The sequence below is a fragment of the Nocardioides jiangxiensis genome (genome assembly GCF_030580915.1).
Lineage (GTDB): Bacteria > Actinomycetota > Actinomycetes > Propionibacteriales > Nocardioidaceae > Nocardioides > Nocardioides jiangxiensis.
Map to the genome: position 1 here is coordinate 2199814 of NZ_JAUQTA010000001.1, position 54720 is coordinate 2254533.

Sequence of the window (54720 nt, forward strand, 5' to 3'; positions counted from 1 at the left end):
GTCATCACCGAGCTCGAGGGCAAGCGCCATCACCCCGAGCTGGGCTACTTCGCCCGGGCCGCCCTCCGTGCCCTCGACGACCTGCGGATCCTCCACGGCCGCCTCGACACCGCCATGCCGATCGGCGAAGTGGGCGGCACGATCCGGGTCGAGCTCAACCACACCAACCCCGAGTCGCTCCCGTCGGGCTTCCGCCTCGGCGACAACGACACCCGCATCCTCGCCGTCGCGAAGAACCTGAGCGACGAGGGCAACGACGTCACGCTCGTATCCAAGGACATGCCCCTGCGGATCAAGGCCTCCTCGGTCGGTCTGGACGCGCAGGAGTACCGCAGCGAGCAGATCCACGAGTCCGACACCGGCTACTCGGGCATGGCGGAGATCGAGGTCCCGGCCGCCGTCCTCGACGAGCTGTACGACGACGGCGTGGTCGACCTCGCCGAGGCCCGCGACATGCCGTGCCACACCGGCCTGGTCATGCTCTCCGACCGCGGCACGGCGCTGGGTCGCGTCGGTGCCGACAAGCAGGTGCACCTGGTGCGCGGTGACAGGGAGGCCTTCGGCCTCCACGGCCGCTCGGCGGAGCAGCGCATCGCGCTGGAGATGCTGCTCGACCCCGAGGTCGGCATCGTCTCGCTCGGCGGCCGGGCCGGCACCGGCAAGTCCGCCCTGGCGCTGTGTGCCGGCCTCGAGGCGGTCATGGAGCGGCGCCAGCACAAGAAGGTCGTCATCTTCCGGCCGCTCTTCGCCGTCGGCGGCCAGGAGCTCGGCTACCTGCCGGGCAGTGCCGAGGAGAAGATGGGCCCGTGGGGTCAGGCGGTCTTCGACACCCTCGGGGCGGTGACCACGCAGGACGTGATCGACGAGATCGTCGACCGCGGCATGCTCGAGGTGCTCCCGCTGACCCACATCCGTGGCCGGTCGCTCCACGACGCGTTCGTGATCGTCGACGAGGCGCAGTCGCTCGAGCGCAACGTCCTCCTCACCGTCCTCTCGCGGATCGGCGCCAACTCGAAGGTCGTCCTGACCCACGACGTCGCGCAGCGCGACAACCTCCGGGTCGGTCGCCACGACGGAGTGGTCGCGGTCGTCGAGAAGCTGAAGGGGCACCCGCTCTTCGCGCACGTGACGCTGACCCGGTCGGAGCGCTCGCCGATCGCCGCCCTGGTCACCGAGATGCTGGAGCACGTCACGATGTGATGTAACGGCTGTGACTCCTGTGAGGGGAGTGACTGATGCCTCCGGATGAGGTTGTCGCTCCCCTCACAGTCCGGCGCGTTCGACTTGGTCTCGCGCGCCATCTCCTGCATGGTGGTACTTCGTCTTCGGGCCGCCCGCGCTGTGATCCAGCTCCGGGCGGCTTCTCTCGGCCGGAGACGCTGCCCTGACGTCGAGCCAGAGATCCTGACTGTGTCGAAGCATGTGAAGTACGTTCCGAAGCACCGTGGTGACGCCGTTCCGGCGACCGAAGCGCCGAAGAAGCTCCTCCGCAACTCCGTCGTGTTCTCCGCGATCGCGGTCGGTGCGACCGGCTCCGCCGTCGCCACCGGCCTGGTCACCGACGGTGGCTCGCCCGCCGTCGCCGCGGCCGCCGCCGACATCGACCTCGCCACCGTCAACGGCATCAACGGCGCCGACATCGAGCGCGACCCGGTGGTCTCGCGCTCCGACCGACGCGATGCGCCGTCGGCTGCCAAGGTCGCGCCGCTGGCCGCCACCGACTCCGTTGCCAACGGCTACACCCGCACCGAGGACATCCGTGACCTCGACCCGCGCTCGGTGGCCAAGGCGCTGCTCTCCGACTTCGGCTGGTCCAGCGACCAGTTCGGCTGCCTCGACTCGCTGTGGAACCGCGAGTCCGGATGGAACATCCACGCCGACAACCCGGGCTCCTCCGCCTACGGCATCCCGCAGGCGCTGCCCGGCTCCAAGATGGCCTCCGCCGGCCCGGACTGGCAGAACAACCCGGTCACCCAGATCACCTGGGGCCTCGGCTACATCCAGGACCGCTACGGCAGCCCGTGCGGCGCGTGGGGCCACAGCCAGGGCTACGGCTGGTACTGAGCCACCACATGGGGACGGCTGATCTCGGCCTCGACACCCGGCTGACCCTGCTCGCCGCGGGCCTGGTCTTCCTCTGGGCCCTGCTGCTCGGGGTCGTGAAGTACCGCCAGATCCTCGCGTCGCCCGAGGGTCACGCGCACCCGTACACCGACATGGCGCACCGTGCGGCGCTGCTCTACGCGTTCGCCCTCGGCCTCGTCGCCGTCTTCGTGCAGCTGAGCGCCTGGCCGCCGGCGGTCGACCTGACCGCGGTCGGTGTGCTGGCCCTCTACTTCGTCGCGGCGATCGGGTCCTACATGGTGCACGGGCTGCGCCAGGACACCGACAACCAGCTCCGGCGGCCCGGCGCGGGCGTGCACGCGTTCATGACCAGCCTCGCGGTCGCCGAGATCGCGGCCTTCGGCGTCCTGCTCGCCGGCTTCGTCGCCTCCTTCTGAGCCTCAGTCCCCGGGGCGGGTCATCCGGTCGACATCGAGCGCCTCGTCGAGCTGGGCCTCGGTCAGCACGCCGTCGCGCACGAGGCCGAGCGCGATGACCGTCTCCCGGATCGTGGTGCCGTCGGCGAGGGACTTCTTGGCGATCTGCGCGGCCCGTTCATAGCCCACGTACCTGTTGAGGGGGGTGACGACGGCGGGGGAGGACTCGGCGTACGCGCGGAGGCGGGCCTCGTTGGCGGTGATGCCGCTGATGCACCGGTCGGCGAGGAGCCGGCTGGCGCGGCCGAGCAGACGGATCGACTCCAGCAGGTTGCGAGCGATCAGCGGCAGCATGACGTTGAGCTCGAAGTTGCCCGACGCGCCGGCCCATGCGATCGCGGCGTCGTTGCCGATCACCTGGGCGCAGACCTGGAGCGTGGCCTCGGGGAGCACGGGGTTGACCTTGCCGGGCATGATCGACGACCCCGGCTGGAGGTCGGGAAGGTGGATCTCGGCGAGGCCGGCAGCCGGGCCGGAGCCCATCCAGCGCAGGTCGTTGCAGAGCTTGGTCAGGCCGACCGCGACCACCCGGAGCTGGCCCGACAGCTCGACCAGTGCGTCGCGTGCCCCCTGTGCCTCGAAGTGGTCGCGCGCCTCGACGAACGGCAACCCGGTCACGTCGGCGAGCTCGGCGATGACGGCGGCGGAGAAGCCCGGAGGGGTGTTGATGCCGGTGCCGACGGCGGTGCCGCCGAGTGGTAGCTCCGCAACCCGGGGAAGCGTCATCTGCAGGCGCTCGACCCCGAGGTGCATCTGGGTGGCATAGCCACCGAACTCCTGGCCGAGCATGACCGGCGTCGCGTCCATGAGGTGGGTGCGTCCCGCCTTCACGACACCGGCGAACTCCTGCGCCTTGCCGTCGAGCGCCTTCGCGAGGTGGTCGAGTGACGGGATCAGCTGCTCGGCGGTGGCGCGGGTGGCCGCCACGTGGATCGAGGTGGGGAAGACGTCGTTGCTCGACTGGCTGGCGTTGACGTGGTCGTTGGGGTGGACCACCACCCCGCGCCGCGCGGCGAGGCCGGCGAGCACCTCGTTCATGTTCATGTTGGAGCTGGTGCCGGAGCCGGTCTGGAAGACGTCGATGGGAAACTGGTCCAGGTGCCTGCCCTCGACGATCTCCGCGGCGGAGTCCGCGATCGCGGTCGAGCGCTCGTCGTCGAGGACACCGAGGCGGTTGTTCACCCGGGCTGCGGCCGCCTTGACCAGCGCGAGCGCCTGCAGGTGCGAGCGCTCCAGGGTCGTGCCCGAGATCGGGAAGTTCTCGACCGCGCGCTGGGTCTGTGCCCGCCAGAGGGCGTCCGTGGGCACCTTCACGTCGCCGAGGGAGTCGTGCTCGATGCGGAAACCTGCGTCGTCGGTCATGCCTCGACGCTAGCGCGAGGCGGCGTAGAGCCAGTACTGCTCCTCGCGCCCCTGGAGGTCGACCGGGATCGGCAGTGCCCGGCAGTTGCCGAACACGTCGTGCATCTCCAGTGGCAGCTCGGGCTCCTCGAACGCCGACCAGATCACCAGCACTCCACCCTCGGCCAGGCGCTCCCGGGCGAGCGCCAGCAGCGGGGCCTCGTAGAGCTCGGCGTTGCCGTCGTGCACCAGGTAGCCCGGGCCGTTGTCGACGTCCAGCAGCACCAGGTCGTACGCCGCGTCCTCGGCGCTGCGGAGGGCGTCGGCGACGTCCGCGGTCACCACCTCCACCCGGTCGTCGGCGAGCAGGTCCGGACCGTGCGGGATGGTGCCGTCACGCATCCAGCCGACCAGTGCTGGCTCGATCTCGACCACCGTCACCTGCTCGACGAACGGATCGGCGAGCACCTCGCCGAGGGTGAAACCGAGGCCGAGACCGCCGACCAGCACCCGGGTCGGCGTACGGCCGCGGGTGCGGGAGGCGGCCAGCGTCGCCGTGGCCATCGCACGCTCGGACGCGGTCTCGATGGTGTCCATCACGAAGACGCCGTTGGCACGCAGCTCGATGGTGGTGCCGTCGTCGCCGCGGTCGTCCGCGCGGCGGCGCAGCACGAGCTCGCCGGTCGGTCCGGTGGCGCGAGCGATCTCTCCGAGCTGCATGGCGCCATTCTCGCGTGTGGACGGCCGTGCCGCGGGTACCGGCCACCCATGGGCAACGACAAGCAGATTCCTGACGACGACACCCAGATGGCGATCGAGTCGAGCGGCGAGGACGCCGTCGGCACGGCGGAGGACCCCGCCAAGCGCCCCGAACCCGTCCCGGACGAGGACCGCCCGGTCGACCCCGCCGACGACGGCTCCGGCACCGCTCCCGACGCGGACCGGCCGGTCCCCGAGCCGGTGTCGGACGGCGACGCGGTCGCCGGCAACCCGGACTCCGCCAGCCCCGCCGAACCCGACCTGCCGGCCGACGTCGGGCCGGACGCCGTCCCGCCGGCGAACGCCGAGAGCAACGAGTACGACAAGGAGTGAGGCGTGCGCCACCTGTGCGCGCCACGCCGTACGGGTGCCCGGATCGCTTCCCCCGCCTGCCTAGCCTCAGGGGAGACGACGACCCCAGGAGAGGGACATGGCACTCGGGACCATCATCAACAGCACGCGGCGCAACCTCGCGCTGCTCGGAGTACGCGTCCTGCTCGGCGCGGTGCTCGTCGCGCACGGCTGGCAGAAGCTCCACGACTGGGGCATCGCCGGCACGCGCTCCAGCTTCGCCGACATGGGCATCCCGAACGCCGGCCCCGCGGCGACGTTCGCGGTCGTCGCCGAGCTGGGCGGCGGTGCGCTGATCCTGCTCGGCCTCTGCACGCCGCTCGCCGCCCTCCTGGTCGCGGCCGACATGGCCGGTGCGTTCTGGTTCGTGCACCGCGGCACCGAGGTCTTCGTCGGAGACGGCGGCTGGGAGCTGGTGGCCGGCCTCGGAGCCGCTGCGCTCGCGCTGTTCGCCGTCGGCGCCGGCGCGCTCAGCGTCGACGCACTCCTCCTCGGCTGGTGGCGTCGCCGGCGCGCCCGCAAGGCGCGCCTGAAGCCGGCGAAGCCTGCGCCGGCGCCCACCCACAACGTGCTGGGCGAGGAGCTCGCTGCGTCCGACGCCTGACGTCGGGCCGGAGGCTCAGGACCAGGCGTAGTACCGCGCGGTCACCGTGAAGCTCTTCACGTCGTAGTGGTTGAAGTTCGCCGTGCCGAGGGACCAGAGCACCACGCGGTTGGCGAGGAGCAGGGGCGTCGTGCTCACCGACGTGCCGGTGTGCGTGCCGAGGGTGCTGCCGAGGGTGCGGGTGCTGACGACGTCGCCGTCGCTTGCGCGGTGGTACGACAAGGCTGCCTGGCTGCCGCCGTAGCCCCGCGAGGCTCCGCCGTAGGTGTCCACGCGGAACGAGCCGTACCGCACGGCCTGGGGGAGCTGGATGCCGTTGACGGTCAGGACGACGCTGTCGTCTCCGCGCGTGGACCTGCAGCGGGTGTTGGCGTAGTAGCCGCGGGAGCCCGACCACCCGCGCGAGGCAGGCGACTTCAGGTTGGAGCACCGGCCGACGAAGCCGTCGACCTTGCTGCCGCCGGCGGTCACGGTGCGGCTGAAGGTCTTCAGCACCCCGCTCGTGTGGGCCACCGCGACCGTGCGATGGAGGTCTGAACGGTTGCCCAGCGGGTCGACCGCGCTGACGGTGTAGGTGCCGTCAGGGACCACGTCGCCCGCCTCGTCGCGGCCGTCCCACACGGCGTGCTCGTCGAGCCACGAGTCGACCTCGGGCTCGAGCACGCGCACCTGGGCGCCGGAGGCGTTGTCGATCACGATCTTGTCGGCGTAGTCGAGCTGGGTGTCGTCGTGGACCTTGATCGTCGTGGTCCGGTACGACGCGAGGGCGTCGATCGCGGTCGGGTGGATCCCCGTGCGGGTCACCGTGAGGCCCTCGATGGCGGGGCCCTGCCGGTCGACGAGCAGCGACCCGGAGAAGGCGGTCGTGGAGGGACCGAAGTCGGGGTCGTCGATCGCGATGGTGCCCTCGACGGTCAGGTCGCCGTCGGGCAGCCCGGAGCCCGGCACGTCGATCGGGGCGCTGCCGTCGTCGGCGAGGGGCCCGGACGCCGAGCCCGCCGAGCCGCTGACCTCCGTGCCGTCCGCACTGACGTGCCAGGTCGCCTGAAAGGTGCCGTGGTGGCTCGTCGGCAGCGTGGCATGGCTGGTCCCGACCGTGCTGGTGATGGCCGGCGCGGAGAGGTAGTACGGCTGGCTGCTGCGGGCGACGGTCATCTGGGGGCTGCTGAGGTCGTGGTAGTAGACGCAGTCGTAGCCGTTGAACTCGCTGCAGCGGTACGCGGTCAGGGTGCCGACGCCGTCGGCGAGCGCGAGCTGGGTGGACCCGGTGTGCGCGACCGGCACGGTGACCAGGGCGTTGTCGCCGTTCTCGTTCTGGTAGCTCCAGACCACGCGCAGCGAGCCACCGCCGGCGTCGTCCATCGTGACGCTGGCCTGCTGGTCGCTGCCGTCGGGGTTGTGGCCGATGGTGGCGTCCGTCGGCCAGGTGACCGTGGGGATGACATCGGTCGCTGTCAGCGTGTCCGAGAGCGTCTGTGTGCTGTAGCTGTCGCAGCTGGCGCCCTTCGGCGGTGCGGTCGAGCAGACCACGGCGCCGACCTCGCCCTCGCTGAAGCCCCACGTGGGCAGGTCGAACGTGGCCGCGTGGGTCGACGGGTCGAGCGGGATCCACCAGTCGCCGGTCTGGCCGGTGTTGACGTGGCAGTGGCCCCAGCAGACCCACGCCGACTGGGCGTCGGCGCCACCCGTCACGGTGCCGGTGACGTGGCCCGCGACGCTCGTGTCGAGGTCGGTGAGCGTGGGCGCGGCCGGTGCGGCGTACGCCGGCGTGCCGGCGAGGACGGTGACGGAGCCCGCGATGAGCGCGGCGGCGAGCAGGTGGCGACGCATGTGGTTCCCCCGAGGTGGTGCGGGCGCCGGCGCGGCGCCTCCGCCGCAGGTTACGTCGGGGCGGCGGGAAATGCCGCACTCGTCCGGTAACGGAACGATGACTGTTTGCGCGACATCCCTGCTCCCGGAGGACGCGGAAGGCCCCCGGTCGGGGGACCGGGGGCCTTCGTCAACGTGGATCGTGGGTCACTCCGCGGAGCGGACCCGGATGCCCGACACCGGCACGGTGACCGCGCCGGAGGGGTCGGTGAAGAAGTCGTTGCCCTTGTCGTCGACGACGATGAACGCGGGGAAGTCCTCGACCTCGATCTTCCAGACCGCCTCCATGCCGAGCTCGGGGTACTCCAGCACCTCGACCGACTTGATGCAGTCCTGGGCCAGGCGGGCGGCGGGGCCGCCGATCGAGCCGAGGTAGAAGCCGCCGTAGGTGTCGCACGCCTCGGTGACCTGCTTGGAGCGGTTGCCCTTGGCCAGCATGACCATCGACCCGCCCTCGGCCTGGAACGCCTTCACGTAGGAGTCCATCCGGCCGGCCGTGGTGGGGCCGAAGGAGCCCGACGCCATGCCGTCGGGGGTCTTGGCCGGGCCGGCGTAGTACACCGGGTGGTTCTTCATGTACTCCGGCATGCCCTCGCCGGCGTCCAGGCGCTCCTGGATCTTGGCGTGGGCGATGTCGCGCGCGACGACGAGCGGACCGGTGAGCGAGAGGCGGGTCTTGACCGGGTGCTTGGAGAGCTCGGCGAGGATCTCCGACATCGGCTGGTTGAGGTCGATCTTCACGACCTCGCCACCCTGGATGAGGTGCTGCTCCTCGGTGTCGGGGAGGTACTGCGCGGGGTCGGTCTCGAGCTGCTCGAGGAAGACGCCCTCGGCGGTGATCTTGCCCAGCGCCTGACGGTCGGCCGAGCAGGAGACCGCGATCGCGACCGGGCACGAGGCGCCGTGGCGCGGGAGGCGCACGACACGGACGTCGTGGCAGAAGTACTTGCCGCCGAACTGCGCACCGATGCCGAAGGACTGGGTCAGCTTGAAGACCTCCTCCTCCAGCTCCAGGTCGCGGAAGCCGTGGGCGCTCATCGAGCCCTCGGTCGGGAGGTTGTCCAGGTAGTGCGCGGAGGCGTACTTGGCCGTCTTGAGCGCGAACTCGGCGCTCGTGCCGCCGATGACGACGGCCAGGTGGTACGGCGGGCACGCAGCCGTGCCGAGCGACTTGATCTTCTCGTCGAGGAACTCCAGCAGGCGCTTGGGGTTCAGCACCGCCTTCGTCTCCTGGTAGAGGAAGGACTTGTTGGCCGATCCGCCGCCCTTGGCCATGAAGAGGAACTTGTACTCGGGCTTCCCGTCCTTGGTCGGGGTCGAGTAGAGCTCGATCTGCGCGGGCAGGTTCGTGCCGGTGTTCTTCTCCTCGTACGTCGTCAGCGGCGCGAGCTGCGAGTAGCGGAGGTTGAGCTTCGTGTAGGCGTCGTAGACGCCCTTGGAGACCCACTCGGCGTCGTCGACGCCGGTGATGACGCCCTCCGACTTCTTGCCCATGACGATCGCGGTGCCGGTGTCCTGGCACATCGGCAGCACGCCGCCGGCGGAGATGTTGACGTTCTTGAGCAGGTCGAGCGCGACGAAGCGGTCGTTGCCCGAGGCCTCGGGGTCGTCGATGATCTTCCGCAGCTGCGCGAGGTGCGCCGGCCGGAGGTAGTGGCTGATGTCGTGCATCGCCGCCTCGGTCAGCTGCTGGATCGCCTCCGGCGCGACCTTGAGGAACGTCTGACCGTCGACCTCGACGGTGCTCACTCCCTCGGTCGTGATCAACCGGTAAGGAGTGTCGTCCTTGCCGATCGGGAGGAGGTCGGAGTAGCGGAATTCAGGCCCAGTGCTCACGAGCGGCAAATGTACGCCGCTCCTCCGGCCGTGCGTGCGTGAGTCCGTTGCCGCCGCCGGAATCGTGGCGCCCGCCTCGGCGTTCGGCCTGCGTGCACACGTACGACGCCGTGGTGATCGGAGCAGGACAGGCGGGACTGTCGGCGGCGTACCACCTCAAGCGGCTCGGCGTCGACCACGTCGTCCTCGACGCCGACGAGCGTGCCGGCGGGGCCTGGCAGCACCGCTGGGACTCGCTGACGATGAACGACGTCCACCGCGTCGCCGACCTGCCCGACGCGGCCGCGCCCGGTGGCTCGACCGACCGTGCGAACGTCGTGGTGCCGGCCTGGTTCGCCCGCTACGAGGAGCTCCACGAGCTCCCGGTGGTCCGCCCGGTCTCCGTGGACCGCGTGACCGGCGAGGGCGACCTGCTCGTCGTCCACTCCGGTCCGCGCACCTGGCGGACCCGGACGCTCGTCAACGCGACCGGCACGTGGCGGCGGCCGTTCGTGCCGTACTACCCGGGCGCTGAGACCTTCCGCGGCGAGCAGCTGCACACGGCCGACTACCCGGGGCGCGACCACTTCCGGGGCAAGCGGGTGCTGGTGGTGGGAGGCGGTGCGTCGGCGGTGCAGTTCCTCGGCGAGCTCGCACCGGTCACCGACACCGTGTGGGTCACGCGGCGCGAGCCGGTCTGGCGCGACGGGTTCGACGCGTCGGTCGGACGCGACGCGGTCGCGATGGTCCAGCAGCGGGTCGCCCGTGGACTGCCGCCGGCCTCCGTCGTCAGCGTGACGGGGCTCGCGCTGCGTCCGCAGGAGCGGGAGGCAGAGCGACTGGGTGCCTACGCGGCGCGCAGGCCGATGTTCGCCCGGATCGAGCCCGACGGGGTGCGGTGGGCCGACGGGTCCTTCGAGCCCGTCGACGCGATCCTCTGGGCGACCGGGTTCCGTCCGGCGGTCGACCACCTCGCGCCGCTGCACCTGCGTGGTCCCGAGGGTGGCATCCGCCTGCTCACGACGGGGCAGGACGTGCAGACGGCGGTGACCGCCGCACGGGACCCGCGCGTGCAGCTCGTCGGCTACGGGCCGTCGGCGAGCACGATCGGCGCGACGCGCGCGGGGCGTGCCGCCGCTCAGGCGGTCCGCCGGTTCCGCGACGCGGACGACGAGCGGACGGCCTGAGCCTCATTCCTGCGGGCCGTCGGACTCCTGCTGCTCCTGCTCGCGCTTCTTCTGCTCCGCGTAGCGTCGCCGCTGCTCCTCGGCGCGCTCGCGCACCTGGCGCAGGAACGCCTCGTCGTCATCGGGGTTGGCCGCCATGGCACGGCCGGGCCGGTCGTACTCCGGGAAGCCCGGCGGCGCCCACGGACGCTGGGCCTCCGCCGTCGGTCGCCCCGCCACGAGCCAGGCGATGCCGCCGGCCAGGGGCACGACCAGGATGAGCAGGATCCACGCCCACTTCGGCAGGTTGCGCACGCGGTGCTCCGGCGCGGAGATCGCATCGACGAGGCAGAAGATCATCAGGATCAGCTCGACGAGGAAGGGGAGCGCGCGGATCATGCGGTCAGGCTAGGCCCGCGCGGCCGCCTCTGCGGCCCGTTCGACCCACTTGGGCTGCTCGCCGTAGCGTTGCGAGGGGATCATCCGCCCCGCGGCGTGGTCCTCGAGCAGCTGCGCCATCCGGCGGTCGTTGGTGGCCTGCTGCTTGGCTCCGGTCACCCAGACGATGCAGATCTTGCGGTACGACGGGGTCGCGACCTCCCAGAACGCGGTCGCCTTCGCGTCGGCCGCCATCATCTCGGCGTACGCAGGCGGCAGGGCCACGTCGGCAGGGGCCTCGTGGGTGTAGCCCGAGGCCTCCTGCTTGCGGGCCTCGTAGACCGCGAGGCCGGAGGGCTGCATGCGCCCCTCCGCCTTCAGTCGCTCGACGGCCGCGATGTTGATCCGGCTCCAGCTGCTGCCGGGGCGGCGCGGCGTCCACCGCTGACGCACGGCGTCCTCGTCGATCCGCTCGACCCGGGAGTCGATCCAGCCCCAGCAGAGTGCCTCGACGACGGCGTCCTCCCAGGTCAGGCCGCGGTCCACCACGTGCTTCTTGCGCAGCCCCATCCAGAGGTCGGGCGCGGTGGCGTGGTTGGCCTCGAGCCATGCGGCGAACTCGGCCGGCCCGTCGAAGAAGAGGGCCGGACGCTCGGGGGTGCCCCCCGGCCTGCCAGGACTGCTCACGCGAGCAGGCTACCGACGGCCGAGGGGCACCAGCGGGAGTCAGCTCCAGGTGTCGCTGGTCTGGTAGCCGGCACCGGTGCCGGTCGTGAACGTCCGGTCACCCCCGGACTCCCAGGTGACGACGCCCGAGGCGTTCTTCTTGATGTACTTGTAGGTGAACGTGGTCCCCTTGGGCACGATCGCCGCCTTCGCCCAGACCGGGTAGGTCGCCGAGGAGAGCGGGATCGCGTTCTTCGGGTCCCAGGAGCCGAGCGCCGGGATCGACCCCACGACGTACACGTTGGTGCCGAGGTCGGTCGTGGCGTTGACCTTGAAGGTCACGTCGGTGGCGTCGGCGTTCGCGAGGTTCCAGCTGTGGTTCAACGTGAGAGCGGAGGTCGTGGTGGTCGCCGAGCGGTTCGCGATCGACTCCCAGGTGACTGCGCCGGAGCTGTCCTTCTTGATGAACTTGTACTCGAAGGTCGTTGCGGTCGGCACCGTCACCTGGCCGGACCAGATCGGGTAGCCGCTGGCGGAGAGCGGGACGGCGGAGGCGGTGTTCCAGCTGCCGAGGGCCGGGATCGAGCCGACGACGTACACGTTGGTGCCGAGCGTGGTCGAGGCATCGACGTTGAAGGTGGCCGAGACCGTGGCCGGGTCGGTGGTGCCTCCACCGCCGGTGCCGCCGCACGAGGTCGTGCAGGTCGCGCCCAGTCGGAACGCCACCGCGCCCTTGGCCGGGATGGTGAGGGTCGCGCTGCCGCCGCTGACCGTCACGCTGGTGGCGCCCCCGTCGACGGCGTTCTGGTAGGTGCCGTCGGCCATGCCCGTGGAGAAGGTGTACGTCGCCGCGCTGGTGCCGTTGTTGAGCGCGAAGAACCCCTTCCCCGAGCGGCCGAAGCCGATCACGTCCGAGGACTTGGTCTGCCAGTCGGTCACGTCCGCGGAACCGACCGCGTTGTGCCAGCCGACCATGCCGACGACGGCGGCGTTGCGGTCCAGGCAGTACCACTGGCTGCTCGAGCAGTCCGTGGCGGTGACGTAACCCCCCGAGTTGGGCGGGGCGTCGTCGGTGCCGTTCCAGGTGAAGCTCGCGTAGACCGTGGGGGTCGCGTTCTTGTGGGCGAGCTGGAAGAGGTTGGCCAGCACGTAGGACGCGCCGTCCTTGTAGGACAGGTGGAGGCCGTTGCGCTCGGTGTCGTGGTTGGTCACGAAGTCGACCGCGTTCGCTGCGGGAAGGATCCCGCTGGTGCTCAGGGAGGAGAGATCGGAGACGCTGCCCTGGAAGGCGGACTTGAGCCGGCTGGCGTAGGTGAAGTCGAGCACGTCGCCGGTGCCGTAGTAGTCGCTGGGCTGCGGCGTGCTCCCGGGGTAGACCTCCTGGAAGACGTAGGGGGCCGCCCCGCTCGCCGTGGCGTTGAGCTTCGCCTCGATGGCGGCCATGTCGGCGGCCGCGATGTGCTTGACCGCATCGACCCGGAAGCCGTCCACACCGGTGCCGAGCAGCTTGTTCAGGTAGCCGGCGATCTTGGTGCGCACGCCGTCCTCGCTGGTCTTGAGGTCGGCCAGGCCCAGGAGCTCGCAGTTCTGGACCTCGGAGAGGTTGTTCCAGTCGTCGATGATGCCGTCGGCGTCGTTGCAGTACCCGTCGCCCGGGTGGTGGTAGTCGGCGTAGTCGTAGTCGGGGGTGTCGTACTTCGTCGTCAGGGTCGTGCCGGCATACCCCGAGCCGGTGGCGGCGGCGGTGTGGTTGATCACCGCGTCGACGTAGACCTTCACGCCCGCGGCGTGACAGGTCGACACCATCGCGGAGAACTGCGCCGCCGTGCCGAAGCGACTGTCGAGCTTGTACGAGTACGGCTGGTAGACGTCCCACCACGCGAGGGTGGATGTCTTGAGGGACTCGGCCGGGGGAGCGACCTGGACCGCGCCGTAGCCGGCCGGGCCGAGGTGGTCGGTGCACTCCTGGGCCACCGAGGGCCAGCTCCATTCCCAGAGGTTGGCGATCACGTCGCTGCTGGTGGTGGCGTCGGCCTGGGCCGCCGGGAGCGGCGTGACCGGTCCTGCCACGGTGAGGGCCGCGCCGGCGAGACCGGCGGCGGCCAGGGCGAGGAAACGACTCATTGCAGTGAGACTCCGTCCTGAAGGGCGTGTGGGCTCCGTTGTGACGGACGCCACACCTGTCCTGGCGACCTTGGCCTGTCGTTCCCGCCGGGGTCAACAGTTTCTGCAAGAAATCGTGCAATGTTGCGGATTGCTTGCAGGCCGGGTTGCAGAGACGTTACGGTCACGCGGTGTTCATCGGACGCTCCGCCTCAGTGGTCCTTGCAGCCCTGCTTGTCGTGCTTGCACCCGTGCCGCCCGCCGTCGCCGCCAGCGTGGGGGCGGGGCGCGGACAGGCGCTGACCGCACGTGTCCCCGCGCCCCCATCGGACGCGGAGCTGGCCGCGCAGCCGAGCCGTCACGACGCCACGCGCGAGCAGTTCTACTTCGTGATGCCCGATCGCTTCGCGAACGGTGACGCCGCGAACGACCGGGGCGGTCTGACCGGTGGGCGCATGGTGACCGGCTACGACCCGACCGACAAGGGCTTCTACCAGGGAGGCGACCTCGCGGGCATCACCGAGCACCTCGACTACATCAAGGGCCTGGGCACCACGGCGATCTGGATGGCGCCGGTCTTCAAGAACCGGCCGGTCCAGGGCACCGGGGACAACGCCTCGGCGGGATACCACGGGTACTGGATCACCGACTTCACGCAGGTCGATCCGCACTTCGGCACCAACGCCGACCTCGAGGAGCTCATCCGCCAGGCGCACGCCCGCGGCATGAAGGTCTTCTTCGATGTGATCGCGAACCACACCGCCGACGCCATCGACTACCGCGAGAAGGCCTACGACTACCGCACGAAGGGTGCCTTCCCGTATCTCGACGGGGAGGGCCGGCCGTTCGACGACGCGGCGTACGCCGACGGGAGCCGCGCGTTCCCCGACGTCGACGCCGACGCGTTCCCCTACACGCCGCAGGCGGCCGGGACCGGCAAGGTGCCCGCCTGGCTCAACGACCCGACGATGTACCACAACCGGGGGGACTCGACCTTCGCGGGCGAGTCGTCGACGTACGGAGACTTCTCCGGGCTCGATGACCTGTGGACCGAGCGTCCGGAGGTCGTCCGGGGCATGGAGAAGATCTACGAGCGCTGGGTACACGACTTCGACATCGACGGGTTCCGGATCGACACCGTGAAGCACGTCGACATGGACTTCTGGACCCAGTGGGCCACCGCGCTCGACGCCTACGCCGCGAAGCAGGGCCGCCAGCACTTCTTCATGTTCGGCGAGGTCTACTCGGCCGACCCGGCGGTCACCTCGCCGTACGTGACCCGGGGACGGCTGGACGCCACGCTCGACTTCCCGCTGCAGGATGCCGCACGTGCCTATGCCTCGCAGGACGCCAGTGCCCAGCGGCTGGCGACCGTCTTCGCCGACGACTACCGCTACACGACCGACAAGGCCAACGCCTACGAGCAGGTGAGCTTCCTCGGCAACCACGACATGGGCCGGATCGGACACTTCCTCGAGGCCGACAACAAGGACGCCGGCGACGCCGAGCTGCTCCAGCGCGCGCGGCTGGCCAACGAGGTCATGTTCCTCAGCCGCGGCAACCCGGTCGTCTACTACGGCGACGAGCAGGGCTTCACCGGCAGCGGCGGTGACAAGGACGCCCGCCAGACGATGTTCGCGTCGAAGGTCGCCGAGTACCTCGACGACGACGAGATCGGCACCGAGCGCACGCACGCCAGCGACGCCTTCGACACCGCCGCGCCGCTCTACCGGCAGATCGCCGGGCTCGCCGAGCTGCGTCGCGAGCACCCGGCCCTCGCCGACGGCGTCCAGATCCAGCGGTACGCCGCGGACGGCCCGGGCGTCTACGCCTTCACCCGCACCGACCCGACCACCGGCCGCGAGTACGTCGTCGCGCTGAACAACGCCGCCGCCCCGGAGACCGCCACCTTCGCGACGGGTGCCGCCGGCATGGCCTACCGCGGCATCCACGGCACCTCCGGCCCGATCACCTCCGACGCCGAGCGACACGTGACGGTCACCGTCCCGGCCCGCTCCGCGGTCGTCTACGAAGCGGTCGACCCGCTGCCCGAGCCCACGACGCCGCCCCACGTCTCGCTGACCGCCCCTCCGCGCGGCGCGACCGGCACGGTCGAGGTCGGCGCCGACGTGGACGGCGGCCGGCTCGACAGGGTCGTCTTCGCCGCCCAGGTCGGGGACGGCCCGTGGCACGTGCTCGGATCGGCCGACCACGCGCCGTACAAGGTGACGCAGGCGCTGCCCGCCGGCCTGCCTGCCGGCACCGCGCTGCGCTACAAGGCGGTGGTCGTCGACCTGGCCGGCCACACGGCTTCCGCCACAGCCAGCAGCGAGTCCGGCACGCCGCCGACGCCCGAGGTCCCCCGAGCCTCCTCGCGCGACTACGCCGTCGTCCACTACCACCGTCCCGACGGCAACTACGGCGACTGGAGCCTCTACGCCTGGGGCGACATCGCCGACGGCGAGTCGACCCCGTGGCCGACGGGTCACCCCTTCCTCGGCCGCGACGCCTACGGAGCCTTCGCCTACGTGAAGCTGAAGCCGGGCGCGTCGAACGTCGGCTTCCTGGTCATCGACGGTCAGGGCACCAAGGACGTCGCCTCCGACCGCTCGATCGACGTCACGAAGAGCGGCGAGGTGTGGCTCGAGCAGGGCGACCCGACCGTGGTCACGCAGCGCCCTCCGTACCCGGAGCAGGACGCCGCCACGGCGATCCTGCACTACCACCGCGCGGACGGGGCGTACGACGGCTGGGGCCTGCACGTCTGGACGGGCGCCGCGACCCCGACCGACTGGGGTGCGCCGCTGCAGCCGGTCCGGAAGGACGCCTACGGGGCGGTCTACGAGGTCCCGCTGGCGGCTGGTGCCACGAGCCTCAGCTACATCCTGCACAAGGGGGACGAGAAGGACCTCCCGGCGGACCAGTCGCTCGACCTGGCCCAGCCCCGGGGTCACGAGGCGTGGCTGCTCGCGGGCGTGGAGAAGCCCCTGCTCCCACAGGCGCCGGGCAGTGCCGGGGCGCTCGACCTCCGTGCGGCGAGGGCGGTCTGGATCGACCGCGACACGGTCGTCTGGGACGGCGTCGCAGGAGCGGCCTCGACGCAACTCCTCTCCTCTGCGGACGGCTCGATCACCGTCGACGGAGGAACGCTGACCAGCGACGACGAGCGATGGCTCCGGCTCTCGCGGACCGCCCTGACCGACGCCCAGGAGGAGGCCTTCCCGCACCTCGCCGGCCGCACGGCCTGGACGATCGACCCACGCGACCGCGACCGGGTCCGGGATGCGGTCCGCGGCCAGGTCGTCGCCTCGCAGCGCAACGCATCCGGCGCCGTGCTGGCCGCCACCGGGGTGCAGCTGGCCGGTGCCCTGGACGACCTCTTCGCGACCGCGACCGCTGCCCGGCTCGGTCCGGTCTTCCGCGACGGGCGGCCGACGCTGTCGGTCTGGGCGCCCACCGCGCAGTCGGTGTCACTGGAGCTCGGTGGTGACCGGGTGCCGATGCGGCGCGACGCGACCACCGGCGTCTGGTCGGTCACCGGCCCGGCGTCCTGGAAGGGGAAGGCCTACCGCTATGCGGTCACCGTCTTCGCACCGACCACGGGGAAGGTGGTCACCAACCTGGTCACCGACCCCTACTCGGTGGCGCTGACCGCCGACTCCGAGCGCAGCCTGATCGCCGACCTCGACGATGCCGCGCTCGCGCCCCGTGGCTGGTCCGCGCTGCAGAAGCCGGCGGCCGTGCCCCTGCGTGACGCGCAGATCCAGGAGCTCCATGTCCGCGACTTCTCCGTCGACGACCCGACGGTGCCGGCCGCGGATCGCGGGACCTATCGCGCCTTCGGCGACCGGGAGAGCGACGGATCGAAGCATCTCCGTGCGCTGGCAGCCGCCGGCACGTCGTACGTGCACCTGCTGCCGGTCTTCGACGTCGCGACCGTGCCGGAGCGGAGGGCCGACCAGGCGACCCCGCCGTGCGACCTCGCCTCCTACGCGCCGGACTCCGAGCAGCAGCAGGAGTGCGTGGGCCGCACTGCGGCTCGCGACGCCTACAACTGGGGCTACGACCCGTACCACTACACCGTCCCCGAGGGCTCCTACGCCAGCGACCCGGACGGCACCGCGCGCACCAGGGAGTTCCGCTCGATGGTGGCGGGCCTCAACCACGACGGCCTGCGCGTGGTCATGGACGTGGTCTACAACCACACCTCCGCGAGCGGGCAGGCCGAGACGTCCGTGCTGGACCGGATCGTCCCCGGCTACTACCAGCGCCTCCTCGCCGACGGCTCGGTAGCGACCAGTACCTGCTGCGCCAACACCGCGCCCGAGAACGCGATGATGGGCAAGCTCGTCGTCGACTCGATCGTGACCTGGGCGAAGGAGTACAAGGTCGACGGGTTCCGGTTCGACCTGATGGGCCACCACCCGAAGGCCAACATCCTCGCGGTGCGAGCGGCGCTCGACGCGCTCACACCCGCGAAGGACGGCGTCGACGGGAAGAAGATCATCCTGTACGGCGAGGGGTGGAACTTCGGCGAGGTCGCCGACGGTGCGCGCTTCGTCCAGGCGACCCAGCGCACCATGGCGGGCACCGGCGTCGCGACCTTCTCCGACCGTGCGCGCGATGCCGTGCGCGGCGGCGGGCCGTTCGACGAGGACCCCCGGGTGCAGGGCTTCGCCTCGGGCCTGTTCACCGACCCCAACGGCTCCCCGGCGAACGGGACGACGGCCGAGCAGCGCCAGCGTCTCCTGCACGACCAGGACCTGATCCAGGTCGGGCTCACCGGCGACCTCGCGGCGTACCGCTTCACCGACAGCCGCGGCCACTCGGTCACCGGCGCGGAGGTCGACTACAACGGGGCGCCCGCGGGCTACGCCCTCGCGCCGGGCGATGCGCTGGCCTACGTCGACGCCCACGACAACGAGTCGCTCTTCGATGCGCTGGCCTACAAGCTCCCGGTCGACACGCCTGCCTCCGACCGGGCCCGCATGCAGGTCCTCGCGATGGCGACCGCCACGCTCTCGCAGGGTCCGTCGCTGGCGCAGGCCGGCACCGACCTGCTGCGCTCGAAGTCGCTGGACCGCAACTCCTACGACAGTGGCGACTGGTTCAACGCGATCCACTGGAACTGCGCCGACGGCAACGGCTTCGGCCGCGGGCTCCCGCCGGCGCGGGACAACCGGTCGAAGTGGGGTTGGGCGCGAACCCTGCTCGCGGCGGTGCACGTGGGCTGTGACCAGATCCAGTCCGCGTCGGCGGCCTGGCGTGACCTGGTGCGGATCCGGGCCACCGAGCCGGCGTTCTCACTGGCCACCGCCGAGAAGGTCCAGGACCAGCTGACCTTCCCGCTCTCCGGCCCGGACGAGACGCCCGGTGTCATCACGATGGCGCTCGGCGACCTGGTCGTCGTCTTCAACGCCACCCCCCAGCGGCAGCAGCAGGAGCTCCCGGGAGCCGCCCGCACGGCCTATGTGCTCCATCCGATCCAGGCCGACGGCTCCGACGCCGTGGTCAAGACCTCCACCTACGACGAGGCGACCGGCACGTTCGGCGTACCGGCCCGCACCGTCGCCGTGTTCACCCGAGAAGAAGGCAACCGATGACCGACCTCCAGACCCTTCCCGGCGCGCAGGACGACCTCGCCGCAGGCCCGACTGCGCGGCCGGACGCCGAGTGGTGGCGCCACGGCGTCATCTACCAGGTCTACCCGCGCAGCTTCGCCGACGCGGACGGTGACGGCATCGGCGACCTCCCGGGCATCCGGGCCCGCCTGCCGTACCTGCGCGACCTCGGGGTGGACGCGGTCTGGCTCTCGCCGTTCTACGCCTCCCCCCAGGCCGACGCGGGGTACGACGTGTCCGACTATCGCCGCGTCGACCCGATGTTCGGCGACCTCTCCGACGCCGCCGGACTCGTCGAGGACGCCCACGAGCTCGGCCTGCGCGTGATCGTCGACCTCGTCCCCAACCACTGCTCGGACCAGCACGAGTGGTTCCAGCGTGCGCTGCGGGACGGGCCCGGTTGCACCGCACGGCAGCGCTTCCACTTCCGACCGGGGCGCGGTGCACACGGCGAGCTCCCGCCGAACGACTGGGAGTCGATCTTCGGCGGCCCCGCGTGGACGCGCGTCGACGACGGGGAGTGGTACCTCCACCTGTTCGCCCCCGAGCAGCCCGACTTCAACTGGGAGCACCGGGCCGTCCGTGACGAGTTCCGGTCCATCCTGCGGTTCTGGCTCGACCTCGGCGTCGACGGGTTCCGCGTGGACGTGGCGCACGGCCTGGTCAAGGCCGCCGGGCTGCCCGACATCGGCAGCTCGGACCAGCTGGCACTGCTCGGCAGCGCTCCGATGCCCTTCTTCGACCAGGACGGGGTGCACGAGATCTACCGCGACTGGCGGCGGGTGCTGGGGGAGTACGCAGGCGACCGGATCCTCGTCGCCGAAGCATGGACGCCGACGCTGGAGCGGGCCGCCCAGTACGTGCGCGCCGACGAGATGCACCAGGCGTTCAACTTCTCCTACCTGTGCACGGACTGGGACGCGACGGCACTGCGCGAGATCGTCGACCTCACGCTGTCCGCGATGGGCGAGGTCGGCGCACCGCCGACGTGGGTGCTCTCCAACCACGACGTCACCCGCCACGCCACCAGGTTCGCCAACCCGCCCGGTGCGGGGATCCAGATGACCACGCCTGGCGACCGCGAGGTCGGCCTGCGCCGTGCGCGTGCCGCCAGCCTGCTGATGTTCGCCCTCCCCGGCTCGGCCTACGTCTACCAGGGTGAGGAGCTCGGCCTTCCCGATGTCACCGACCTGCCCGACGAGGTCCGCGCCGACCCGTCGTTCCACCGGGACAACGGACAGGACGGCTTCCGTGACGGCTGTCGGGTGCCGATCCCGTGGAGCGGCACGGAGGCCCCGTACGGCTTCGGCCCGACTGTGGGCGGCCCGAGCTGGCTTCCCCAGCCGGCGACCTGGGCGGCCCTCAGCGTCGAGGCGCAGACCGGCGTCGACGGCTCGACGCTCGAGCTCTACCGCGCTGCGATCGCGATCCGGAAGCAGCAGCCGGCGCTCGGGGCGGGTGACGGGGTGGAGTGGATCCACGCGCCCGAGGGCGTCCTCGCCTTCCGCCGTGCGGCGCGCGTGGGGGACCCGGTGGTGGTCATCTCCAACACGACGGGGGATCATGTACGCATGCCCCTTCCCGGCCGCCTGCTCCTCGGCTCGTCCGACGTCGTCGTCGACGGCTCCGAGGTCGTGCTCGCTCCGGACAGCACGTCGTGGTGGAACTCGTAGATGGCCGAAGCACGGCGGACCACCCCGCGGCTGGCTGATGTCGCTGCGCATGCCGGGGTCAGCGAGGCCACGGTCTCGCGTGTCCTCAACGGCAAGCCGGGTCCGTCACCGACGACGCGCCAGGCCGTGCTCGCCGCGCTGGACGTGCTCGGCTACGAGCGACCCGGGCGCCCCCGTGAGTCGGGCGCGGGTCTGGTCGGGTTGATCACGCCGGAGCTCAGCAACCCGATCTTCCCTGCCATGGCGCAGGTGATCGAGCAGGTGCTCGCCCGTCACGACTACATTCCGGTCCTCGGCACGCAGACGCCGGGCGGGTCCACCGAGGACGAGCTCGTCGACGTCTTCATCGACCGCGGTGTGGCCGGCATCGTCTTCGTCTCGGGCCTGCACGCCGACATGACCGCGGACCATGAGCGCTATGCGCGGATCGCCGCCCGCGGGGTGCCCTTCGTCCTGATCGACGGCTACAGCGACCGGATCGCTGCGCCGTTCGTCTCCGTTGACGACGAGGCCGCCATGCGCATGGCCGTCGACCACCTGGTCCAGCTGGGCCACGAGCGGATCGGCCTGGCAGTGGGGCCGGCGCGGTTCGTGCCCGCTGCGCGCAAGGTCTCCGGATTCCTCGATGCGATGGCAGCCCGCGGACTCGACGGAGACGATCTGGTGGCCCACTCGCTCTTCACGCTCGAGGGCGGGCAGAACGCAGCGTCCGTCCTGCTCGACAAGGGATGCACCGCGATCGTGTGCGCGAGCGACATCATGGCGTTCGGGGCCATCCGGGCCGCGCGTGCGCGTGGTCTCGACGTGCCCGGAGACCTCTCGGTCGTCGGGTTCGACGACAGCCCGATGACCGCGTTCTCCGACCCTCCGCTCACCACGTTGCGCAAGCCCGTGGAGGCGATGGGTGTCGCCGCGGTCGACGCGCTCCTCGACGAGATCAACGGCAACCCGGCTCACCGGACGGAGTTCGTCGTCCAGCCGGAGCTGGTCCTCCGAGGCTCGACCGACCGACGCGACGCCTGATCCGTCACAGCGGGTCCAGCAGGGCGTCCAGGACCGGGTGCAGGTGCCTGCTCCTCAGCACGAGGGCTGCGTGGGCGGCCCCGGCCTCGAGCGCCTCGGGGAGGCCGGCGCCTGCGAGATGTGCCTGGAGCACGCCGGCGAAGAAGGCATCCCCGGCTCCGTTGGTGTCGACCACCTCGGTCGGGGCGGCGGCGACCCGGTGTGCGCCGCCGGCGGCGTCGACCGCGAGCGCTCCCTCGGCGCCGAGGGTGCAGACCGCGAACGAGGCTCCGAAACGGAGGCATCGCCTGGCCAGGGCCTCGGGGTCGTCCGTGGCGTCTGCGTTGAGGAAGACCGCGTCGGCGGCTTCCAGGAACGGCTGGTGGAAGACCGCCGTGCCGTCGTAGTCGTGGAGGTCCACCCACAGGGGCCGCCCCGTCGAACGGGCAAGCGGCAGCAGGCGGCGTGACGCGGCTGAGAGGTCGAGCACCAGGGCATCCGCCGTCGCCATCACTGACTGGAGGGCCGCGTCCCCCCGGGGGTCCGCCGGGTCCTCGCCGTCAGCGGGAGGTGCGAGGTAGATCGAGAGGCGTTCACCCCGAGGGGTCATCAGGTTCAGGTGCTTCTCGGTGGCTGCTGAGGGGGTCACCCGCAGCCGGACGCCGGCTCGGTCCAGGAGGTAGCGCACGCGCTCGCCGTCGTCGTCGACTCCGAGCCGGGTGGCGAGGACGGTGTCGCAGCCCAGCGTCGCAAGGCCGAGGGCCTTGCCTGCCGATGTCCCGCCCACCGTCTCCCACGACCGGTCGGCGAAGACCGTGTGGGGGACGGGGGCGGGCAGCCGGTCGAGGAGGACGATCCGGTTCCACGAGGCGGGGCCGTGGACGAGGACGGATGGCGGCATGGTCGCGGCTCTCCGGTCGTCAGGCAGTCGGGAGCGCCTCGCCGGTGACGGGCGAGAAGGCGTGGAGCCGCTGCGGGTCGATGCGGAAGTGGACCACGCTGCCCTTGGGAGGCACGCTGCGCGGTTCGACCTTGGCGACCAGCTGCGGGTTCTGCAGCGTCGCCGCGATGCTGCCGTAGAGGAAGGCCTCGGAACCCAGCTCCTCCACGACCAGCACCTCGGCGGCGAAGGCGCCGGCGGTGCCAGCGGCGACACGCTCCAGCGCCTCCGGACGGAAGCCGAGGACGACCTCGCCGGTGGTGAGGGCGGCCGTGGTCGCACGGGGGAGCGGGAGCCGGGCCTCGGCGACGAGTGCCTCGCCTCCCTCGACCGGGAACGTCCCCAGGTTCATCGCGGGCGAGCCGATGAAGCCTGCGACGAACACGTTGGCGGGCCGGTCGTACAGGTCGAGAGGGGCAGCGACCTGCTGCAGGACGCCGTCCTTCAGGACGGCTACCCGGTCGCCCATCGTCATCGCCTCGACCTGGTCGTGTGTCACGTAGACCGTCGTGATGCCGAGGCGGCGCTGGAGCGAGGCGATCTCCGTCCGGGTGGAGACGCGGAGCTTGGCATCGAGGTTGGAGAGCGGTTCGTCCATGAGGAACACCTGGGGCTCGCGGACGATGGCGCGGCCCATGGCGACCCGCTGGCGCTGGCCTCCGGACAGCGCCTTCGGCTTGCGGTCCAGGTAGCGCTCGAGGTCGAGGATCCGTGCGGCGTCGGCCACGCGGGCGCTGATCTCCGCCTTCGACACCCCGGCGATCTTCAGCGCGAACCCCATGTTCTCTCCGACGGTGAGGTGCGGATAGAGCGCGTAGTTCTGGAAGACCATCGCGATGTCGCGGTCCTTCGGACGCAGGTGGGTGACGTCGCGGTCGCCGATCCGGATCGAGCCGGACGACACGTCCTCCAGTCCGGCGAGCATCCGGAGGCTGGTGGACTTCCCGCATCCGGACGGGCCGACGAGCGCCAGGAACTCGCCGGGGGCGACCGCCAGGTCGAGCCGGTCGACGGCGGGGACGGTGGAACCCGGGTAGAGCCGGGTTGCGGCGTCGAAGACGACGGGGGTGGACATGGGACTCCTATCCCTTGGTTCCGCCGGCGGTCAGGCCGGCGACGAGGTGCTTCTGGGCGAAGTAGAAGACGAGTGAGGCGGGCAGCATGATCAGCACCGCACCAGCGGTGAGCAGGTCCCACTGCGGGTTGAAGCGGGGGACGAACTGCTGCAGTCCGGCACCCAGCGTCAGGTTCTTGTCGCTGAGGATGAACGCGATGGCGTAGGCGACCTCGCCCCAGGCGGTGAGGAACGTGTAGAAGGCGGTGACGGCGAGGCCCGGTCGGGCCAGGGGCAGCACGACGTACCAGAAGGTCTTGAACGGCCCGAGGCCGTCGAGGGCGGCGGCGTCGTCGAGCTCGGCCGGGATGGTGTCGAAGTAGCCGCGGAGCATCCAGGTGCAGAACGGCACCGCCACGGAGCAGTAGGCGATCACCAGTGAGGCCTTGGTGTCGATCAGGCCCAGGTTGGCCATGATGGTGTAGATCGGCACGATGAGGATCGCGACCGGGAACATCTGCGTGATCAGGAAGAGCCACATCACGCTGCGCTTGCCCGGGAAGTTGAACCTGCTGAGCGCGTAGCCCGCGGTGGCGGACATCGAGATGCCGATGACCATCGTGAAGAAGGCCACGACCACGGAGTTGAGGAACCAGGACGGGAAGCTGGTCTCGAAGAGCACCCGGCGGTAGTTCTCGAGCGTCGGGTGGTCGAAGAGCCGGATCTCCGAGGACTGGATCGCGTCCTGGGGCTTCAGCGAGGCGAGGAAGACCCACACCACCGGGAAGAGCGCGATCGTCGTGGCCGTGAGGAGCGTGGCGTGCAGGCCGATGGAGGCCAGCGGGCTGCGCTGGTCGCGGCCGCGAGGCTTGCGGGTCACCAGACCTCTCCCTTGCTCTTGAGTGCGCGCCGGTACGCCGCGGCGTACACCACGAGCAGCGCGAGGATGAGGACGCCGTAGGTGGCGGCCAGCGAGTAGTTGCGGAGCCCCTCGAACGCCGCCCGGTACGAGCCGGTCACGAGGATCTCGGTCTCGCCAGCCGGCTGTCCGCCGGTGACGAAGTAGATGATCGGGAACATGTTGAAGGTCCAGATGGTGCCGAGGAGGATCACCGTCGAGCTCACCGGGCGGAGGCCCGGCAGTGTCACGTGGCGGAAGCGCTGCCACGGGCTGGTGCCGTCCATCTCGGCCGCCTCGTAGAGCTCGGAGGGGATCGACTGGAGGCCGCCGAGGATGGCGACCATCATGAAGGGCACTCCGAGCCACACGTTCGTGGCGACAGCCGCGAACATCGCTGTCCAGCGGTGGTTGAACCACTCCACCGGGTCCAGTCCCAGGTTGACCAGGATCGAGTTGATCAGGCCGAACTTCGGGTTGAAGAGGAACTTCCACGCGAAGGCACTGACGAAGGCGGGAACCGCCCACGGGACGATGAGCAGGACGCGGTAGAGGCTGCGTCCGCGGAAGTTGCGGTTGAGGACCACCGCGAGGCCGAGCCCGATCAGGTAGTGGAGCAGGACGCAGGCGACGGTCCAGACGACGGTGTTGCCGAGGAGCAGCCAGAAGTGGCCGCGCTCGCCGGTCAGCAGGTCGGTGTAGTTGTGGAGGCCGACCCAGTGCCACCGGTCAGGGTTGGGCGTGCAGGACTGCGCGCCGCCGAGCGTCTTGCTGCAGACCTCGGCGCGCTGGTTGGTCTCGGTCAGGTTGGTGAAGGACTGGAGGACGCCGCGGACGAGCGGATAGAGCACGAGGGCTCCGAGGACGAAGATGGTCGGGGCCACCATCGCCCAGGCGTACCAGTGCCGGTCGAGGGTCCGCCGCAGTCGACCGCGGCGGACGGGGCCCGGCGTGACGCCGGGCCCCGCTGCACTGCTCGCGCTCATGGCAGGTCGTACTCCGGCACGACGTCGGCCTTGTACTTCGCGGCCGTCTGGTCGAGGGTCTTGTCGACGTCCGCGCCCTGGACGAGCACCTTGGTGGCCATCTCGTCGAGGGGCCCGAAGAAGAGGCCGCCTTCGGGGATCCACGGGCGGGCCTTGGCCACGTCGAGGGCCGACTTCCAGGCGGTGACCCGCTCGTTGTCCTTGATCAGGTCGTACGCGGCCTCGTTCGTCGGCAGCAGGCCGAGCTTGTCAGCGATGAAGGCCTCCGACTCGGGCGAGGTCATGAACTCGAGGAACGCCGTCGCGGCGTCCGCCTTCTTCTCGTCCATGCCCGAGTACACGACGTAGTTGTGGCCCCCCACGGGGGCGCCGGCACCCTGCGAGCCCGCCGGGACGGGAGCGATGCCGAGGTTGTCGAACCCGCCGAACTTCGGGTCCTTCGAGATGTTCGCGACCTCCCAGGGGCCGTTGATCACCATGCCGACCTTGCCCTCCTTGAAGAGCGTCATCATGGTGCCGTAGGAGTCGTTGGCGTCGGGCTTCGGGGCGGCGCCGGACTTCACCAGGTCCTGGGCGATCCGGATGCCGTCCTTGTTCGCCTTGGAGGCAACCTCGATCGTCTTCGTGTCGGTGTCGACCAGGTCGCCGCCCTCGCCGTACATGAAGGGGAGCATGAAGTAGCCGCCACTGTTGAGGTAGATGCCGTCGACATGGGCCTTCTGCTTCAGCAGCTTGGCGTCGGCCTTCACGTCGGCCCACGTGGCGGGCGCCTCGGTGATGCCGGCCTCCTTGAAGAGCTTCTTGTTGTACATCAGGCCGAGGGTGTCGGTGACCTGCGGAACGCCGTACGTCTTGCCGTTGTAGACGTCGGAGGAGAGCGCGGTGTCGAGGTAGTGGTTCTTCGTGAGGACGTCGCTGCCGTCGAGGGCGTACAGGTGGCCCGCTGCTGCGAACTCGGGGACCCAGGCGACCTCCGCGCGGAGGATGTCCGGTGCTCCCTCCCCGGCTTCGGCGGCGGTCTTGAACTTGTTCTGCGCCTCACCGAACGGCACCGACTGGTAGTTGATCTTCACGTTCGGGTACTCGGCGTTGAAGCGCTTGATCAGCTCCTTGAACGCGGGGCCCTCGTTCGTGGGATCGGAGGTGTCCCACCAGGTGAGGGTGGCCTTGAGGGACGCGTGGTCGGGCGTGTCGCTCGACGCGGCGGTCGTGCCCCCGCCTCCGCAGGCGGAGAGGACGAGGGCGACAGCGGCTAGGCCGGTGAGGCCGGGAAGGGTGCGGCGCATGGTGGGCTCCTTGAAGACAGCGGCTCGGGACCGGTGTGGCCGCACTCTGTGACGGCCATCACGGACCGTAGCAAGAACTTGCAGGCAATTGAAAGAGATTGCTGCAAGTTTTGCAGAGGTGTTTGATGGCTCCATGGGGACTCTTGCGGAGATCGCACGTGAAGCCGGCGTCAGCGAGGCCACGGTCAGCCGGGTGCTGAACGCGAAGCCCGGCGTGAGCGCTGCCGCGCGCCAGCACGTCCTGATGGCCCTGGACGTGCTCGGGTACGAGCGCCCGACCAGGCTGCGGCGGCGCAGCGCGGGCCTGGTGGGGCTGGTGGTCCCGGAGCTCGACAACCCGATCTTCCCTGCGATCGCGCAGGTGATCGAGGACTCGCTCACCCAGCGCCGCTACACACCGGTGCTGTGCACACAGTCGCCGGGCGGAATCGCGGAGGACGAGTACGTGGAGTCACTGCTCGACCACGGGGTCGCCGGCATCCTGTTCGTGTCGGGCCGGCACGCGGACGTCGGGGCAGACCATGAGCGTTACCGGGCCCTCGTCGGGCGCGGCATGCCGGTGGCCTTCATCAACGGGTACGTCGAGGGCATCCCTGCTCCCTTCTTCTCGACGGACGACGCGGCCGCGACGGAGCTCGCGGTGGCCCACCTCGTGCAGCTCGGGCACCGGCGGATCGGGCTCGCGACCGGTCCCGGACGGTTCACTCCCTCGCTGCGGAAGCGTGCTGGCTTCGTCGCAGCACTGAACCGGCTGCTCGGCCTCACCGCGCAGGAGGCAGAGAGCTGGGTCGAGGAGAGCCTGTTCACCGTGGAGGGTGGCGCGGCCTCCGCGGCGAGCCTCGTCGAGCGGGGCGCGACGGGGATCGTCTGTGCCTCCGACATGATGGCGATCGGCGCCGTCCGCGGCGTCCGTGATGCGGGTCTCTCGGTCCCCGGCGACGTGTCGGTGGTCGGCTTCGACGACTCGAACCTGATGGGCTTCCTCGACCCGCCCCTCACGACGATCCGGCAGCCGGTGCACGCCCTCTGCTCTGCGGCGGTGGCTGCCGTGGCCGATGCCATCGGCGGTGCGCCCGTGCCCGCGCGGGAGTACGTCTTCAAGCCCGAGCTGGTGCTGCGTCAGTCGACAGGTCCTGCACGCCCCGGGGCGTGACCTCGCCGGCTGTCACAGATCGACGGCGCCTGGTGTCTTCATGTCGACCGCGATCACGAGGATCGCCACGAGCAAGGGAGACGACCATGACCACCCGCATCCCCGCCGCCGAGATCACCGGCCTGAAGGGCGCGATCGTGAAGGCGTTCAGCAGGAAGATGTTCGGCAAGGTGCCCGAGTCGCTCGGCGTCATGTGGCACAACCAGGCCGTGCTCGACGCGTCGATGGGCTTCGGGCAGAAGCTGAGGAAGTGGGACAGCTGCGACCCGGGCCTCAAGGCCTACGCCCACATGGCCGTGGCGTCGTACATCGGCTGCAGCTGGTGCCTCGACTTCAACTACTTCATGGCCCGGCACGAGGGGCTCGACCTCGAGAAGGCGCAGCAGGTGCCGCGCTGGCGCGAGTCCGACGTCTTCACCCCGCTCGAGCGCGACGTCCTGGAGTACGCCGAGGCGATGACCGCCACGCCGGTGGAGGTCACCGACGAGCTGTCGTCCCGGCTCCTCGACGCACTCGGTCCGGCCGCGCTCGTCGAGCTGACCAGCGTCATCGGGTTCGCCAACCTGACCACCCGGGGCAACGTCGCGATGGGCATCGAGTCCGAGGGCTTCGCCGACTCCTGTGGCATGAAGCCGCTGGCCGCGCGCCCGGGAGTAGCGTCGCCGGCATGAGCGCCACCGCCCTCGGGGACGACCCGTTCGTCGCTCACCGCAGCCTGCTCTTCACCGTCGCCTACGAGATGCTCGGCTCCGCGGCCCACGCCGAGGACGTCGTGCAGGAGGCCTGGCTGCGGTGGGACGAGGTCGACCGGGCGACGGTGCGCGACCCGCGTGCGTACCTCGTCCGGATCGTCACCCGGCAGGCGCTCAACCGGCTGCGGACGCTGAGCCGCCGCCGCGAGGAGTACGTCGGGGAGTGGCTACCGGAGCCGCTCCTCACCGTGCCCGACGTGGCCGAGGACGTCGAGCTCGCCGAGAGCGTGTCGATCGCGATGCTCACGGTGCTGGAGTCCCTCACGCCGACCGAGCGAGCCGTCTTCGTGCTGCGCGAGGTCTTCGACGTGCCCCACGACGAGATCGCGGCGGCGGTCGGCAAGACGTCGGCGGCCGTGCGCCAGATCAGCAGCCGTGCCCGCAACCACGTCGAGGCGCGGCGTCCGCGGATGCGGGTCAGCCGCGACGAGCAGCAGGAGGTCGTCGACAGGTTCGTCGCGGCGGTGACCACCGGTGACCTCCAGGGCCTGCTCGACGTGCTGGCCCCGGACGTCGTCCTCCTCGCAGACGGTGGCGGGATCGCCAACGCCGTGCGGATGCCGATCCTCGGGGCGAAGAAGGTGGCGAACCTGCTCCGCCCGTTCCCGCGGGTGGCGGTCAACGCCACGGTGGAGACGTTCCCGCTCAACGGCGGTGTCGGCGTGCGGATCGACGACGAGGCCGGCGGCCCGACCATCGTCAGCGTGGAGATCGCCGAGGGACGGATCACCCGGATCTTCGCCATGCGCAACCCCCACAAGCTGGGTTGGCTGGACGAGGCCATCGAGCTCCGGAGGTAGTGCGCTACAGTCGCAGGCGAACAAGACACACGGGAGTCCGCGGCAGTGGACTGAGAGGGAGCTGGAGCCGCTCCGACCGTTGAACCTGATCCGGGTAATGCCGGCGATAGGGACGTGAAGGAGTGCACCTCATGGTGCCCCAGCTGATGTGCCTGGTGTCGTCCGTCGACGACCTCGCGCTGCTGCCTGCCCTCGCGATGGCGGGCGTCGACGCCTTCCAGGTCCGCGACAAGCGTCTGGAGCGCGACGGCCTGATCGCGCTGACCAACCACGTGATGAACCTCGTGCCCGCCGCGAAGGTCATCGTCAACGACCGGATCGACGTCGCGGTCATCACCGGCGCCGACGGCGTCCACGTCGGTGCGTCCGACATGCCCGTCGCTGAGGTGCGGTCGATGGTCAGTCGCGCCCAGGGGCGCGGCTTCCTCTCCGACCGCTTCCTGATCGGCGCCACCTGCCGTACGGCGGCCGACGTGCGCGCCGCGGGTGACCTCGGCGCGTCGTACGTCGGGGTGGGGCCGGTCTTCGCCACCACGTCGAAGGACGGCCTGCCCGACCCGCTCGGCGTGGAGGGGCTGGCCGCCGCGGTGGTGCCCGGGGGAGTGCCGGTCCTCGGCATCGGCGGGATCACGCCCCGCAACGCCGTCGAGGTGGTGGCCGGGGGAGCCCACGGGGTGGCGGTGATCGGCGGCATCTGGAACGAGCCCGACCCGGTCGCGGCCGCCCGGGAGCTCGTCGCGGCGGTGCGTGCGCGATGAAGGTGCGGGTCCTCGGTGCCGGCGTCATCGGCCTCGCCTGTGCGTGGGAGCTGACCCGACGCGGCCACACGGTCGAGGTGGTGGACCCGGCGCCGGGCGCGGGTGCCTCCCACGCGGCGGCGGGCATGCTCTGCCCCGCCGGCGAGCTGTGGCACGGCGAAGAGGACCTGTGGCGCCTCGGGCGCGAGTCCGCCGCGCTCTGGCCCGCGTTCGCCTCGCAGCTCGGCGTCGAGGTGCACCGCACCGGCACGCTCCTCGCCGGAGCAGACGCCGGCGACCTCCAGGAGATCGACCGGCAGCTCGCCCTGCTCGCTGCGGCAGGCACGGTCGTCGAGCCGCTCGGTCGCCGGGAGCTGCAGGCGACCGAGCCCGGGCTCGGTCGGGTGGCGGGCGGTGCCCTGCTGCCGGAGGACCACAGCGTCGACCCGCGGTCCGTCGTCGCCGCACTCCTCGCGCGGGTGCCGGTCACCCGTTCCTCCGTCGGCCTCCACGTCGCCGACCCGGCGTACGACGTGACGGTCGTGGCCACCGGATCCGACCTGCCCGAGCCCTTCGCGCACCTGGTCCGCCCCGTGCGCGGCGAGATCCTGCGCGTCCGCACCGACGACGCGCCCCGCCACGTCGTGCGCGGCCTCGTGCACGGGGAGCCGGTCTACGTCGTGCCCCGTGCGGGGTCGGACGAGGTCGTCATCGGGGCCACGTCGGAGGAGCACGACGGTCCGGCCGTGGTCACCGTCGAGGGTGTGCACCGCCTGCTCGACGCGGCCCGTCAGCTGCTGCCCTCGCTGGACCGCGCAGCGTTCGTCGAGGCGATCGCGCGCAACCGTCCCGGCACCCGCGACAACCTCCCGCTGGTCGGTCCCAGCGGGGTCGACGGTGTCGTCCTCGCCGCGGGCCACTACCGGCACGGCGTGCTCCTCGCGCCGCTCACCGCACGCCTCGTCGCCGACCAGCTCGAGACCGGAGCCGTCGACGTCGCGCTCGACCCGCGGCGTCCCGCACTCGAAGGAGCCCCCGCATGAACCTCACCGTCAACGGGTCACCGCGCGCCTGCGCCGACGCGGCCACCGTCGCATCCCTGGTGGCCGACGTGCTCGGCGGCCCCGTGCAGGGCAGCGCGGTCGCCGTCAACGGCGAGGTCGTGCCGCGCGCCGCCCACACGGCCACCCGCCTGAACGACGGCGACGTCGTCGAGATCGTCACGGCGGTGCAGGGTGGCTGACGCGCTGACCATCGCCGGCGTCGAGCTCGCCTCCCGCCTCTTCCTCGGCACCGGCGGCCTGCCGCGGCCGGCCCTGCTGGACCCCGTCCTCGCGGCGGCGCGACCGGGCCTCGTCACGGTCTCGATGCGGCGTGCCTCCGGCACGTCCGACGGTGGCCTGCTGGGGACGCTCGCGGCCCACGGCGTACGGCTGCTGCCCAACACCGCCGGCTGCCGGACCGCGCGGGAAGCCGTCCTCACGGCCGAGCTGGCCCGTGAGGCGCTCGAGACCGACTGGGTGAAGCTCGAGGTGATCGGGGACGAGGTCTCGCTGCTGCCCGACGCGATCGAGCTGCTCGACGCGGCCGAGCAGCTGGTGCGCCGCGGCTTCGTCGTCCTCCCGTACACGACCGACGACCCCGTCCTGGCCCGTCGCCTCGAGGACGCCGGCTGCGCGGCGGTCATGCCGCTGGGGTCGCCGATCGGCTCCGGCCTGGGCATCCTCAACCCCCACGCGATCGAGGCCGTCGTCGCCTCCGTGTCCGTGCCGGTCGTCCTCGATGCCGGCGTCGGCACTGCCTCCGACGCCGCCCTCGCCCTGGAGCTGGGCTGCTCGGCCGTGCTGGCGGCCACGGCGATCACCCGCGCCGACGACCCGGTGGCGATGGCCACGGCACTCCGGCTCGGGGTCGAGGCCGGCCACGCCGCGCGTGCCGCGGGCCGGATCCCCCGGCGGGCAGGCGCTCGGGCCTCTTCGCCGATGGCAGGGCTGATCTCGTGAACCTTCCCCGCCTGCTCCTGCTGACCGACCGCAGCCAGCTGCCGCTGGGTCGCTCGCTGGTCTCGGCCGTCGCGGACTGCGTCGACGCCGGGCTCACCCACGTGGTCGTGCGGGAGCTGGACGAGACGCCGCTGGCGCGCATGGCGCTGGTCGCCGCCCTGACCGAGGTCGGCGCGACGGTCATCTCCGCGCACGACGCGCTCCACGGCGCAGCCGGGGTGCACCTCCCGTCGAGCGCGGCCACGGTCGCGCCCCGCGACCTGCCGTGGGGCCGCTCGTGCCACTCCGCCACCGAGGTGCACGTCGCGGCCGCTGCCGGCGCGGCGTGGGCGACGCTCTCCCCGTTCGCCGCGACGGCCTCGAAGCCCGGCCGCCGGCCGATCGAGCGCGGGGAGTACGCCGTTGCTGCCACGGCCGGGATCCCGGTCTTCGCACTCGGTGGCATCACCCCGGAGAACGCCGTGGACGCGATCGCCTGCGGTGCCGACGGGCTCGCGGTCATGGGTGCGGTCATGCGCGCTGCCGACCCGGCCTCCGTCGTACGGGAGCTGCTGGACCTGCTCGAGGACGCGCCGTGGTGACCCCGCCGGTCGTCCTCACCGTCGCCGGTACGGACTCGGGCGGAGGGGCCGGCATCGCGGCCGACCTGGCGACCTTCGCTGCGCTCGGCGTGCACGGGACGTGCGTGGTCGCCGCGGTGACCGCCCAGGACACCACCGCGGTCCACGCCGTCCACGCGGTGCCGTTCGACGTGGTCGCTGCCCAGCTCGACGCGGTGATCGCCGACCTTCCTCCCGTCGTCGTGAAGACCGGCATGCTCGCCACGGCCGACGTCGCCCGGCTGGTGGCCCGCTGGTGTGCGGGGAGCCCATCCCGCCAGCTGGTCGTGGACCCGGTGCTGCGGGCCACCACCGGCGCTGCGCTGGCCGACGACGACCTGGTGCGCGCCTACGCCGCCGTGCTGCTGCCCGTCGCGACCGTGGTCACCCCGAACGCTGCCGAAGCCCGCGCGCTGCTCGCTCTCGCCGCCGACGACCCCACGCCCTCGCGTGAGCTCGCCGGGCTGCTCGCCGCGCAGCTCGCCGGCCCGGCCGTGGTCCTGACCGGTGGCCCGCTCGGCGCTCCGGCGGCCTCCTCGTCGACCTGCATCGACTGGCTGACCCGCCCCGGCGACGAGCCCGTCGCGATCGAGCACCCCGCCGTCGCGACCCCCAACGACCACGGAACCGGCTGTACGCACGCCAGTGCGCTGGCCGCCTTCCTGGCCCACGGACACGACGTCGCCACCGCCGCGGCCCGGGCTGCGGCGTACGTCTCCGGCCAGCTCGTCGCCAGCCGCGGCTGGCAGCTGGGCAGCGGCCGCGGGCCGATCGCCCACACCACTGATCCGAACACCATCCTGCCCCGCACGACCATCCCGTCCACCGAGGAGACCGCATGACCGCGACCGACGCCGAGCGCACCATCGAGCGCACGGAGACCAGCCCGTTCCACGAGCCGGTGCACCCGGCCCACAGCCGCGTCCTCAAGGGCGATCTCGGCGTCCCCTTCACGCGGGTCGAGCTGACCAACGGCTCCACCTTCGACCGCTACACCACCGAGGGCCCGGGCTCCCAGCCCGAGGTCGGCCTGCCGCTGCTGCGCCAGGCCTGGATCGAGGCCCGCGACGACTCCGAGGAGTACGACGGCCGCGAGGTGCAGCTGCTCGACAACGGCAAGGCGGCGCTGCGCTCCGGCGTACACCGGGAGCAGTGGCAGGGACGCGCCTACAAGCCGCGCAAGGCCAAGCCGGGCCGGAACCTCTCGCAGATGCACTACGCGAAGCAGGGCATCGTCACCCCGGAGATGGAGTACGTCGCCCAGCGCGAGGGGTGCTCGGTCGAGCTGGTCCGCTCCGAGGTCGCGGCGGGCCGGGCGATCATCCCCAACAACGTCAACCACCCGGAGTCGGAGCCGATGATCATCGGCCGGAAGTTCCTGGTGAAGGTCAACGCCAACATCGGCAACTCCGCGGTCACCTCCTCGATCGCGGAGGAGGTGGAGAAGCTGACCTGGGCGATCCGCTGGGGCACCGACACCGTCATGGACCTCTCGACCGGTGACGACATCCACACGACGCGCGAGTGGATCATCCGCAACTCGCCCGTCCCGATCGGCACCGTCCCGATCTACCAGGCGCTGGAGAAGGTCAACGGCGAGGCCGACAAGCTGACCTGGGAGATCTTCCGCGACACGCTGATCGAGCAGGCCGAGCAGGGCGTCGACTACATGACGATCCACGCCGGCGTGCTGCTGCGCTACGTGCCGCTGACCGCGAACCGCGTGACCGGCATCGTCTCCCGCGGCGGCTCGATCATGGCCGGGTGGTGCCTCGCGCACCACGAGGAGAACTTCCTCTACACGCACTTCGACGAGATCTGCGAGATCTTCCAGCAGTACGACGTCGCCTTCTCGCTCGGCGACGGCCTGCGCCCCGGTGCGACCGCCGACGCCAACGACGAGGCCCAGCTGAGCGAGCTGCGCACGCTGGCCGAGCTCACCAAGCGCGCCTGGGAGTACGACGTGCAGGTCATGGTCGAGGGGCCGGGGCACGTCCCGCTCAACCTCGTCGAGGAGAACGTGGTCCTCCAGCAGGACTGGTGCCATGGCGCGCCGTTCTACACGCTCGGCCCGCTGGTCACCGACATCGCGCCGGGCTACGACCACATCACCTCGGCCATCGGCGCTGCCACGATCGCCATGCACGGCACGGCCATGCTCTGCTACGTCACGCCGAAGGAGCACCTCGGTCTCCCGAACCGCGACGACGTGAAGACCGGTGTCATCACCTACAAGCTCTCGGCGCACGCGGCCGACGTCGCGAAGGGCCACCCCGGCGCCCGCGACTGGGACGACGCGCTCTCGCACGCGCGCTTCGAGTTCCGCTGGCGCGACCAGTTCGCGCTCTCGCTCGACCCGCACACGGCGGAGGCGTTCCACGACGAGACGCTCCCGGCCGAGAACGCCAAGACCGCGCACTTCTGCTCGATGTGCGGACCGAAGTTCTGCTCGATGCGGATCTCGCAGGACGTCCGTGACCGCTTCGGTGCCGCGCTCGAGCCGGGTCAGGTCACCGACGAGGCCGAGGCCGGCATGAAGGCGAAGTCCGCCGAGTTCGTCGAGCTCGGCCGCTCGGTCTACGTGGAGCCCACCGCCTGACCCCAGCGCCGAGACGGGGCTCGTGCAACGCCGGGACGGGGCTCGTGCCGGCGAACCGCCGGCACGAGCCCCGTCCCACGGCGGCACGAGCCCCGTCTCGGCGTTCAGGCGCGGTCGGCCGTGTCCGTGATCGACCGGACGAACGTCGGCCACAGGCCGCGCGGGAGGTCGTGCCCCATGCCGTCGATGACGAGCAGGTCGGCGCCGGCGGCGCGGGCCGTGGCACGGCCGCCCGACACGTGCACCATCTTGTCGGCGCGGCCGTGGATGACGGTCATCGGCACGGTCACCGAGGAGAGGAGCCGGGTACGGTCGGGCTGGGTCAGCACCGCCATCATCTGGCGCATCACGCCGGAGCCCGAGATGCCGCGGTCGTAGGTGTCGAGTGCCCGTGCGCGCACCTCGTCGAGCCCGGTCGGGTAGCCCGGCGACCCGATGAAGCTCCAGAAGGCGGCCGTCGACTCGGCGTACGCCTCCCGGCCGCGTCCGGGAGACCGCAGCAGCCGGGGGAGGAGCGAGGGGTGCTGGAACCCCACGCGCCGCGACCCCGTCGTCGACATCACCGACGTCACCGACCGCACCCGGTCGGGGTGCTCGAGGGCCATGGTCTGCACGATCATGCCGCCCATCGACATGCCGCAGACGTGGGCGCTCCCGATGCCGAGGTGGTCGAGGACGGCGATGCCGTCGGAGGCCAGGTCCGACATCGAGTACGGCGCCTCGACGGGCCGTCCCAGGAACGCCTTGACCAGGTCGCCGCGTGCCACCCGGCCCTCACCGCGGAACGAGCGGCCCGTGTCGCGGTTGTCGTAGCGGATCACGAAGAAGCCGGCCTCGACCAGCGCCTCGCAGAAACCGACCGGCCACCAGATCATCGGGCCGGACAGGCCCATCACCAGGAGCAGGGCGCCCCGTGGAGCGTCGGCCAGCGTGCCGAAGGTCTGGTAGCAGAGCTCCTGGCCGGGCCCGACGGGGGCGAAGAGCTCCGCGGAGACGGCGATCGGTTCAGTCACGCTTCCCAGTGAAGCACCACGGCCCGCGACGATCGTCGCGGGCCGGGCTGAACGAGCGGTGTCGGGCTCAGTGACCGAAGTCGATGCCCGAGTAGGCGCGGAGCTTGCCGAGGCGGTGCTCGGAGGTGATCCGGCGGATCGTCCCCGACCGGCCGCGCATGACCAGCGAGTCGGTGGTCGCGCCGCCGGAGCGGTAGCGGACGCCCTTCATGAGCTCGCCGTCGGTGATGCCGGTGGCGACGAAGAAGCAGTCGTCGCCCGTGACCAGGTCCTCGGTGTGGAGGACGAAGTCGGGGTCCAGGTTGTGGCCGGCGTCGATGGCGCGCTGGCGCTCCTCGTCGCTGGTCGGCCAGAGGCGGCCCTGGATGGTGCCGCCGAGGCACTTCATCGCGCAGGCCGTGATGATGCCCTCCGGGGTGCCGCCGATGCCGAGCAGCAGGTCGATGCCGGTGTCGGCCTTGGCCGCCATGATGGCGCCGGCGACGTCACCGTCGGAGATGAACTTGATCCGGGCGCCCGCCTCGCGGATCTCCTCGGCGATCTTGTCGTGGCGCGGGCGGTCCAGGAGAACGACGGTGACGTCCTCCTTCGCGGTGCCTTTCGCCTTGGCGATGAGGCGGATGTTCTCGGCGACCGGGAGCCGGATGTCGACGACGTCGGCCGCCTCGGCACCGGTGACCAGCTTGTCCATGTAGAAGACGGCGCTCGGGTCGTACATCGAGCCGCGGGGCGCGGCGGCGAGCACGGCGATGGCGTTGTTCATGCCCTTCGCGGTGAGGGTGGTGCCGTCGATCGGGTCGACCGCGATGTCGCACTCCGGTCCGGTGCCGTCGCCGACCTTCTCGCCGTTGAACAGCATGGGCGCCTCGTCCTTCTCGCCCTCGCCGATGACGACCGTGCCGTTCATGCTGACGCTGGAGATCATGACGCGCATCGCGTTGACGGCCACGCCGTCGGCGCCGTTCTTGTCGCCCTTGCCGACCCAGCGGCCGGCGGCCATCGCCGCCGCCTCCGTCACCCGCACGAGCTCGAGGGCGAGGTTGCGGTCGGGTGCTTCGGGGTTGACGCTCAGGTCGAGGGGGGCGTTCATGCCGCAGATGTTATCGGCCCGTGACCGCCACCCGACCCCCGACGCGCGCCCGTGGGCTCGCCTTGCGAGGATGGGCCCATGGCCCAGGGAAGTGCGCGGTACGAGCGCAGTGCCGCCGGCATGGTCGGCGCGATGATCGTCACGCTCCTCGTGATCCTCGCCTTCGTGGCGTTTCGCGCGCTCAACCGCGAGCAGCTGTCGGTGCAGCCGAACCAGGTCGACTACCTCCAGGTCGTCAAGGACCTGCAGGGCGCTGGCGGGGTGGACCCCGCCTACCCCGAGCGGCTGCCGAAGGGCTGGATCGCCACCCGCGCGGTGTACAACGCGAGCAACTACGCGTGGGAGCTCGACGTGCTCACCGCCGACGGCAAGTACATCGGCCTGCGCCAGGCAGCCGTGCGGGACCGCGACCTGCTCGAGGACTACGGCTACGACGAGGTCAAGCAGGGGCCGACGGTCGACATCGGAGCCATGGTCTCGCCGGAATGGAAGTCCTGGTCGTTCAAGGGCCACAGCGGCGACACCGTGTACACCACCGCTCTCGGGCTGCAGTGGGGGGACGAGCCCAACCCGGCGCGCGAGCTCGGCAAGGGCCAGACCGTCCTCGTCTTCGGTTCGGCCCCGGCGACGGTGATCCGGGACTTCGCGGCCAGCCTCGTCCAGGACCCGCGGGCGAGCTGAGTCAGCCCTGCTCGCGGTCGGCGACCACGTCGTCGAGCCGCTTGCGGGCCCCGTCGAGCCACTCCTGGCAGCGCTGGGCCAGGGCCTCGCCGCGCTCCCAGAGGGCCAGCGACTCCTCGAGGGTCGTGCCGCCGGCCTCGAGCCGGTGCACGGTCTCGACGAGCTCGTCGCGGGCCGCCTCGTAGGAGAGGTCGGCGACGGGGGTCTCAGGCATGGTCAGGTCCTTCACTGGCGGAGTCGGGGATGTGGTCGGCGGCGACGGTGGCCGCGATGCGACCGTCGCTCACCCGGATGCTGAGGGAAGCGCCCGCCTGCACGCCGACGGTCGTCGTGACGACGTGGCCCGCCGTGTCCTGGACGACGGCGTAGCCGCGCTCGAGGGTGGCCAGTGGTGAGAGAGCCCGCGCCCGCGCCCGCTGGTGGCCGATCTCGTCGGCCGCGCGGTCGAGGCGGTGCGTGAGCGTGCGCCGGGCACGCTCGACGAGCGCCACGACCTCGGCTGAGCGGTTGTCGAGGAGCGAGTGCGGGGCGGCGAGTGACGGACGGGAGCGCACCATGTCCAGGCGTGCCTGTTCGGCGGCCACACGGCCCTCGATGGCGCGGCGCAGCCGGGACCGGGCGCCGTGCAGCAGGTCGACCTGCTCCGCCATGTCCGGCACGACGCGCTTGGCCGCATCGGTCGGGGTGGCAGCACGGACGTCGGCGACCAGGTCGAGCAAGGGCTGGTCCGGCTCGTGGCCGATCGCGGAGACGACCGGGGTGCGCGCCCTGTGCACCGCCCGGATGAGCGTCTCGTCGCTGAACGGCAGCAGGTCCTCGACCGAGCCGCCACCGCGCGCGATCACGATCACGTCGACGTCGGGGTCCTTGTCGAGGCGCTCCAGCCCGGCGATCACCTCCGGGGCCGACCGCGTGCCCTGCATCGCGGCGTACGCGATCTCGAACGAGACCGCCGGCCAGCGGCGGCGTGCCACCTCGAGGACGTCGCGCTCGGCGGCCGACCCGGGAGCCGTGACCAGGCCGACCTTCGACGGGAGGAAGGGCAGCGGCCGCTTGAGCGCGTGGTCGAAGAGTCCCTCGGCGGCGAGCAGCTGGCGGCGCCGCTCGAGCCGGGCGAGCAGCTCGCCGAGGCCGACCATACGGATGTCGCGTGCCTGCAGCGACAGCGTGCCCCGCGGCGCGTAGAAGGTCGGCTTGGCGTGCACGATGACCGAGGCGCCCTCGACGAGCGGCGGGTTGAGGCTGTCGAAGAGCACCCGCGAGCAGGTCACGGAGATCGAGATGTCCGCGATCGGGTCGCGCAGCACCAGGAAGACGGTGGCCATGCCCTGGCGGCGGCTGACCTGGGCGACCTGGCCCTCGACCCACACCGCTCCGAGGCGGTCGACCCATCCCGAGATCGCCTGGGCGATCTGCCGGACCGGGGCAGGAGCCTCCGGGGACGTGTCGAGAGCCATGCCGCAACCCTAGGTGTTGGCGCCGACAACGCCCGTTCTGGTCGCTAGCCTTTCCGCCATGGCTTCTTCCGACATTCCTCCCACCGACCTCAACGAGTCGGGCGGGTCGTTCTGGCGCCGTCGCAAGGGCGTCGAGCTGACCATCGAGGAGGCGAACGACCGCGCGTTCGCAGCCACCGCCGCGGCCGAGCGTGCCCAGCAGCTCCGGCTGGCCGCCGAGCGCGCCGCCCAGGAGCAGTCGGCCGAGCGGATCGCCTCCGAGCAGACCGCCGCCGCCGCGATCCTCGCGCGTCAGGAAGCGGAGGCGCGCGCCACCACCCTGGCCGAGCGGGCCGAGCAGGCGTACGCCGCCCGCGAGGCCGCGGAGCGCGCGCTCGTCGACCTCGCGCGCGAGCGCGAGCAGGGCGAGCTCGAGATGCAGGCCCACCTCGAGCAGCTCCAGGCCCAGGTGCGGGCCGCCGAGGCAGCCCGGGCGCAGGCCGAGAAGGCCACCGCCGACCTGACCGAGGCGCGCCTCCAGGCCGAGGCAGCCGTCGCCGACGCCCAGAAGGCCCGTGCCGAGGCCGACCAGGCCGCCGCGGAGCAGGCACGCCTCGTCGCGCAGGCCCACGAGGCCCGCGTCGCCGCCGAGCAGGCCCTCCAGGAGCTCACCGAGCAGGCGCACGCCCAGGAGCAGCTCCGCCTCGCCGCCGAGGCATCCGCCACGGAGGCTGCCGAGCGTGCTGCGCAGGCGGCCGAGTCCGAGGCGACCGCCCGTGCGTCGGTCGCCGAGCTCGCCGACGCCACCCGCACGGCCGCCGACGCGCGTGTCGCCGCCGATGCGAAGGCTGCGGAGCACGCGGACGCGGCGGCTGCCGCCCACCAGGCCCGCACTGTCGCCGAGGCGGCTGCCGCGGCGGCTGCCAAGGCGCGCACGGCTGCCGAGCAGGCGGCGTCCGCGCAGGCCGAGGCCGCGGCGAAGGCCCACGCCGACCGCGAGCTGGCGGAGAAGGCCGCCGTCGACCAGGCCGCGCTCGCCGAGCACGCCCAGTCGCAGCGCGAGGCTGCCGAGCAGGCGGCGACCGAGCGTGCCGAGGCCGCTGCTGCCGCGCTGGCCGCCGAGGAGGAGGCGCACGCCAAGGTCGCCGGCCTCGCGGACCAGCTCGAGGCCGCGACCGCCGCCCGCACGGCGGCAGAGGCTGCCGCCGAGGAGCAGGCGCAGGCACGCACCGCCGCCGAGCAGGCCGCGACCGAGGCCGCTGAAGCGCGGGCTGCTGCCGAGCAAGCCGCTCAGGCGGCTGCCGATGCCGCGGCCGCGGCGGCGGAGGCCCAGCGCGAGGCGCAGGAGGCAGCCAAGGCCGAGATCGAGCGGGTCCAGGCGGCCGCCGCCGCCGAGGTCGAGCGGATCCAGGCCAGCCTCACCGAGCAGGCCAGCGCCACCGATGCCGCACACGCGGCACGGCTCGAGGCCGAGGCTGGTGCTGCCGCCTCTGCGGAGGCGCGTGCGGCTGCCGAGCAGGCCCTCGAGGAGAAGACGGTCGAGCGCAGCAAGGTCGAGGCGACCGTCCTGCACCACACCGAGGTCGCCCAGGATGCGCTCGGCGCACGCCGTGACGCCGAGGTGCGCGCGGCCCAGCTGGCCACCGAGCTGCAGGAGACCCGCGACGCCTACCTCGCCCACGTCCAGCAGACCCACGGCTGGTTCCGCACCCGGCTCCTCGTCTTCACCGTCGTGCTGCTGCTCGCGGCGCTCGCCGCCGCCGTCGCCGGTGGCTGGCTGATCGGCCAGGACGGCAAGCTGCCGTACGCCGCGGGTGCGATCGCCGGCGCCGTGGTGCTGGCAGGGCTGGCAGCACTGGGCCGCACCGGCCCGCGCGGTCGCGACTTCGACAGCTGAGCCCCGTCGTCCGCCTGAGCCCGCGAATCATCAGGGCCACAGGCGGACGACCCCGGATCAGTAGACTGGCCGGCATGAGCGCTGACCTGGGCCTGCCGCCCGTCCTCACGCCCGACGAGGCCGACAAGGCGGTCCGCCTGGCCGCCCCCCGCGGCTACTGCGCCGGCGTCGACCGCGCCGTGATCACGGTGGAGAAGGCGCTCGACCTCTACGGAGCGCCGGTCTACGTGCGCAAGGAGATCGTCCACAACAAGCACGTCGTCGGCGACCTGGCGGCGCGCGGTGCGATCTTCGTCAACGAGCTCGACGAGGTCCCGCAGGGTGCCACGGTCGTGTTCTCGGCCCACGGCGTCAGCCCGGCCGTGCACGCGGAGGCGGAGCAGCGGCAGCTCAAGACGATCGACGCCACCTGCCCGCTCGTCACCAAGGTCCACCTCGAGGCGGTCCGCTTCGCCAAGGAGGACTTCGACATCCTGCTGATCGGCCACGCCGGCCACGAGGAGGTCGAGGGCACGATGGGCGAGGCGCCCGACCACACGCAGCTCGTCGAAGGTCCGTGGGACGTCGAGAAGATCGTCGTCCGCGACCCGTCCCGCGTGGTCTGGCTCTCCCAGACGACCCTGAGCGTCGACGAGACGATGGCCACGGTCAAGGCCATCCGTGAGCGCTTCCCCGAGCTGCTCGACCCGCCGTCCGACGACATCTGCTACGCCACGCAGAACCGCCAGCTCGCGGTCAAGGAGATCTCGCCCGGCACCGACCTGGTGATCGTGGTCGGCTCCGCCAACTCCTCCAACTCGGTTCGCCTGGCGGAGGTGGCCCTGGAGGCCGGCGCCCGCGCGGCGTACCGGATCGACGACGCTTCCGAGATCGACGAGGCGTGGCTCGACGGCGTGTCCACCGTGTCGGTGACCAGCGGCGCGAGCGTGCCCGAGGAGCTGGTCCAGGGAGTCATCAGCTTCCTGAAGGCCCGCGGCTTCCCCGACGCCACCCAGGTGCACACGGCCGAGGAGTCGCTGATCTTCGCCCTGCCGCCGGAGCTCCGCAAGGACCTGAAGGCTGCCGAGCAGGCGGTCCGCTGATGGCCCGCTACATCGACCTCCACCCGGAGAACCCGCAGCCGCGGGTCATCGAGCAGCTCGTCGAGATGCTCAAGGACGACGCCCTCATCGCGCTGCCCACCGACTCGGGCTACGCCCTCGTCTCCCGCCTGGACAACCACGACGGCAAGGACCGGATCCTGTCGATCCGGGGCCTCGACGACAAGCACCACTTCACGCTGCTCTGCAAGGACTTCAGCCAGCTCGGCACCTTCGTGCACGTCGACAACCACGTCTTCCGGGCGGTGAAGGGCGTGACCCCGGGTCCCTACACCTTCATCCTCGAGGCCACGCGCGAGGTGCCGCGGCGCCTCATGCACCCGAAGAAGAAGACCGTTGGCGTCCGCATCCCCGACCACGCGATCGTGCACGCGCTCGTCGAGGCGATGGGGGAGCCGTTGATGGCCTCGACCCTGATCCTCCCGGGCGAGACCGAGCCGCGGTCGATGGGCTGGGACATCAAGGAGGAGCTCGACCACCTCGTCGACGCGGTCGTCGAGGCCGGTGAGTGCCCGGCGGTGCCGACGACCGTGGTCGACTACTCCGACGGCACGCCCGAGGTCGTACGCCGCGGGGCGGGAGACGCCGACCGCTTCGAGGCCTGAGCCCGGCGCGGCCGGGCGAGCCCGGCGGCGATCCGCTTGCGCCGGATCTGCAGGAACGCCAGGCAGGCCGCGTAGCCGAGGACGAGCGCCCACGAGTGGTGCGCCAGCCCCGAGAGCGTCGCCTGGACCAGGCCGTCGTCGGCCCGGGCGATCACCGAGGCGTCGTCCGCCGCGATCGCCAGGAAGAGCCCGAGCATCAGCAGCGGCGGCGTCACGCTGATCGGGAAGAAGTCGCGCGGGTGCACCCGCAGGGCCAGTGCCGGGGCGATCAGCACGAACCCGATGTCGAAGATGATCCCGAGCCCGCGACCGATGACCAGGTCCAGGGCCGTCACGGTCAGCGTGAGCGCGACACCGAGGAGCACCACCCGGCGCGCCGATTCGGTGCCCTCGTCCCAGATCGTCGGAGCGGCGGTCACACGGTCACGGTAAGCCCCGCCACCGACACTCTCCGCGCTGACCCGCCGCTCAGAGCAGCACGAGGGCCAGGACGAGGGCCACGAGCACGACCAGCGCGACGACGGCCAGACCTGTGCCGGAGGACCCCTCACGGATCAGCTCGGGGTACGCCGCGTCGCCGGTCGGCGGTGCGCTGACGTCGACCACCTCGGCGGGCGCGCTCACGTCGGTGACCCGGTCGGGCGCGCTCGGGTCGATCACGGGGTCGGTCTGCGGTGCGTCCGGCACCGCGATGCCGCGCCCCGCGAGTCCGCGGAGGCGGGCCTCCTCGGCGGCCACCTCGTCGAGGAACGCATCGACCTCGCCCATGTCGTACCCCTCGCGCAGCCGCACGGGCGTGAAGCGCGGCGAGGGCAGCGCGCCGGGCACCGGCGCAGAGCCCGTGACCGCTGCGTCGAGGGCGGCCAGGGTCTGCTTGACCAGGTCGAGGTGCTGGTCGACCTCGCCCATGTCGTACCCCTCACGGAGCCGCACGGGGGAGAAGCGGACGCGGTCGACGTCGATGTTCGCCATGCCGCCACCGTAGCCGGAGGCCGGCGGGCTCAGTCGGCGATGTCGACGATGACGGGCGCGTGGTCCGAGGGAGCTCCCGCGAAGACCGTGGGGTCGCGCTCCTCGCGGTCGATGAAGGCACCGGTGACCCGGGACGCGAGGGGCGGCGAGCAGATCGCGAAGTCGATCTTCAGGCCGCGGTCGCGCTCGAAGCGCTGCCGGTAGTAGTCCCAGTACGTGTAGCCCGCCGCGTGCGAGCGCGTCACCTCGAGCCACCCGTCCTCGCCGAAGGCCGCGAACGCGTCGCGCTCCGCCGGGGTCACGTGCGTGGAGTTGCGGAACTGCGAGACGTCGAAGACGTCCTCGTCCGTGGGGCAGATGTTCCAGTCGCCGACCAGGGCGGTCGGCACCGAGGACCACTCTCCGGCGGCGGCGCGCAGGGCCGCCAGCCACTCGAGCTTGTAGGCGTAGTGCGGGTCGTCGGGCTTGCGTCCGTTGGGGACGTAGAGCGACCAGACCCGCACCCCTCCACACGTCGCGCCGAGTGCGCGCGCCTCCGAGGCGTCCTTGAAGGTCGGCATCCCCTCGAAGCCCACCGTCACGTCCTCGAGGCCGACGCGGGAGACGATCGCGACGCCGTTCCACTGGTCGTAGCCCACGGCGGCGACGTCGTAGCCGAGCATCTGCAGCCCCATCAGCGGGATCTGCTCCTCCTTCGCCTTCGTCTCCTGGATGGCGAGGACGTCGATGTCGTGGCGCTGCAGGAACGCCTCGACGCGGTCGATGCGGGTCCTGAGCGAGTTGACGTTCCAGGTGGCGATGCGCATGACCACGAAGCCTAGAGGCGGCTCAGTCGACGAGCGTCGCCAGGATCCGCCCGCAACGCTCGGCCATCTCCTGGACGCCGCGGTCGGGGTGGCGCTGCCACCAGTGGACGACCGCGGTGACGGCGCTCATCCAGATGCTGGTGAGGATCTCGCGGTCGTCGGCCTCGAGCGTCGCAAAGCGCTCCAGGCTGGCGACGCCGCGGCTGGCCTGCTCCGCGATCGTGCGGCGTTGGTCGCGGACGGCGTCGCCCGCCGTGGTGCCGCCGGGGGCGGTGCGGTCGGTGAGGACGTTCCAGTCCTGCTGGCGTCCCTCCAGGCCCTCGAAGATGGCGGTGAGCGTCGCGAGGGCCATCGCCTCCGGGCCGAGGGGAGAGGTGATCACCTTCTCGATCCGCTCGGCCAGGTTGACGCCGGCACGGGAGGCGCACGCGGCGTACAGGCCGTCCTTGGAGCCGAAGTAGGTCAGCACCAGCGCCTTGCTGACCCCTGCGCGCGTGGCGATCGCCCCCAGCGATGCGCCCGCATAGCCCTGTGCGCCGAACTCCTCCCGTGCTGCGTCGAGCAGCAGGGCCTCCCGCTGGTCGCGGGGCAGCTTGGCGGGGGAGCGGTCCGATGTCACCGGACGAGACTACTCACGTCCGGCGGTGACGGCAGCGGCCATGGGGCGCCGGGCGGGGTCGTCGTTCGCGGGGAGTACCGGACGGCCGTCGACCGGGTTCCAGCCCGGCGGGCCGAAGACGTAGCCGAGCCGGGCCCGGAGGCCGCGCGCGGCGCGGACGTCGCGCCAGATGTTGCGGTACTCGCCGTACTCGAGCTCGAGGAGGTTGTAGGTCCCGACTGGTGAGGTGAGTCCGTAGCGGGGCGTGAAGACCTCGGGCTGGAAGGTGCCGAAGATCCGGTCCCAGATGATCAGGATGCCGCCGTAGTTGCGGTCGAGGTAGATGTCGTCGGAGCCGTGGTGCACGCGGTGGTGCGAGGGGGTGTTGAAGACGTACTCGATCGGCGCCCACAGCCGGCCGATCCGTTCGGTGTGGCTGAAGAACTGGTAGACGAGGTTGGCGCCGAAGACCACGTAGATCATCCACGGCTCGAAGCCGAGGAGGGGAAGCGGCAGCCAGAAGATCGCCTCCGACCAGGGGTTCCACTTCTGGCGCAGTGCGGTGCCGAGGTTGAAGTACTCGCTGGAGTGGTGTGCCTGGTGCGCCGCCCAGCCGATGCGGACGACGTGCGAGAAGCGGTGGTTGCAGTACCAGGTGAAGTCGGTGACCAGCAGCAGGAGTGCCCAGCTCCACCAGGTGACGGGGAGGTGCCAGGGCGCCACCTCCTGCCAGAGCCAGACGAAGAGCACGAGCGTGATCGTCTTGAAGAAGACCATCGCCACGAGGGCCCCGGCGCCCATCGACAGGCTGGTCCGGGTGTCGACGGGCAGGTAGCCGCGCTCACCCGCCGCCGCGCGGTCGTTGCGCGCGTCCCAGGCGTAGAACGCCGCCTCGACCGCGATGCAGGCGGCGAAGACGGGGAGGGCGAAGAGGATCGGGTTCTCGATCGCGTGCCAGACGGCGGCGAGGTCCATGGGCATGACTCCTTCGTTTGACCGATCGGTAAATTAACCGATCGGTCAAACGAAGGTCAACGCGGAGAGAGCGGCCTCACAGGGAGGGGTCGACGAGGATCTTGGCGTGCGCCTCCGGGTCGCCGAGGTCGGTGAACGCCTGGGTCAGGTCGCCGAGTCCGACCGTGCCTGTGTGCAGGGGCGACGGGTCGACCTTGCCGCTCGCGATGAGGTGCAGCGCGTGCTGGAACTCCTCGGGGTCGTACGCGAAGACGAACCGGATCTCGTGCTCCTTGTTGAGCGCGAGCGTCGTGCGGACGGTGTCCGGCTCCATGCAGACGCCGACGCCGACGATCCGGGAACGCACGGGGGCAGCCGCGAAGATCTGGTCGAGGATGCCGGGCACGCCGACGCACTCGAAGACGACGGGTCCGGCGGGAGCGGCGCCCAGCTTCTCGCCCGCTCGCATGACCCGGCCCCACGGCAGCAGCGGCACCTTGCGCATGGCGCCGATGGCGGAGAGGCCGAAGTCGGCGAGCTCGGTCACCGAGCCCACCGGCCCCTTCAGCTCGTACGCCGTCCACGGCGACTGCTCGCGCGGGTCGACGACGACCGTCGCGCCGCACCGTCGCGCGAGCTCGCGCCGGGTCGGGGAGAGGTCGGAGGCGACGATCGTCTTCACGCCGGACGCCTTGAGCATGAGGATCACGGCGAGCCCGATCGGCCCGCAGCCGATGACGATCGCCGGACGCCGGCCCACCTCGCCACGGCGCACCGCGTGCCACGCGACGGCGAGCGGCTCGGTGAAGGCGGCCTTGTCGTCGTCCACGCCGTCGGGCACCGCGAACGCGAAGGCCTCCTGCACGAGCAGGTACTCGGCGTATGCGCCGGGGGCGTCGACGTCGAAGCCGGTCATGTGGATCTCGTCGCCGTGCTTGACCATCGGGACGGCGACGACGCGGGTGCCCGTGGTCCAGCTGCGCTTCGTCTTCGGGCCGCGCGCGACGAGCTCGCCGACGAACTCGTGGCCCATCACGACCTGCTGGGCCGGCGACATGATCGCCTCGTAGCCGAGGTCCCGGCCGAGCGCGTGGAGGTCGGCGGTGTGGGAGCGTGCGTGCAGGTCGGACCCGCAGATCCCGGCGCGTACGACGCGGAGCAGCAGCTGCCCCGGTCCGGGGGTCGGCACCGGCAGGTCGGTGACGCTGAACTCGCCCTGCTGGACGACGGCGGCCTTCATCGTGGACATGGCCGCAGCCTAGGGGTGGCTGTCGAGGGGCGTCAGGGCGCAGCGGTCACGGAGCCGGGGGAGGTGCGGCGCGGAGGAAGCCGGCGACGGCGTCGACCATGCGCTCCCTGGAGTAGCGCGGCGGGTCCTCGAGGATCAGTCGCCCGAACTCCTCGGCCATCACCAGCACGACGTGGGAGAGGATCCGGCTGTCGACGTCGGGGCCGCCGCGCAGCTGGATGCCGGTCTCGATGCCGGCCTCCAGGTAGCCGCGGATCAGCTCGCGGGTCTCCTCGATCCGGTCGCGGACGACGGCGGGTGCTCCCCGCGTCACGCCGAGGACCGGGCGCCACACGTCGGGGTCGGCCACGACCTGCTCGATGAGCCCGTCGATGGCGGTGACGATCCAGGTGTCGACGTCCTCGGGCGTGCCCGACTCGACGAGCACCTGCATCGCCTGGGCGAGCGCGCGGTTGCGGGTGCGGTCCAGGAGGGCGTGGAGCAGCGGCTCCAGGCCGTCGTACGCGCTGTAGACGACCGGCCGGGTCACGCCGGCCTCCTTGCTGATCGCCTCGATGGTGACGTTGTCGAAGCCGTCGCGGGCCAGCACGGTCAGCGCGGCGTCGAGCAGCTGCTCGCGACGCTCGTCGACGGGCACGCGCGCGGCGTACTTGCGGCGCGGTGTCTGTGACGCTGTGTCTCGGCTCACGTCCACAAACGCTATCCGTGACGCCGTGTCGCGTGCGAACCTACGGCCCTGTAATAAATTCCTACGCCGTCGTAACAAACGGCCGTTCGAAGGGAGTGCCGGATGCTCGGCCTCAAGACCCGCGCGCAGCTCATGAAGCAGTACGAGCCGATGGCCGACTACGGCTTCCTCGGCCCGGACTCGGTGTCGTGGAAGGTGTGGGGCCATCCCACGTCGTACGTCCTCGGCTTCGTGCGCGCGGTGACCATCGAGCACTTCGACCCGAACCTCGCGGCCGCCGTCATCCAGTCCGGCGGCGTGAAGTACCGCCCCGCGACCCGCTACGGCCGCACGCTGCGCTACTTCGGCCTCCAGCTCTTCGGTGGCGCCGAGCAGACCTGCAAGGCTGCCGACGTCCTGGTCAAGGTCCACTCCAAGGCGATCGGCCACGACCCCGTCACCGGCGGCACGTACGACGCCAACGACGGTGGTTCGCAGCTCTGGATCCACGTCACGGCGTGGCACTCGATCCTCAAGTGCTACGAGATGTTCGGCCCGGGCAAGCTGACCGAGGACGAGGAGAACCGCTTCTGGGAGGAGATGCGCGAGGTCGCGAAGCTGCAGACCATCGACCCCGACCTGGTCCCGACCACGCGCGAGGCGGTGCACAAGTACTTCGAGGACTGGCGCCCGCGTCTGGCTGCGTCCGAGGGCGCGCAGGACATGATCAAGTTCATCCTGCCGATCGACGTGGCGCTGCCGGTCGACGCCCCTCAGTGGCAGAAGAAGGCGCTCGCCCCGGCCATCTTCCTGCTGAGCAAGGCGGTCATCTCCACGTACCCGAAGTACATGCGCGACATGGCGGGCCTCCACCAGGGCCGTCTGACCGACGCCGCGGTGCGCCTGCCCGTCAAGGCGATGCACTCGCTCCTGTACAGCAGCCTCAACATCCGCCTCGCCTTCATGAACTTCATCGCGCCGCAGGCTGTCCCGGTGGCGGCGCCGGCGATCCTCGGCATCGCGCCGCTCTCGGACAAGGTCTGGGAGGTGCGTGAGGCGCAGGCGCACTTCGGCTTCGACATCCCGTCGGAGGCGCACCAGGACGTCCGGGAGAAGCAGCGCAAGCGCGTCTTCGAGGAGGGTGTGAAGCCGTCGGACGAGGGCCTCGAGGAGTCGCAGGCGCACATCGGCTCGATGGACGTGCACAACGCCGCGAAGCTCGGCGCCTGACCTTCGACGAACCAGACAACGCCCCCGGAGCCAGCCTCCGGGGGCGTTGTGTATCTCGTCGGCAGGTGCGGTCAGCCGCGCGTGATGCCGTCGTCGATCATCTGCTGGAAGTGCGCCTCGACCGACTCCGCGGCCGGACGGAAGGTGACGCCGAGCTCGCGCGTCGTGCGGCTGGCATCGAAGGCGAGCGGGTAGCCGACGTTCTTCGCGATGAAGGCGCGGGTCTGGCCGATGAACGGAGCGACCAGCCAGGCGCCGGCCTTGGGCGCCTCGAAGAGCGGGAACGACGGCCGGTAGCCGAACTTCGCCCGCAGGATCCGGCTGATCGTCAGCATCCGGATCGACTCGGAGTTGGTGAGGTAGCGACCGTGGGCGGCGGGCGTGAAGCCGGCGGCGATGTGGGCGCGCGCGACGTCGCGCACGTCGACGACGCCCAGCCAGAGCCGGGCGGTGCCGAAGGTCTGGCTGTGGTCGGTGAACATCGCCATCGTCGTCATCGAGCCCGAGACGCTGACCTTGGTCAGTGACGGCCCGAGCACGAGGCCGGGGTGGATCGTGACCAGGTCCCAGCGGTCCTGGGCCGCCTGGCGCTCCCACGCCGCGCGCTCGGCGACGGTCTTGGAGAAGGAGTACGGCTGGTGCTCGAGGCTGCTCGTGGTGTTCCAGTCGGCCTCGGTGAAGGTCTGCTTGCCGCGCATCTCGACCGCGTCGCCGTAGATCGCCACGACGCTGCTGGTGAGCACGACGCGCTTCACCGACGGCGTCGCGTCGACACTGGCCAGTACGTTCTTGGTGCCCTCCAGGGCCGGCTCGACGAGGTCGGCGTACGCGTCCTTGACCTTGCCGACGAGGAACGGCGACGCCGTGTGGATGACCAGCTCGCAGCCCGTCATCGCCTCGGCGTAGCTGCCCTCGTCGAGGAGGTCGGCCCGGTGCAGCGTGAGCCGGCCGGGGTGGGCCTCGCTGAGCGCATGGAGGTGCTCGAGCCCGGTCGCCTTGTCAGGGTTGCGGACGGTCGCCCGGACGGTGCGGCCGTCCTCCAGCAGGTAGCGGACGATCCAGCTCGCGACGTAGCCGCTGCCGCCCGTGACGAGGACGGGGGCGGACGGGTCGATGGCAGTCATGCGAGCACGGTAGCAAGATGTTGCAACACCGAGTTACACAATGCGTACGCGCAGGGTTGCGGGTTTGCCGGCACTGACCACGGGGCACTGCGCGCCCATGGCACCCGGCATCGTCCTCATGGTCATCGGCGGCATCTTCGCCTTCGCGCTCAAGGCCGACTCGACGTGGCTCGACACCGACATGCTCGGGCTCATCCTGATGCTCGGTGGTGTGGGGTTCATCGTGCGGTCGCGCATGGCGCGCCGTGAGGTGGTCACGCGCGAGGTCGTGCGGCACCCCGGTCCCGTGGACGCCTCGGCGCCCGAGGATGTGGTGGAGCAGACCGAGGTCGTGCGGCGCCTCGACTGAGCGACTGCCGGCGTGACTGCCGGCCGGGCGTCAGTCGCCCAGGCTGTGGCGGAGCCAGTGCGGCATCGGGCTCTTGGCGATGGCCACGCAGAAGGTCAGGCAGAGGGCGAAGAAGCCCAGGACCCCCTTGGCGATCGCGATGCCCGTCGAGGTCTCGTCGATGACCGAGACGACGGTCATGCCGACGATGAGGGCCTGGATGCCGATCAGGACGAACGCCTGCCACGTCACGGGGACCAGCAGCTGACCGAGGTTGCGGCGGTCGAACCAGTAGTGGACGTGCTGCGTCATGGCGGAGACCTTTCGTCGGCTCGTCGTTGGGCCTGAGCCAACCGTGGCACAAGTCACGTCGTCGCGCGACGCTTGCCACACCGGAAGTTCGTCGAAGTCAGTCGTCCTGGCCGACGTAGCGCCACCGCGGCGCCGGGCCCTTCAGGATCGCCATCCACAGCAGGGGGAGGAGGGCGAACGCCGACGCGGCGCCGTACGCAGCCCCGGCCAGGACCGAGGGGGTCGCGCCGAGGGCGCCGCCGAACGCGAGCGGGACGACGACGAGCGCGAGGGCCAGCGCCCAGCCCTGCCAGGTGATCGGCGTCCAGCCGCGGCCTCGTGGGGTGCGGGCGAACCAGTTGTGGCGGGTCATCGTGGACTCCTCTCGGCAGCACGGGGTGGCGGTCTCTCCGTCGGGACCGCCTCAGCGCCTCGTACTCTGCGTCCCTCCTGTTCCGCGGAGCCGTCGGCCAGAGACGGCCGGGGTAACTCTTTGCTCACGGCCCAACGCGGCTCACGGGCCAACAGGTCCGTGAGCCCTGGTGCCCTGGACTGCGTGTCCCGGGCATCGGTCCGTCCCGGAGGTGCGATGCTCGCGGTCGTGACCGACCTCCGGATTCCCCGCGACCGCACCGACGACTACTCCGCCGAGGCGATCGGCGCGCGCCAGGACCTCCTCGCGGCCGCGACGGGCACCGACCAGCCGCACATGCGGCACTACTCGCTCGACCCGCAGTCGCTGCCCGGCAACATCGAGAACTTCGTCGGCGTCGCGCAGGTGCCGGTGGGGCTCGCCGGCCCGCTGCTGGTCAACGGCGAGCACGCGCAGGGCGAGTTCCTCGTGCCGCTGGCCACGACGGAGGGCACGCTGGTCGCGTCGTACAGCCGGGGCATGAAGCTCTTCCGTGAGGCCGGCGGCATCACCGCGACCGTCCTCGACGACAAGATGCAGCGCGCTCCGGTCTTCTCCTTCGACTCCGCGCGCGAGGCGCGGGCGTTCGGTGAGTGGCTGACCGAGCACTTCGACGAGATCGCCGCCGCCGCGGAGGCGACGACGACGACCGGCAAGCTGCTGGAGATCCAGCAGTTCTCGGTGTCGAAGCTGCTCTACACCCGGTTCAACTACTCCACGGGCGACGCGGCGGGGCAGAACATGACCGGCAAGGCGACCTTCGCCGCCTGCGCCTGGATCAAGCTCAACTACCCCGGAGAGCTGCACTTCGTGCTCGAGGGGCAGTTCGCCACCGACAAGAAGACGTCGGTCGTCAACATGCTCCACACCCGCGGCAAGCGGGTCGTGGCCGAGGCGACGCTGCCCGCTGCGCTGGTCGAGAGGCACCTCAACGTGTCGACCGACAAGCTCTTCGCGGCCCGCCTCAAGGGCCAGCTGGGCTCGATCATGTCGGTCACCAACAACAACGGGAACCACTCCGCCAACGGCATCACGGCGATCTTCATCGCCACCGGGCAGGACGTGGCCAACGTCGCGGAGTCCTCCGCGCTCTACGGCTTCACCGAGCTCCTCCCGAACGGCGACCTCTACGTCTCCGTCACCCTGCCGTCGCTGATCATCGCGACGTACGGCGGAGGCACGGGACTCGCCACCCAGCGGGAGGGCCTCGAGATCATGGGCTGCTACGGCGCCGGCAAGGCCCGCAAGCTCGCGGAGATCATCGCTGCGACCGTGCTCGCCGGCGAGCTGTCGCTCGGCGCGGCCGTCGTCGCCGAGGAGTGGGTGCAGGCCCACGACGACCTGGGGCGCAACCGGCCGTGAGGCGGTAGCGGCGCGCGGTCCGTGAGAGCCGTCGTACGCCGTAGAATTCCGCCCTGTGTCCCTCACTATCGGAATCGTCGGTCTCCCCAACGCGGGCAAGTCGACGCTCTTCAACGCGCTGACCAAGAACAACGTGCTCGCGGCGAACTACCCGTTCGCGACGATCGAGCCGAACGTCGGCGTCGTGGGCGTCCCCGACCCCCGCCTGGCCGAGCTGGCCAAGATCTACGGCTCGCAGAAGCTGCTGCCGGCGACGGTGGAGTTCGTCGACATCGCCGGCATCGTCCGGGGTGCGTCGCAGGGTGAGGGCCTGGGCAACAAGTTCCTCGCGCACATCCGCGAGGCCGCCGCGATCTGCCAGGTGACCCGCGTCTTCCGTGACGAGGACGTCACCCACGTCGACGGCAAGGTCGACCCGGGCTCGGACATCGAGACCATCCAGACCGAGCTGATCCTCGCCGACATCGAGACGGTCGACCGTGCCGTCGTCCGCCTCGAGAAGGAGGCGAAGAAGAACAAGGACCTCGCCGCCAACCTCGAGGCCGCGCTGGAGGCGAAGGCTGCCCTCGAGGCCGGCACGCCGGTCATCGCCACGAAGATCGACCGCACGCTGCTGCGCGAGCTGTCGCTGCTGACCGCGAAGCCGTTCATCTACGTCTTCAACTGCGACACCGACGAGCTGGCCGACGAGGACCTCAAGGCGAAGATGCGCGACCTCGTCGCGCCCGCCGAGGCGATCTTCCTCGACGCCAAGATCGAGTCCGAGCTCATCGAGATGGAGGACGACGAGGCCCTCGAGATGCTCAACGACCTCGGCATCGAGGAGTCGGGCCTCGACCAGCTCGCCCGCGTCGGCTTCGACACGCTCGGCCTGCAGACCTACCTCACCGCCGGCCCGAAGGAGGTGCGCGCCTGGGAGATCAAGAAGGGCGCCACCGCCCCCGAGGCCGCCGGTGCGATCCACACCGACTTCCAGAAGGGCTTCATCAAGGGCGAGGTCATCGCCTTCGACGACCTGATCGCCGCTGGTTCCGTCGCCAAGGCCCGCGAGCTCGGCAAGGTGCGCATCGAGGGCAAGGACTACGTCATGCAGGACGGCGACGTCTGCGAGTGGCGCTTCAACGTCTGAACGAACACGCACCACGACCCCGGCAGCCACCTCGGCAGCCGGGGTCGTTCTGCTCCGGGCACGGCGACGTGTGCGGGCACG

General features: G+C 71.2%; 53 protein-coding genes and 1 riboswitch (1 of these 54 only partly in view). Of the genes, 27 read left to right on the plus strand and 26 right to left on the minus strand.

Going from position 1 to position 54720, the window contains the following annotated elements:
• From phoH2 to Q5722_RS10795, 3 genes are all read left to right on the plus strand, one after another.
• On the plus strand, nucleotides 1-1200 hold the 3' portion of the coding sequence (phoH2, locus tag Q5722_RS10785) for an RNA 5'-3' helicase PhoH2 (RefSeq protein WP_305028368.1). Its footprint begins 81 nt before the window's first position; only the last 1200 of its 1281 coding nucleotides appear in the window; its start codon lies beyond the left edge, outside the window; it ends in the stop codon at nucleotides 1198-1200.
• A 222-nt stretch (nucleotides 1201-1422) separates the two neighbouring features.
• Nucleotides 1423-2064: an aggregation-promoting factor C-terminal-like domain-containing protein gene (locus tag Q5722_RS10790; protein WP_305028207.1), complete on the plus strand. Its 642-nt coding sequence runs from the start codon at nucleotides 1423-1425 to the stop codon at nucleotides 2062-2064.
• Nucleotides 2065-2072: 8 nt separating this feature from the next.
• Nucleotides 2073-2501 (plus strand): hypothetical protein, encoded by a 429-nt coding sequence (locus tag Q5722_RS10795; protein WP_305028208.1) that lies wholly within the window; start codon nucleotides 2073-2075, stop codon nucleotides 2499-2501.
• Nucleotides 2502-2504: 3 nt separating this feature from the next.
• Here Q5722_RS10795 and Q5722_RS10800 read toward each other — a convergent pair whose 3' ends face one another.
• Both Q5722_RS10800 and Q5722_RS10805 read right to left on the minus strand, forming a co-directional pair.
• Nucleotides 2505-3902, minus strand: coding sequence for a class II fumarate hydratase (locus Q5722_RS10800; protein WP_305028209.1), 1398 nt, complete (start codon nucleotides 3900-3902; stop codon nucleotides 2505-2507).
• A gap of 9 nt (nucleotides 3903-3911) precedes the next feature.
• Nucleotides 3912-4601: a spermidine synthase gene (locus tag Q5722_RS10805; protein ID WP_305028210.1), complete on the minus strand. Its 690-nt coding sequence runs from the start codon at nucleotides 4599-4601 to the stop codon at nucleotides 3912-3914.
• A gap of 48 nt (nucleotides 4602-4649) precedes the next feature.
• Here Q5722_RS10805 and Q5722_RS10810 point away from each other — a divergent pair, with 48 nt between their 5' ends.
• Nucleotides 4650-4973 (plus strand): hypothetical protein, encoded by a 324-nt coding sequence (locus Q5722_RS10810; protein ID WP_305028211.1) that lies wholly within the window; start codon nucleotides 4650-4652, stop codon nucleotides 4971-4973.
• 97 nt (nucleotides 4974-5070) lie between these two features.
• The gene (locus tag Q5722_RS10815; protein WP_305028212.1) at nucleotides 5071-5595 is read left to right on the plus strand and encodes a DoxX family protein; all 525 of its coding nucleotides are present in this window, start codon (nucleotides 5071-5073) and stop codon (nucleotides 5593-5595) included.
• Between the two features lie 15 nt (nucleotides 5596-5610).
• Here the strand turns inward: Q5722_RS10815 and Q5722_RS10820 are convergent, their stop codons facing one another.
• Nucleotides 5611-7425: a flagellar hook assembly protein FlgD gene (locus Q5722_RS10820; protein ID WP_305028213.1), complete on the minus strand. Its 1815-nt coding sequence runs from the start codon at nucleotides 7423-7425 to the stop codon at nucleotides 5611-5613.
• Nucleotides 7426-7611: 186 nt separating this feature from the next.
• Nucleotides 7612-9300: a fumarate hydratase gene (locus tag Q5722_RS10825; RefSeq protein ID WP_305028214.1), complete on the minus strand. Its 1689-nt coding sequence runs from the start codon at nucleotides 9298-9300 to the stop codon at nucleotides 7612-7614.
• Between the two features lie 110 nt (nucleotides 9301-9410).
• Here Q5722_RS10825 and Q5722_RS10830 point away from each other — a divergent pair, with 110 nt between their 5' ends.
• Nucleotides 9411-10466 carry an NAD(P)-binding domain-containing protein gene (locus Q5722_RS10830; RefSeq protein WP_305028369.1) on the plus strand — a complete coding sequence of 352 codons (1056 nt, stop codon included), beginning with the start codon at nucleotides 9411-9413 and terminating at the stop codon, nucleotides 10464-10466.
• A gap of 3 nt (nucleotides 10467-10469) precedes the next feature.
• Here the strand turns inward: Q5722_RS10830 and Q5722_RS10835 are convergent, their stop codons facing one another.
• The 3 genes from Q5722_RS10835 to Q5722_RS10845 are packed head-to-tail and all read right to left on the minus strand — an operon-like array spanning nucleotide 10470 to nucleotide 13613.
• Nucleotides 10470-10844: a PLD nuclease N-terminal domain-containing protein gene (locus tag Q5722_RS10835; RefSeq protein WP_305028215.1), complete on the minus strand. Its 375-nt coding sequence runs from the start codon at nucleotides 10842-10844 to the stop codon at nucleotides 10470-10472.
• A gap of 9 nt (nucleotides 10845-10853) precedes the next feature.
• Nucleotides 10854-11510 carry a YdeI/OmpD-associated family protein gene (locus tag Q5722_RS10840; RefSeq protein WP_305028216.1) on the minus strand — a complete coding sequence of 219 codons (657 nt, stop codon included), beginning with the start codon at nucleotides 11508-11510 and terminating at the stop codon, nucleotides 10854-10856.
• Nucleotides 11511-11549: 39 nt separating this feature from the next.
• Nucleotides 11550-13613: a carbohydrate-binding module family 20 domain-containing protein gene (locus Q5722_RS10845; RefSeq protein WP_305028217.1), complete on the minus strand. Its 2064-nt coding sequence runs from the start codon at nucleotides 13611-13613 to the stop codon at nucleotides 11550-11552.
• Between the two features lie 170 nt (nucleotides 13614-13783).
• Here Q5722_RS10845 and pulA point away from each other — a divergent pair, with 170 nt between their 5' ends.
• From pulA to Q5722_RS10860, 3 genes are read left to right on the plus strand one after another with little or no spacing between them, the layout of a single operon-like run.
• Entirely contained in the window at nucleotides 13784-19195 is a 5412-nt protein-coding gene (gene pulA / locus Q5722_RS10850) for a pullulanase-type alpha-1,6-glucosidase (RefSeq protein WP_305028218.1), read from the plus strand.
• Nucleotides 19192-20886, plus strand: a complete 1695-nt coding sequence (locus Q5722_RS10855) for a glycoside hydrolase family 13 protein (RefSeq protein ID WP_305028219.1) — start codon at nucleotides 19192-19194, stop codon at nucleotides 20884-20886. Before pulA ends, Q5722_RS10855 begins: the two co-directional genes overlap by 4 nt.
• A complete protein-coding gene (locus Q5722_RS10860; protein ID WP_305028220.1) occupies nucleotides 20887-21909 on the plus strand; it encodes a LacI family DNA-binding transcriptional regulator in 1023 nt (340 codons plus the stop codon).
• Nucleotides 21910-21913: 4 nt separating this feature from the next.
• Here the strand turns inward: Q5722_RS10860 and Q5722_RS10865 are convergent, their stop codons facing one another.
• Genes Q5722_RS10865 through Q5722_RS10885 form a run of 5 tightly spaced genes read right to left on the minus strand, consistent with a single transcriptional unit; the run spans nucleotide 21914 to nucleotide 27052 of the window.
• Nucleotides 21914-22789, minus strand: a complete 876-nt coding sequence (locus Q5722_RS10865; protein WP_305028221.1) for a carbohydrate kinase family protein — start codon at nucleotides 22787-22789, stop codon at nucleotides 21914-21916.
• Nucleotides 22790-22808: 19 nt separating this feature from the next.
• A complete protein-coding gene (locus Q5722_RS10870; RefSeq protein WP_305028222.1) occupies nucleotides 22809-23903 on the minus strand; it encodes an ABC transporter ATP-binding protein in 1095 nt (364 codons plus the stop codon).
• Between the two features lie 7 nt (nucleotides 23904-23910).
• On the minus strand, nucleotides 23911-24762 hold the full coding sequence (locus Q5722_RS10875; RefSeq protein ID WP_305028223.1) for a sugar ABC transporter permease: 852 nt from the start codon (nucleotides 24760-24762) through the stop codon (nucleotides 23911-23913).
• Entirely contained in the window at nucleotides 24759-25766 is a 1008-nt protein-coding gene (locus Q5722_RS10880) for a carbohydrate ABC transporter permease (RefSeq protein ID WP_305028224.1), read from the minus strand. Before Q5722_RS10880 ends, Q5722_RS10875 begins: the two co-directional genes overlap by 4 nt.
• Nucleotides 25763-27052 carry an extracellular solute-binding protein gene (locus Q5722_RS10885; RefSeq protein WP_305028226.1) on the minus strand — a complete coding sequence of 430 codons (1290 nt, stop codon included), beginning with the start codon at nucleotides 27050-27052 and terminating at the stop codon, nucleotides 25763-25765. The genes Q5722_RS10880 and Q5722_RS10885 overlap by 4 nt, the downstream gene beginning before the upstream one ends.
• Before the next feature lie 133 nt (nucleotides 27053-27185).
• Here Q5722_RS10885 and Q5722_RS10890 point away from each other — a divergent pair, with 133 nt between their 5' ends.
• From Q5722_RS10890 to thiC, 10 genes are all read left to right on the plus strand, one after another.
• Nucleotides 27186-28205: a LacI family DNA-binding transcriptional regulator gene (locus Q5722_RS10890; protein ID WP_305028227.1), complete on the plus strand. Its 1020-nt coding sequence runs from the start codon at nucleotides 27186-27188 to the stop codon at nucleotides 28203-28205.
• A gap of 86 nt (nucleotides 28206-28291) precedes the next feature.
• Entirely contained in the window at nucleotides 28292-28876 is a 585-nt protein-coding gene (locus tag Q5722_RS10895) for a carboxymuconolactone decarboxylase family protein (protein ID WP_305028228.1), read from the plus strand.
• Nucleotides 28873-29757: an RNA polymerase sigma-70 factor gene (locus Q5722_RS10900; RefSeq protein WP_305028229.1), complete on the plus strand. Its 885-nt coding sequence runs from the start codon at nucleotides 28873-28875 to the stop codon at nucleotides 29755-29757. The genes Q5722_RS10895 and Q5722_RS10900 overlap by 4 nt, the downstream gene beginning before the upstream one ends.
• Before the next feature lie 20 nt (nucleotides 29758-29777).
• A riboswitch (TPP riboswitch) is annotated at nucleotides 29778-29887 on the plus strand.
• 1 nt (nucleotide 29888) lies between these two features.
• Complete coding sequence (locus tag Q5722_RS10905; protein WP_305028230.1) at nucleotides 29889-30515, plus strand: thiamine phosphate synthase; 627 nt, start codon at nucleotides 29889-29891, stop codon at nucleotides 30513-30515.
• On the plus strand, nucleotides 30512-31537 hold the full coding sequence (gene thiO, locus Q5722_RS10910; RefSeq protein ID WP_305028231.1) for a glycine oxidase ThiO: 1026 nt from the start codon (nucleotides 30512-30514) through the stop codon (nucleotides 31535-31537). The genes Q5722_RS10905 and thiO overlap by 4 nt, the downstream gene beginning before the upstream one ends.
• Nucleotides 31534-31737, plus strand: coding sequence for a sulfur carrier protein ThiS (thiS, locus tag Q5722_RS10915; RefSeq protein ID WP_305028232.1), 204 nt, complete (start codon nucleotides 31534-31536; stop codon nucleotides 31735-31737). The genes thiO and thiS overlap by 4 nt, the downstream gene beginning before the upstream one ends.
• The gene (locus tag Q5722_RS10920; protein ID WP_305028233.1) at nucleotides 31730-32497 is read left to right on the plus strand and encodes a thiazole synthase; all 768 of its coding nucleotides are present in this window, start codon (nucleotides 31730-31732) and stop codon (nucleotides 32495-32497) included. The genes thiS and Q5722_RS10920 overlap by 8 nt, the downstream gene beginning before the upstream one ends.
• Nucleotides 32494-33078: a thiamine phosphate synthase gene (locus tag Q5722_RS10925; protein WP_305028234.1), complete on the plus strand. Its 585-nt coding sequence runs from the start codon at nucleotides 32494-32496 to the stop codon at nucleotides 33076-33078. The genes Q5722_RS10920 and Q5722_RS10925 overlap by 4 nt, the downstream gene beginning before the upstream one ends.
• Nucleotides 33072-33938, plus strand: coding sequence for a bifunctional hydroxymethylpyrimidine kinase/phosphomethylpyrimidine kinase (thiD, locus tag Q5722_RS10930; RefSeq protein ID WP_305028235.1), 867 nt, complete (start codon nucleotides 33072-33074; stop codon nucleotides 33936-33938). The genes Q5722_RS10925 and thiD overlap by 7 nt, the downstream gene beginning before the upstream one ends.
• The gene (gene thiC, locus Q5722_RS10935; protein WP_305028236.1) at nucleotides 33935-35695 is read left to right on the plus strand and encodes a phosphomethylpyrimidine synthase ThiC; all 1761 of its coding nucleotides are present in this window, start codon (nucleotides 33935-33937) and stop codon (nucleotides 35693-35695) included. Before thiD ends, thiC begins: the two co-directional genes overlap by 4 nt.
• A gap of 104 nt (nucleotides 35696-35799) precedes the next feature.
• On the opposite strand, the gene Q5722_RS10940 is transcribed toward thiC, so the two are convergent.
• A complete protein-coding gene (locus tag Q5722_RS10940) occupies nucleotides 35800-36708 on the minus strand; it encodes an alpha/beta fold hydrolase (RefSeq protein ID WP_305028238.1) in 909 nt (302 codons plus the stop codon).
• 67 nt (nucleotides 36709-36775) lie between these two features.
• On the minus strand, nucleotides 36776-37798 hold the full coding sequence (gene glpX, locus Q5722_RS10945; protein ID WP_305028239.1) for a class II fructose-bisphosphatase: 1023 nt from the start codon (nucleotides 37796-37798) through the stop codon (nucleotides 36776-36778).
• A gap of 78 nt (nucleotides 37799-37876) precedes the next feature.
• Between glpX and Q5722_RS10950 the strand changes: the two genes are divergently transcribed.
• Nucleotides 37877-38479, plus strand: a complete 603-nt coding sequence (locus tag Q5722_RS10950; protein WP_305028240.1) for a DUF4245 family protein — start codon at nucleotides 37877-37879, stop codon at nucleotides 38477-38479.
• 1 nt (nucleotide 38480) lies between these two features.
• Here the strand turns inward: Q5722_RS10950 and Q5722_RS10955 are convergent, their stop codons facing one another.
• Both Q5722_RS10955 and xseA read right to left on the minus strand, forming a co-directional pair.
• Nucleotides 38481-38693, minus strand: a complete 213-nt coding sequence (locus Q5722_RS10955; protein WP_305028241.1) for an exodeoxyribonuclease VII small subunit — start codon at nucleotides 38691-38693, stop codon at nucleotides 38481-38483.
• Nucleotides 38686-39936: an exodeoxyribonuclease VII large subunit gene (gene xseA, locus Q5722_RS10960; protein ID WP_305028242.1), complete on the minus strand. Its 1251-nt coding sequence runs from the start codon at nucleotides 39934-39936 to the stop codon at nucleotides 38686-38688. Before xseA ends, Q5722_RS10955 begins: the two co-directional genes overlap by 8 nt.
• Before the next feature lie 58 nt (nucleotides 39937-39994).
• Here xseA and Q5722_RS10965 point away from each other — a divergent pair, with 58 nt between their 5' ends.
• From Q5722_RS10965 to Q5722_RS10975, 3 genes are all read left to right on the plus strand, one after another.
• Nucleotides 39995-41812, plus strand: coding sequence for a coiled-coil domain-containing protein (locus Q5722_RS10965; RefSeq protein WP_305028243.1), 1818 nt, complete (start codon nucleotides 39995-39997; stop codon nucleotides 41810-41812).
• A gap of 74 nt (nucleotides 41813-41886) precedes the next feature.
• Nucleotides 41887-42894 carry a 4-hydroxy-3-methylbut-2-enyl diphosphate reductase gene (locus tag Q5722_RS10970; RefSeq protein WP_305028244.1) on the plus strand — a complete coding sequence of 336 codons (1008 nt, stop codon included), beginning with the start codon at nucleotides 41887-41889 and terminating at the stop codon, nucleotides 42892-42894.
• Nucleotides 42894-43517, plus strand: a complete 624-nt coding sequence (locus tag Q5722_RS10975; RefSeq protein WP_305028245.1) for an L-threonylcarbamoyladenylate synthase — start codon at nucleotides 42894-42896, stop codon at nucleotides 43515-43517. The genes Q5722_RS10970 and Q5722_RS10975 overlap by 1 nt, the downstream gene beginning before the upstream one ends.
• Here the strand turns inward: Q5722_RS10975 and Q5722_RS10980 are convergent.
• From Q5722_RS10980 to Q5722_RS11010, 7 genes are all read right to left on the minus strand, one after another.
• On the minus strand, nucleotides 43451-43936 hold the full coding sequence (locus Q5722_RS10980; RefSeq protein ID WP_305028246.1) for a DUF6542 domain-containing protein: 486 nt from the start codon (nucleotides 43934-43936) through the stop codon (nucleotides 43451-43453). The genes Q5722_RS10975 and Q5722_RS10980 overlap by 67 nt on opposite strands.
• A gap of 49 nt (nucleotides 43937-43985) precedes the next feature.
• The gene (locus Q5722_RS10985; RefSeq protein WP_305028247.1) at nucleotides 43986-44489 is read right to left on the minus strand and encodes a DivIVA domain-containing protein; all 504 of its coding nucleotides are present in this window, start codon (nucleotides 44487-44489) and stop codon (nucleotides 43986-43988) included.
• 29 nt (nucleotides 44490-44518) lie between these two features.
• Nucleotides 44519-45295, minus strand: a complete 777-nt coding sequence (locus Q5722_RS10990) for an exodeoxyribonuclease III (RefSeq protein ID WP_305028248.1) — start codon at nucleotides 45293-45295, stop codon at nucleotides 44519-44521.
• Between the two features lie 22 nt (nucleotides 45296-45317).
• Nucleotides 45318-45914 carry a TetR/AcrR family transcriptional regulator gene (locus tag Q5722_RS10995; RefSeq protein WP_305028249.1) on the minus strand — a complete coding sequence of 199 codons (597 nt, stop codon included), beginning with the start codon at nucleotides 45912-45914 and terminating at the stop codon, nucleotides 45318-45320.
• A gap of 9 nt (nucleotides 45915-45923) precedes the next feature.
• Nucleotides 45924-46868, minus strand: coding sequence for a sterol desaturase family protein (locus Q5722_RS11000; protein WP_305028250.1), 945 nt, complete (start codon nucleotides 46866-46868; stop codon nucleotides 45924-45926).
• A gap of 76 nt (nucleotides 46869-46944) precedes the next feature.
• Nucleotides 46945-48096, minus strand: coding sequence for a zinc-binding dehydrogenase (locus Q5722_RS11005; RefSeq protein ID WP_305028251.1), 1152 nt, complete (start codon nucleotides 48094-48096; stop codon nucleotides 46945-46947).
• 46 nt (nucleotides 48097-48142) lie between these two features.
• Nucleotides 48143-48784 (minus strand): TetR/AcrR family transcriptional regulator, encoded by a 642-nt coding sequence (locus Q5722_RS11010; protein WP_305028252.1) that lies wholly within the window; start codon nucleotides 48782-48784, stop codon nucleotides 48143-48145.
• Nucleotides 48785-48886: 102 nt separating this feature from the next.
• Between Q5722_RS11010 and Q5722_RS11015 the strand changes: the two genes are divergently transcribed.
• Nucleotides 48887-49993 (plus strand): oxygenase MpaB family protein, encoded by a 1107-nt coding sequence (locus tag Q5722_RS11015; protein WP_305028253.1) that lies wholly within the window; start codon nucleotides 48887-48889, stop codon nucleotides 49991-49993.
• A gap of 71 nt (nucleotides 49994-50064) precedes the next feature.
• Here the strand turns inward: Q5722_RS11015 and Q5722_RS11020 are convergent, their stop codons facing one another.
• A complete protein-coding gene (locus Q5722_RS11020; RefSeq protein ID WP_305028254.1) occupies nucleotides 50065-51117 on the minus strand; it encodes an NAD-dependent epimerase/dehydratase family protein in 1053 nt (350 codons plus the stop codon).
• Nucleotides 51118-51214: 97 nt separating this feature from the next.
• On the opposite strand from Q5722_RS11020, the gene Q5722_RS11025 reads away from it, so the two are divergent.
• Nucleotides 51215-51466 (plus strand): hypothetical protein, encoded by a 252-nt coding sequence (locus Q5722_RS11025; protein ID WP_305028255.1) that lies wholly within the window; start codon nucleotides 51215-51217, stop codon nucleotides 51464-51466.
• Between the two features lie 30 nt (nucleotides 51467-51496).
• Here the strand turns inward: Q5722_RS11025 and Q5722_RS11030 are convergent, their stop codons facing one another.
• Together Q5722_RS11030 and Q5722_RS11035 are read right to left on the minus strand one after the other, a co-directional pair.
• Nucleotides 51497-51757 (minus strand): hypothetical protein, encoded by a 261-nt coding sequence (locus tag Q5722_RS11030; RefSeq protein WP_305028256.1) that lies wholly within the window; start codon nucleotides 51755-51757, stop codon nucleotides 51497-51499.
• Nucleotides 51758-51854: 97 nt separating this feature from the next.
• Nucleotides 51855-52109 carry a hypothetical protein gene (locus Q5722_RS11035; protein ID WP_305028257.1) on the minus strand — a complete coding sequence of 85 codons (255 nt, stop codon included), beginning with the start codon at nucleotides 52107-52109 and terminating at the stop codon, nucleotides 51855-51857.
• 183 nt (nucleotides 52110-52292) lie between these two features.
• Between Q5722_RS11035 and Q5722_RS11040 the strand changes: the two genes are divergently transcribed.
• Both Q5722_RS11040 and ychF read left to right on the plus strand, forming a co-directional pair.
• Entirely contained in the window at nucleotides 52293-53510 is a 1218-nt protein-coding gene (locus Q5722_RS11040) for a hydroxymethylglutaryl-CoA reductase (protein ID WP_305028258.1), read from the plus strand.
• A 55-nt stretch (nucleotides 53511-53565) separates the two neighbouring features.
• Nucleotides 53566-54639, plus strand: a complete 1074-nt coding sequence (gene ychF / locus Q5722_RS11045; protein WP_305028259.1) for a redox-regulated ATPase YchF — start codon at nucleotides 53566-53568, stop codon at nucleotides 54637-54639.
• The last annotated feature ends 81 nt before the right edge of the window (nucleotides 54640-54720 follow it).

What these genes read in the sequence shown, in the direction of transcription:
- Q5722_RS10990 (WP_305028248.1), bottom strand. Translation starts at nt 45,295, where the DNA reads ATGCGCATCGCCACCTGGAACGTCAACTCGCTCAGGACCCGCATCGAC.
- Q5722_RS10870 (WP_305028222.1), bottom strand. Translation starts at nt 23,903, where the DNA reads ATGTCCACCCCCGTCGTCTTCGACGCCGCAACCCGGCTCTACCCGGGT.
- Q5722_RS10815 (WP_305028212.1), top strand. Translation starts at nt 5,071, where the DNA reads ATGGCACTCGGGACCATCATCAACAGCACGCGGCGCAACCTCGCGCTG.
- Q5722_RS10975 (WP_305028245.1), top strand. Translation starts at nt 42,894, where the DNA reads ATGGCCCGCTACATCGACCTCCACCCGGAGAACCCGCAGCCGCGGGTC.
- Q5722_RS10860 (WP_305028220.1), top strand. Translation starts at nt 20,887, where the DNA reads ATGGCCGAAGCACGGCGGACCACCCCGCGGCTGGCTGATGTCGCTGCG.
- Q5722_RS10985 (WP_305028247.1), bottom strand. Translation starts at nt 44,489, where the DNA reads ATGGCGAACATCGACGTCGACCGCGTCCGCTTCTCCCCCGTGCGGCTC.
- thiC (WP_305028236.1), top strand. Translation starts at nt 33,935, where the DNA reads ATGACCGCGACCGACGCCGAGCGCACCATCGAGCGCACGGAGACCAGC.
- Q5722_RS10800 (WP_305028209.1), bottom strand. Translation starts at nt 3,902, where the DNA reads ATGACCGACGACGCAGGTTTCCGCATCGAGCACGACTCCCTCGGCGAC.
- Q5722_RS11020 (WP_305028254.1), bottom strand. Translation starts at nt 51,117, where the DNA reads ATGACTGCCATCGACCCGTCCGCCCCCGTCCTCGTCACGGGCGGCAGC.
- Q5722_RS11035 (WP_305028257.1), bottom strand. Translation starts at nt 52,109, where the DNA reads ATGACCCGCCACAACTGGTTCGCCCGCACCCCACGAGGCCGCGGCTGG.
- Q5722_RS11000 (WP_305028250.1), bottom strand. Translation starts at nt 46,868, where the DNA reads ATGGACCTCGCCGCCGTCTGGCACGCGATCGAGAACCCGATCCTCTTC.
- Q5722_RS10955 (WP_305028241.1), bottom strand. Translation starts at nt 38,693, where the DNA reads ATGCCTGAGACCCCCGTCGCCGACCTCTCCTACGAGGCGGCCCGCGAC.
- Q5722_RS10810 (WP_305028211.1), top strand. Translation starts at nt 4,650, where the DNA reads ATGGGCAACGACAAGCAGATTCCTGACGACGACACCCAGATGGCGATC.
- Q5722_RS11005 (WP_305028251.1), bottom strand. Translation starts at nt 48,096, where the DNA reads ATGTCCACGATGAAGGCCGCCGTCGTCCAGCAGGGCGAGTTCAGCGTC.
- Q5722_RS10845 (WP_305028217.1), bottom strand. Translation starts at nt 13,613, where the DNA reads ATGAGTCGTTTCCTCGCCCTGGCCGCCGCCGGTCTCGCCGGCGCGGCC.
- Q5722_RS10805 (WP_305028210.1), bottom strand. Translation starts at nt 4,601, where the DNA reads ATGCAGCTCGGAGAGATCGCTCGCGCCACCGGACCGACCGGCGAGCTC.
- Q5722_RS11030 (WP_305028256.1), bottom strand. Translation starts at nt 51,757, where the DNA reads ATGACGCAGCACGTCCACTACTGGTTCGACCGCCGCAACCTCGGTCAG.
- xseA (WP_305028242.1), bottom strand. Translation starts at nt 39,936, where the DNA reads ATGGCTCTCGACACGTCCCCGGAGGCTCCTGCCCCGGTCCGGCAGATC.
- glpX (WP_305028239.1), bottom strand. Translation starts at nt 37,798, where the DNA reads ATGAACGCCCCCCTCGACCTGAGCGTCAACCCCGAAGCACCCGACCGC.
- Q5722_RS10885 (WP_305028226.1), bottom strand. Translation starts at nt 27,052, where the DNA reads ATGCGCCGCACCCTTCCCGGCCTCACCGGCCTAGCCGCTGTCGCCCTC.
- Q5722_RS10965 (WP_305028243.1), top strand. Translation starts at nt 39,995, where the DNA reads ATGGCTTCTTCCGACATTCCTCCCACCGACCTCAACGAGTCGGGCGGG.
- thiS (WP_305028232.1), top strand. Translation starts at nt 31,534, where the DNA reads ATGAACCTCACCGTCAACGGGTCACCGCGCGCCTGCGCCGACGCGGCC.
- Q5722_RS10970 (WP_305028244.1), top strand. Translation starts at nt 41,887, where the DNA reads ATGAGCGCTGACCTGGGCCTGCCGCCCGTCCTCACGCCCGACGAGGCC.
- Q5722_RS10905 (WP_305028230.1), top strand. Translation starts at nt 29,889, where the DNA reads ATGGTGCCCCAGCTGATGTGCCTGGTGTCGTCCGTCGACGACCTCGCG.
- Q5722_RS10820 (WP_305028213.1), bottom strand. Translation starts at nt 7,425, where the DNA reads ATGCGTCGCCACCTGCTCGCCGCCGCGCTCATCGCGGGCTCCGTCACC.
- Q5722_RS10835 (WP_305028215.1), bottom strand. Translation starts at nt 10,844, where the DNA reads ATGATCCGCGCGCTCCCCTTCCTCGTCGAGCTGATCCTGATGATCTTC.
- Q5722_RS10950 (WP_305028240.1), top strand. Translation starts at nt 37,877, where the DNA reads ATGGCCCAGGGAAGTGCGCGGTACGAGCGCAGTGCCGCCGGCATGGTC.
- Q5722_RS10865 (WP_305028221.1), bottom strand. Translation starts at nt 22,789, where the DNA reads ATGCCGCCATCCGTCCTCGTCCACGGCCCCGCCTCGTGGAACCGGATC.
- Q5722_RS10880 (WP_305028224.1), bottom strand. Translation starts at nt 25,766, where the DNA reads ATGAGCGCGAGCAGTGCAGCGGGGCCCGGCGTCACGCCGGGCCCCGTC.
- Q5722_RS10895 (WP_305028228.1), top strand. Translation starts at nt 28,292, where the DNA reads ATGACCACCCGCATCCCCGCCGCCGAGATCACCGGCCTGAAGGGCGCG.
- thiO (WP_305028231.1), top strand. Translation starts at nt 30,512, where the DNA reads ATGAAGGTGCGGGTCCTCGGTGCCGGCGTCATCGGCCTCGCCTGTGCG.
- Q5722_RS11025 (WP_305028255.1), top strand. Translation starts at nt 51,215, where the DNA reads ATGGCACCCGGCATCGTCCTCATGGTCATCGGCGGCATCTTCGCCTTC.
- Q5722_RS10890 (WP_305028227.1), top strand. Translation starts at nt 27,186, where the DNA reads ATGGGGACTCTTGCGGAGATCGCACGTGAAGCCGGCGTCAGCGAGGCC.
- Q5722_RS10900 (WP_305028229.1), top strand. Translation starts at nt 28,873, where the DNA reads ATGAGCGCCACCGCCCTCGGGGACGACCCGTTCGTCGCTCACCGCAGC.
- Q5722_RS11015 (WP_305028253.1), top strand. Translation starts at nt 48,887, where the DNA reads ATGCTCGGCCTCAAGACCCGCGCGCAGCTCATGAAGCAGTACGAGCCG.
- Q5722_RS10795 (WP_305028208.1), top strand. Translation starts at nt 2,073, where the DNA reads ATGGGGACGGCTGATCTCGGCCTCGACACCCGGCTGACCCTGCTCGCC.
- Q5722_RS10855 (WP_305028219.1), top strand. Translation starts at nt 19,192, where the DNA reads ATGACCGACCTCCAGACCCTTCCCGGCGCGCAGGACGACCTCGCCGCA.